We start from the raw sequence: 55,585 nt of genomic DNA, 5'->3' as shown, positions 1-55,585 counted from the left end.
ACATCCTCGATCGCGTCGATGATGCCCGGCACCTACCAGGCCGTCTACAACGCGTCCAAGTCGTTCGTGCAGTCGTTCGCCGAGGCGCTGCGCGCCGAACTGAAGGACTCCGGCGTCACGGTGACGTCGCTGATGCCCGGCCCCACCGACACGAACTTCTTCCACCGCGCGGAGATGGACGACACACGGGTCGGCGCGAGCGACAAGGACGACCCGGCGCAGGTCGCCGAGCAGGCGATCCGGGCGTTGCTGGACGGCAAGGAGAAGGTGCTGGCCGGCTCCCTGTCGACGCGCGCGCAGGCGGTCGCCAGCAAGGTGGCCCCGGACAAGGTCAAGGCCGAGATGCACCGCCGGATGGCCGAACCGGGCTCGGCCTGACGCCCCGCTACCCGCCCGTCGGCCGCGCCGGCCAGCGGTCACGCGCAGCCGCGGTGGTCCGATGTGGCCGGTGGGCGGGGCAACCGCGGCGGTGAAGGCCGGAAACGGTGGCCGGCGGGCCTTCTACGTGGTGCGCCGGGGGCACTACGGTTGCCCGGAGCGTCGACTCACCGGAGCCGAGGGAAACAGAGCGCGCGAGACAACTGGCCGGGAACTTCGGTCCGGCAGCGGGCACCGGTAACGGCATGTCCGCCTCGATAGTCGTCAACCATCTCACCGAGCTGGTCGTCCGCCCTGCACCGCTCGCGAACGGCCGGCGGTACCGGTGCGAGACCTGGCAGCTAGGACGACGTGGACATCACCGGGCTCGACATCGAGGGTCCGGACGGTCCCATCGACGGATTTCGCACCGCCCATAAAAGATCGACGTCGTCACGGGTCGCCCGGCCCGCGCACACCCCGATCGGATGCTGCTCGGCCGGTCCTTGGTCGAGGCGGTTACGGGCCGGGGAGACGCGCAGGTAGGCGACGCGTCCCCGGCTCTGTCCGGATCCCGGCGCGACGTCGGCGCCCTTGTTGCGCAGCCGGCAGATCTCGGCCACCTGGTCGGTGAACAGCCGCAGGGCGGTCGGTGTCTCTGGGCGGCGCGGGCGGGGGATCAGGTCGCGGACCGAGCGGGACGGCAGGCGGATCGGCTCGGCGTCCGGCATCACCCGGACGTGGCCGGAACGCACCTCGATCAGCTGCCCGGGTCCGTCACTGCCGAGCACCGGCACACCGGCGCGGCCGAGCCGGGACAGGGCCGGCCCGCCCGGCTGACCGTGCAGGACCAGATCGAGGTACGGGCTGACGACGTCGGTGAACCGGCCGGCGTCGGTGATCGCGCCGTCGCCTTCGGGCCGATGGTGCATCACGCCGATGCGGAGCCAGTCCCGGCGGGCCGGGGTGCTGAGTTCCTCGGCGAACCAGTCGATCTGGGCGTCGCCGAGACTGCCGTCCTGCTCGCCGGGCAGGTGGGTGATCGCCATCGTGGTGTTGAACCCGGCTACCACCAGGCGCTGGTTCGGGTGTTCGGTGAGGGCCCACGGCTGGTCCTTGGCCAGCTCGGTTCCGTGGAATCGGCGCAGCATGACGTTGGAGAACGGCTGCCATTTCTCCCAGAAGGGCGGTACCGGCCGGGTGTCGTTGGCAACGCACTGGCGGACGTAGGCGTCGCACATCCCCCGGTTGACGTCCCGGCTGCCCGGCACGAGAACGATCTGCTGGTTCTCGATGTCGAGAGTGTCGCGCAACGCCGTCAGGAACTGGTGGGCGCTCACGTATTCGGCGGACGTCCCCCGCTCAGCGGTATTTCCGGTGATCATTACGAGATCGGGTACGGTCATCCGTCCGGTTGATTCCAGATCTTTCAGAAGATCGGCGACGAGCTCCCGGGGCGCACGCGTTCCCACAGCGGGCGACCGTGTCAGGGACAGGAGGTCCCGGCAGTGCAGGATCACGATCGGCGATGAGGCGTAAACCGGCGTTCTCCCCACTTGCGGGAGCCCTCTGGCACAGGCTCGACGGCTCTGGAGCGGTCTCGGACCACTATGCGAGTCATCCAGCTGGACGGCAACCGCACGTAGACTCCGTTGCACGAGGCCACTGAGGACGTCGAGGACATTCCGGTTCCGGCCAGGATCCTGGCGGGCTGGACGAACTGACGATTCGGGCGGTCGTCGTTCGTCATCGGGGTGGAAGTTCCCGAGACGAGGAGATCAACGATGCGGTACGCGCTACTCATGCACCACCACGAACCGGCCGAGGGTGAGCTGAGCGCCGAGGCCCAGCGGGCGTTCGACGTCTACGCCAAGGCACTGCAACAGGCCGGGGTGCTGCTGGCCGCGGAGGTGCTCCAGCCGATGGACGCGTCGACCACGGTCACCAACCGGGACGGGGCCGTACAGGTCCAGGACGGCCCGTTCGCCGCGACGAAAGAGGCACTGGCCGGCGTCTTCCTGATCGACGTCCCGGATCTGGACGCGGCGATCGGCTGGGCCGGCAAGTGCCCCGGCGCCCAGTGGGGCACGATGGAGATCCGCCCGGTGGCCACGTCGTTCGTCGACGGCGGATGGACACGCTGACCAGCAACAGCAGCAGCGCGCGGGCGGCGGAACTCGCCGCCCGCGACAGCTACGGCCGGCTGCTGGCGCTGCTGTCGGCGGCGTCGCACGACGTCACGGCGGCCGAGGACGCGCTTGGCGACGCGTTCGAGCAGGCGGTACGGACCTGGCCCGTCCAGGGCGTTCCGGCCACCCCGGACGCGTGGCTGCTGACCGTGGCGCGGAACCGGCTGCGGGACCGCTGGCGGGCCGCCGAGTACCGCCGGACCCTGGCACTTGACCCGGAGCGGGACGCGCCGATCCATCTCGACGACGTGGACGTCGACGCGATCCCCGACCGACGGCTGGAGTTGATGCTGGTGTGCGCCCATCCGGCGATCGACCGGGCCATGCACACCCCGCTGATGCTGAACACCGTTCTCGGCTTCACCGCCGAGCAGATCGGACGGGCCTTCTCGGTTCCGGCCGCGACGATGGCGACCCGGCTCGTACGGGTGAAGAAGCGCATCCGGACCACCGGGATCCCGTTCCGGCTCCCTGACCGTGATGACCTGCCACCTCGCATGGCAGCCGTGCTGGAGGCGGTCTACGGCGCCTATGTCATCGACCGTACCGAGACCGGACCGGAGGCTCTGCATCTGGCCGAGGTGCTTGCCGCGCTGGTGCCGGACGATCCGGAGGCCCGCGGTCTGGCGGCCCTGGTGCAGCTGTCCGCCGCCCGGGCGGTGGCGCGCACCGGCCCGGATGGACGGTTCGTGCCACTGGCCGACCAGGACCCGGCACGCTGGGACCGGCGGTTGATCGGCCGCGCCCACGAGCACCTGCGGGCGGCGCACACGCACGGCCGGCTGGGCCGGTTCCAGGTGGAGGCGGCCATCCAGGCGCTGCACTGCACGGGGTCACCGGAGGTGCGTACCCTCCTGGATCTGCACCGGATCCTGCAGGACCTGGCGCCGTCGCTGGGTGGTGGGGTGGCACTCGCGGCGGTGACTGCCGAGGCCGAAGGCCCGGCGTCCGGGCTCGCCCGGCTGGACGCGCTGATGTCGGAGGCCGGCGAGGCGGCGTCGCGTTTCCAGCCGGCCCGGGCGACGCGCGCGCACCTGCTGGCGAGCCTGGGCCGTCATGACGAGGCGGTCGCGGAGTACGAGCAAGCGATCGCCCTGACGGCTGATTCCGCCGAGCGGGCCCACCTGCGGAATCTTCGGGCCGTGGAAGGATCGCGGCATGCTGCGAGGAATCAGCAAGGTTCGTATCGGGGTCCGTGACCAGCAGCGGGCCAGGACGTTCTGGGTCGCGACGATGGGCTGCGAGGTCGTCCAGGACCAGACCTACGGCGACGAGCGATGGCTGGAGGTCCGGCTGCCGGACGGCGTGGTGCTCATCCTGGAACGGGCCGGCCGGCCCGATGACGGGGCCGCGCCGGGGCAGCCGAACACGCCCGTCTTCCTGGCCTGCGACGACGTCGACGCCACCTGGCGTGAGCTGGCGGACCGCGGGGTGAGGTTCCCGCAGGAGCCGGTCGACATGCCGTTCGGCCGGTGGGCACTGTTGGAGGACACCGAAGGCAACCGGTTTCCCCTGCTCGCGGCTCAGGTGCCGTAGTCGGCCGACGGAACCGGCGTCCCTCGGGAGTTGACGCCGCTCCATAGTTTATCGATAATCGATATATTGATAAACGATAAGGAGTGCGTGATGAACCTGATCCGAACGCTGCGCCGGCCCGACTGGATCGACGAGTTGCACGGAGTCCTGCTGCTCGGCACCGTGCTGACCGGCGCCGGCGGTATCGCCGCCGTCGTCGCCACCCTGGCCGGCCAGCCCATCCAGGTCGAGGTCGCGACCGGGACCGCGCTCCGCCCCGACGCCCTCACCGGCGCCCCGCCCGGAGTCGTCCTCGGCGACTCCCTCCTCCTGGACGTCACCGACCCGACCGCCGCACAGCTGGGCTGGGCACTGCTCGCCGCACTGCCCCGGTTCGTGCTGGTCACCGTCACGCTGGCGCTGCTCTGGCGGGCGATCGGCCGGGCCCGCCGCACTGATCCGTTCCGGTCGGGCCTGGCCGGGAGTCTCCGCTCGCTCGGCATCCTGCTGATCGGCGGCGGCGTGCTCGCCTGGCTGACCGAAGTGGTCGCCCGGTTCGGGCTGAGCAGCACGGTCGACGTCGGTGGCACCTACACGACGGTTGACCTCACCGTGCCCGCGGTGTGGCTGTTCTTCGGCATCACACTGCTCGCGGTCGGCGAGATCGTGCGCCGCGGCCAGGAGATGCGCGCGGACCTCGACGGGGTGGTGTGATGCCGCCGGAGGAGGCACACCGCGTCCAGGTGCACATCGAGAAGCTGCTCGCCGAGCGCGGGATGACACTCACCGAGCTGTCCGCCCGGGTCGGGATCACCCTGGCGAACCTGTCCAACCTCAAGAACGGGCACGCCAGGGCCATTCGGTTCAGTACGCTCACCGCGCTCTGCGACGCGCTGCGCTGCCAGCCCGGCGACCTCTTCACCGTCGAGCCCGGGTCATGACGGGCCGACCTCGGCAGCTCACGACGGGGCGTCCACATCGTTGCTGCCGCACCGGCCCGGCACTACGGCGGCGGCAACCTTGACACCAGGGCGCGCCGCAGACGCGGGGTCGGCGGTGCGGCACCCGGCCGCTAAGACGGTTCGGTATCGCCGGGAAGGGTGCGCGTGAGCATGTGCGCTCGACGCATTCGCCCGTCCCGGGTGAACTGCCCGAAGAAGTAGACCTCGATGGCGAAGGTTCTCCGGCGGTCCTCGACATGCAGGGTGTACCGCGCGGCGATCCGGTCGTCGTCGGCCACCGCTTCGTGCACCTCCATGCGGCTCCGGGGTTGCCGCTTGCGCAACGGACGGCTGTGCGCGATCAGTTGTTCCCGGTTCATCCGCTGCCCGTCGGCGACCTGGACGATGTCCGGCGTGTGGTACCGGTCAACGACCGAGCCGATGCGCGGCGCAGCAGGGCGTCCATCATCGATGCGGCTGTCGACCTGTTGAGCACGGATCCGGAGTGCCGCATCGAGTCCATTGCCGCCGCCGCAGGTGTGACCAGGCAGACCGTGTACGCCCACTTCTCATCGCGCGAGCAGCTGCTGGCTGCCGTCCTGCAGCGGGTCACCGAAAACGCCGTTGCGGCACTGGATGCCATCGATCTTGAAACCGGATCAGCGACGGACGCTCTGCTTCGCCTGCTGGACGTGAGTGCCCGCAACCCGGCAAGACACCGTCCGCTCTTCCGGATGCTCGGTGACCTGCCGGCGCCACCGGATGGCGACCGTCGAAGCCACGCTCCCGTCACCGGGCGACTCGAGCGGTTGATCGTACGTGGTCAGCGAGCCGGTGAATTCGACAGCCGGCTTTCGGCGTACTGGCTCGCCACCGCCGTCGTCCAGCTGGGGCACGCCGCGGGTGATGAGGTCGACGCCGGCCGCATGGGACGCGAGGAGGCGGTGCTGGCGTTGCGGGTCACTGTGCTCCGGCTGCTGGTCGAGCCCGTTGCTCAGGCCGCGTGGTAGAACAACCGCCCCAGCCCGACGGTGAAGATGGTGATGCCGTACAGCGCGTGCTCGAACGACACCACCAGCAGTGATCCGGACCGCTGACAGCGACGGGCGAAGATCCACCCGCCGCCGACGGTCAGCACCACCGCGAGGACGTTGCCGAAGATCAGATGCGCGAAGCCGAATGCGACCGCGCTCGCGGCGACCGTGCCGGCGCCGAACACGGTCGCGTAGCGGTGCATCAGAAAAGCGCGGAACAGCAACTCCTGCGGGTACACCGAGAGCAGCGGGTAGAGAACCACGAGCAGCACCCACAGCAACGGCTCCCGGCGCGGCAGATCGAACAGGTGCGCCCTGTCGAAGATGGCGACGCCGGCGGCGGCGAGCAGCGAGAAGACCGCCCAGCCGGTGAGGATCCCCGGCAGGGCGGACCGCAGACCGGCGAGCCTGTACAGGGAACGGTTGTCGAAGGACGGCGACCGGATCAGGTACGCCGCGGCCAGCCCGGCCGCCACCACGAGCACCGGAATCGGCCCGCCCGGCACGTCCGCCAGCATGACCAGGCCGGTCAGCCCGTAGAAGAGGAGCAGGTGCTCGGCGAGCAATCGGGTGGTCATCACCGCGAACCGTAGCCACTGCCGGCGACGGCCCGGGAAACGCCCGGATGAACATCCGCTCCCCTACGGGGCCTCGGGTTGTTCTCGATCCGGGCGCTCCCCGGCTTCCGCGGCCAGGCCGGCGTTGAACGAGGCGTTGCTGCTCCCGTGTGACGGGGTGGTCGCTGTCGGCGCGGCGTCCACCGGGCTGTCCCCGGTCTCGGGCGCGCCGGTGATGTGCTGGTCGGTGCTGCTGCCCGCGTCGTCCCGCTTCTCGCTCACGGTGATCTCCCCTCGCTGTGGCCGTCGGCACGGGTGATACCCGCTGAGCGGACGGCGAAGCTCACGTCTTCGGCGTGCCGCGGCGGCACGGCGTCCGGCGCCGCTTCAGCGGGCGGCGGTCCGGCGGGCCGCGATCCGCTCCTGCAGGAGCTGGACCAGGTGGACCCCGGAGACCCCGGCCAGGTCGTCGGCCTGGGTCCGGCAGGAGAAGCCGTCGGCCAGCAGGATGTCGCCCTCCTCCGCCTGCGACAGGGCGGGCAGCAGCTGCTGTTCGGCGACCTGTACGGACACCTCGTAGTGGCCGCGTTCGACGCCGAAGTTGCCGGCCAGGCCGCAGCAGCCGCCGAGCCGCTTGACGGTCGCACCGGCCTTCTTCAGGAGCTTGGCGTCCGCGTCCCAGCCCATCACGGCGTGGTGGTGGCAGTGCGGTTGCGCGATCACCCGGACGCCCTCGAGGGAGGGCGGGGTGTAGCCGGGGGTGGCGGCGAGCAGCTCGGCCACCGTCACCGTCGCCTCGGCGACCGCCCTGGCCGCCTCGTTGTCGACGAGTTCGACGGCGTCCTGGCGCAGCACACCGGTGCACGACGGCTCCAGGCCGACGATCGGGATCCCCTGCTTCGCGGCCTCGTGGAGTTCGGCGACGGTGCCGCCGAGGATGCGCCGGGCCGCGTCGAGCTGGCCGGTGGAGATCCAGGTCAGACCGCAGCAGGCCTTGCGGCTGGCGATCCGCGGGGCGTAACCGGCGTCGACCAGCACGTCCACGGCGGCCCGGGCGATCTCCGGGGAGAAGTGGTCGGTGAAGCTGTCCACGAACAGGACGACCGGCTTGCCGGTCTCCACCGGCCGGAACGACGACCGGAACGTCTTCGGGGCGAACGCCGGGATGTTGCGGCGCTTGTCGACCCCGGCGATCCAGAGCGCGATGCCCTTGATCCCGGGCAGGCTGGTGGCCAGGTTGGCCAGCGCCGGCATCTTCGAGGCGAGCCGAGACCAGCGCGGCAGCCAGCCCAGCGAGTAATGCGACCGCGGCCGCAGCCGGCCCTTGTAGGCCTGGTGCGTGACCTCGGCCTTGTAGGCGGCCATGTCGATCCCGGTCGGGCAGTCCGAGGCACAACCCTTGCAGGACAGGCAAAGATCAAGCGCATCGTGTACGGCCGGCGAGCGCCAATCAGGTGCCAGGTCGCCGTCGAGCATCTCCTGCAGCACCCGGGCCCGCCCCCGGGTGGAGTCCTTCTCGTTCTTGGTGGCCAGGAAGGACGGGCACATCACCCCGCCGAGGACCCGCGTGTCGACGCGGCACTTGCCGACCCCGGTGCACCGGTGCACGGCCTGGTTGAAGTCGCCGCCGTCGTGGTGGTAGGCGAGCGCCAGCGGAACCGTGACCGGGCGGGCCTGCGAGACACGGATGTTGGCGTCGACCGGATCAGGGTCGACGAGGTTGCCCGGGTTCAGCAGGTTCCGTGGGTCGAAGACGCCCTTGATCTGCCGGAACAGGCCGATCGCCTCGGGCGAGTACATCCGGGTGAGCAGCTCGGAGCGGGCCCGGCCGTCGCCGTGCTCGCCGGAGAGCGATCCGCCGTAGCTGACGACCAGGTCGGCGGCGTCCTCGAGGAACGCCCGGAACAGTTTCGGGCCGTCCGGCTTGTCGAGCGGGAAGTCGAGTCGCACGTGGACGCAGCCGTCGCCGAGGTGGCCGTACGGCATGACGGAGAGCCCGTGCCGGACGGTCAGGGCGTCGAAGTCACGCAGGTAGGCGCCGATCCGCGCGGGCGGGACGGCGGCGTCCTCCCAGCCCGCGTGGGCGGGCAGGCCGCTGGGGGCGCGTCCGGCCAGTCCGGCGCCGTCCTCCCGGATCTTCCACAGTGGGGCGGCCTCGGCGGTGTCCTCGACGATCCGGTGGTCGACGGCCTCGGCGGCGTCGACGAGCTTGGCGACCCGCTCGCGGACCTCATCGAGGTCGTCGCCGGCGATCTCGACCATCAGCCAGGCGGTGCCACCGGGCAGCGGGGGCACCGCGCCGGGGCCACGGCGGGAACGGACGACGTCGCAGATGCGGTGGTCCAGGCCCTCACAGGCGGTCGGCGTGAACTCCAGGATCTTGGGGATGACGTCGCCGGCGGTGCCGAAGTCGGGGTAGCCGAGCACGATCAGCGTCCGGTGGACCGGGTCGGCGACCAGGCGTACCGTCGCCTCGGTGATGACCGCGAGGGTGCCCTCGCTGCCGACCATGAACTCGGTGAGGTTGAATCCGTTCTCCGGGAGCAGGTGCTCGACGGCGTAGCCGGAGACCTGGCGGCCGAAGGTGGCGAACTCGGTCCGGCCGATCGCCAGGTTCGCGCCGATGAGCTCGCGCAGCCGGTCGACGACCTTCGACCCGGCGAGTTCCTCCCCGTCGATCGTGTACGCCTTCAGTCCGGCCGTGTTGTCGGAGGTGCGGCCGTACCCCAGGGTGCGTGAGCCGCAGGAGTTGTTGCCGATCATGCCGCCGATCGTGCAGCGGGTGTGGGTGGACGGGTCCGGCCCGAACCGCAGGCCGCGCGGCTTGGCGGCGGCCTGGAGCACCGCCTGGACCGTGCCGGCCTGCACGCGGGCGGTCCGCGACGCGGCGTCGACCTCGAGAACCTTGTTCATGTGCCGGCTGAAGTCGAGGACGATGCCCGGCCCGATCGCGTTGCCGGCCACCGAGGTACCGGCGCCGCGAGCGGTGATCGGCACCCCCGTGTCGCGGCTGACCGCCAGGGTCGCCAGCACGTCGTCGTCGTGCCGCGGGCGGACGATCAGCTGCGGCACGATCCGGTAGAGGGAGGCATCACTCGCGTACGCCGACCGGTGCGCCGCATCGGTGAGGACGTCGGTGACGCCCGCCCGGAGCAGACGGGCGGCGAGGTCGTTTGTCACGCGGGTCTCCAAGGCTGTCGTCGTGCTGGTCCGCCTTGGGCAGCGTGCAGCGGTGAACCTGCTTTGCGGACGTCGCCGCCATGTTAGTCGCCGCAGGTCGACGCATCGCGCGGCGCCGGTCGCGCTGTGAGATCGGCAATCGGCCGAGCGCCTGTTGGCAAAGCGACAAAGGGGCGATAACCTCCGTGCTCGTACACACAAATGAATTCACATTCGAAGCGCCGCTAGGAGACGCGAGTGGGCCGGACGGAGCCTGGATCCGAGGAGGGTCAGCGTCCCGCGGGGCTGAGAATCGGCGGCTACGTGAACCGTGCGAAGCACCGGGCACCCGAGCAGGGCGAGCCGGGTCCCGGCACACCCCTGCCGAACATCGCGGACTACTGGCCGGATGCACCGCACCGGCTGCGTGCCCAGTGGGAACAGTTCCTCCCGGCGCCGGCCTCGGTGCCGACACTCGACCTCGACAGCGACCGGCCCGCGGCCCCGGACCGCAGGCTGCCCATCGTGCTGACCGGTGTGCTGGCCCTGTCCGTGGTGGCCGGCGCGGTACTGCTGGCCCGGCCGCTCGCCGACTCCGAGATCCGCCGGCAGCAGCAGGCGGCGACGCCGGAGACGTCGGTGATTCCGGTCGAACCGCAGCTCGCGGCCGCCCCGCTGCCGCCTCCGCTGCTGCTCTCCCCCACTCCGCCGCCGTCGGCCACCAGACCGGTGGTCAGGTCGGCGCGGCTGGAGTTCGTCACCGGAGTCTCCGAGCTGGCCGTGCGCACCGCCGACCTCGGTGATCAGCCTTTCGCGCTCACGTCCCCGGACGGATCGGCCGTGCAGTCGGCCACCACGTTCACCGGTGGCGTGCTGCGCATCGAGATCCTTTCCGGGGCGCCGTCCGTGGAGGTGCGGCTGAACGAGGACATCGTCTGGCACCTGCGGCTGACCGCCGGGGTGCGGACGGTCCGGTTCGACACCACCTCGGGCACCGTGAGCGGCGTCGATCTGGACGGCGGTGCGGAGACGATCGACCTGTTCCTCGGCGACCTGTCCGGGGTGGTGCCGATCCGGATGGCCGGCGGCACGAGCAACTGGCGCATCCGGACGGGGGAACGCGTCCCGGCGCGCGTCACCGTGGGTGACGGCGCCGGGAACGTGGTCGTCTACGGCGACGAACGCGGCGGAGCCGCACCCGGCACCGTCATCGAGTCGGGCGATCTGGGCAGCGGTCCCGGCCTGCGGGTCGACGCCGTGGCAGGGGTGGGATCCCTGGTGATCGCCTCGGACGCCGGTGGACGGGACGGCCGCGACCGGGGACGCCGCTGATACTCAGCCCGGCTCGCCGGACGGGTCCGTCTGTTCCCGCTGGACCGCCTCGGCGATCCGCTTGATCCGCTGCAGCCGGGCGTCCCACACCGCACCGACCGACGACAGCTGTGCCACGGCGCGGGCCAGCTGGGCGTCGTCGACCCGGTACCGCTTCTCCCGGCCGGCCGGGGTGGCGCGCACGAGACCGGCCCGTTCCAGGACGATCAGGTGCTTGGCCACACCCTGCCGGGTGACCGGGAGATGCCGGCAGAGCGTGGTGGCGGTACCGCCACCGTCGGCCAGCAGCAGGTCGAGCATGCGGCGCCGGGTAGGGTCACCGATCGCCGACCAGAGGTCGTCGTCGACCGTCATGACGCGATGCTCCCTCCCGCCGGCGTCACGACCCGGCTTTCACTTCCGGCCGCAGCGTGGACGCGTACGACTCCAGGCGCGGCAGGAAGAAGTCCCACCCCGTGACGTGCTCGTTGTAGCACTGCTCCATCACGGCGGCGCTCCAGCCCCGCTCCCGGAAACCCGACTCGGTCATCCGCAGCAGCGTGCCGGCGCCCTGCGGGGCGAGGTCGAAGGTGACCAGCAGCGAGTTGTCCTCCGCCGCCGGCTCCGCGGCCGGGTACGTCCAGCGGTACGAGAACGACCGCGGCGGCCGCACGTCGACGATGGTGAGCTGCTCGGTGACGCCGCCGTGCGCGCAGTCACCGAAGACGATCCGGCCGGTCGCCCCGGGAACCACGTCGTACTCCGCGTCGTCGGGCCACCACCTCTTCACGTGGGCGGGGTCGCTGACCACGTCGAACACGAGCTCCGGAGCCGCGTCGATGAAGATCTCGCGCTCGATGCTTCCGTACTCCATCTCATCCTCCTGCAACCTTTGGTTGCACATGACTCTAGGCCGCCCCGGAGACATGTGCAACCAGAAGTTGCGCCTTGCCTCACCCGCCGGTGAGCTCGACGTCCGGCCGGCCGGGCAGCGACAGCACGCCGGTCACCCCGGCCGGCAGGACGGTGTCGACGATCAGCTCGCCGTCCTCGATCCGCCAGGACACCTCGATCCGGCCGTGCCGGGTGTCCAGACCGGCCCGGCTCCAGGTCAGCCCGCCGCCCGGGCGCGGCGCGATCAGCACCCGGGAGTAACCGGGTTCCAGCGGGGCGATACCGCCGATCACCCGGTGCATCCAGTCGGCGACCGCACCCAGCGCGTAGTGGTTGAAGCTGGTCATCTCCCCCGGATGGACCGAGCCGTCCGGCAGCATCGAGTCCCACCGCTCCCAGATCGTGGTGGCGCCCATCGTGACCGGGTACAGCCAGGACGGGCAGCTCCGCTGCAGGAGCAGGCGGTAGGCAACGTCGAGGTGCCCGGTCCGGGTCAGGGCATCGAGGATGTACGGGGTACCGGCGAACCCGGTCGAGATCCGGTACCCGCTGTCGGCCACCAGCTCCGCCAGCCGCCGCCCGGCCGCCGCCTCGTCGTCGACCAGCCCGAACACCAGCGCCAGCGTGTACACCGTGGTGCAGTCCGACACGATCGTGCCGTCGGCCGACACGTACTCCGCGTTGAACGCCGCCCGGATCCGTGCGGCCAGGTCACGGAACCCGGCCGCGTCGGCGTCCCGGCCGAGCAGTGCCGCGGTCTCGGCCGTGATGGTCGCCGACCGGTAACAGGCCGCGGTCGCCACCACGCCCGGATCGGCCTTCGCCTTGGCCGGGTTGTCCGGCGGCGCGTCCGGGTCGAGCCAGTCGCCGAACTGGAACGACGTGTCCCACACCCCGGACGGGGACAGCAGCGTCTCCACCCGGCGCACGTGCGCGGTCATCGAGTCGTACTGACTCTCCAGGATCGCCCGGTCGCCGTAGGCCCGCCACAGCGTCCACGGCACCCAGACGGCGGCGTCCGACCAGAACGCGGTGCTGTCCGGCGCGGGGAACTCCGGCACGTCGGGCAGATACTTCAGCACGTCCGGGACGACGAACGGGACCCGGCCGCCGGCGGCGCGCTGCTCGGCGGCCAGATCGGCGAGCCAGTCGGCGAGGAACGGGCCGGTGTCGAACAGGTAGGCGGCCGACGGGGCGAAGACCGCGATGTCGCCGGTCCAGCCGAGCCGCTCGTTGCGCTGCGGGCAGTCGGTCGGCAGGTCCAGGAAGTTGCCCTTGGTGCTCCACACGACGTTGCGGTGCAGCTGGTTGAGCAGGTCGTCGGAGCACTCGAACGTCCCGGTGCGGCGCAGGTCCGAATGCACCACCACGGCCTCGATCCGTTCCACGTCCTCGAACGGCAGGCCGGTGACCTCGGCATACCGGAATCCGTGGAACGTCATGGCCGGTTCGAAGAGGTCCTCGCCGCCGCTGAGGATGAACCGGTCGGTGGCCTGCGCGTCGCGCAACGGCCGCACGCCCAGCTCGCCGTGCTCGAGGACCTCGGCGTGCCGGATCCGGATCTCGGCGCCCGCCGGCCCGATCGCGGAGAAGCGGAGCCAGCCGACCAGATTCTGCCCGAAGTCCACAAGCGTCCGCCCTTCCGGCGACCGCCACACCCGCACCGGCGCGAGGACCTCCTGCCTGGTCACCGGAGGTCCGATGTACGGGGTGAGCACGCCGGCGTCGAAGTCGAGCGCCCGCACCGGCAGGAACCACTCGGGTTCCGCGCCGTGCACGTACCACTTGGCTGACCGCCGGCGGGCGTCGACGGTCTGCCCGTCGTACAGGTCGTCGGCGAGGACGTCGCTGCCACCGGCCGTCCACGTCTCGTCGGTGACGACCGTCTGCCGGTGCCCGTCCGCGAAGGTGATCACCAGGTCCGCGATGACGCCGAGCCGGTCGCCGTAGAAGGCCCGCCCGCCCATGAAGCCGAGCCGCCCCCGGTGCCAGCCGTTGCCGACCAGCACGGTGAGCACGTTGCGCCCGGCGAGCAACGCCGTGACGTCGTGGGTCAGGTACCGCAGCCGGTGCTCGTAGGAGCTCCAGCCGGGACTGAGCACGTCGTCGCCGACCGGCCGCCCGTTGATCCGGGCCTCGTGCACCCCGAGGCTGCTGATCGTCAGCGTCGCCCCGGAGACCGGACCGTGCCCGGTGTCGAGCGTGATCTCGGTACGGAACAGCGGCGCGCTGCCGAGCTCGCTCGCGGGAGTGATCATCCGACCTTGCACAGCACTCACCCTTTCACCGAGCCGGCGATCATTCCGGACACGATCTGACGCTGGAAGATCATGAACATGATCAGCGGCGGGACCGTGACCAGCAGAATGTCCATGAACAGCAGGTTGTAGGAGTTGGTGTACTGGCCCTGGAAGTTGAAGAGGGTCAGCTGCACGGTGGCGTTCTCGTCGCCGGGCAGGAAGTACAGCGGGCTGGTGAAGTCGTTCCAGATGAACACCGTCTGCACCACCACGACGGTCACGACGATCGGCCGCAGCAGCGGGAACACGACACGGAAGAACAGGCTCAGCGGCCCGGCACCGTCGATGGTGGCGGCCTCGTCCATCTCCTTCGGGATACCGGCGATGAACGCCTGGAAGAGCAGGACACAGAAGGCCATGGCGTACGCGATCTCGACCAGGATCAGTCCGGGCATGGTCTTGAACAGGCCGATCTTCTGCAGCACCCAGATGGTCGGGACGACGGCCGGCGGCAGCACCAGACCGGACAGGATGATCAGGTTCGCGGCCCGGGTCAGCCGGCTCCTGCGCCGCTGCAGGACGAACGCGGCCATCGCGGCCAGGATCACGACCACCGACACGCTGGCCACGGTGAGGATCGTGCTGTTGATGAACGCGACGATGAGCAGGTAGTCGCGGGCCTCGATCACCGCCTGGAGGTTCTCCACGAAGGCCCACCGGTCCGGCCAGGAGAAGTCCAGCAGGGCCGACTCCTGCTGCGTCTTGCTCGCGGTGAGCAGGATGAACGCGAACGGGACCAGGAAGACCACACCGAACAGGACGATCGCCAGGCCGCTGAGCGGATAGCTGGGGCGGGTCCGGGTGCTCACGACTCGTCCTTCCGGTTGAAGAACCAGAAAAGGGGCAGCGCGATCAGGATGACCAGCAGGAACAGCACGACGTTCCCGGCCGTGGAGAGCCCGTAGAAGCCGGCCTGGTACTGCTTGTAGACGACCGACGCCATGACGTCGGAGGTGAAACCCGGCCCGCCCTTGGTCATCGCCCAGATCAGGTCGAACTTGCGCAGCCCGCCGATCAGCGACAGCAGGATCACCGACACGGTCGCCGGCTTGGCCAGCGGCAGCGTGATGTTGCGGAAGCGGTGCCAGGCCCCGGCCCCGTCCACCTTCGCGGCCTCGAAGTACTCGCCGGGGATCGACAGGATGCCGGCCATGTAGATGACGGTGGCCAGGCCGATGCCCTGCCAGACGTCGACGAACGCGACCGACAGCAGCGCCCAGTCCGGGTCCACGAGCCAGGCCGGGCCGGTGACGCCGGCCAGCTCCAAGGTCTGGTTGATGACGCCCCGGGTGGGGTGCATCAGGACCTGGAAGGTGAGTCCGACCCCGATCGTGCTGACCAGCACCGGGAAGAACGCGACCGACCGCATGAAACCGCGGCCCAGGATCGGCCCGGTCAGCAGCACGGCCAGGGCCATCCCGAGGACCACCTTGAGCCCCGAGGTCGTCACGGCGTAGACGAGCGTGTGCCACAGCCCGGACGACAGGGCCGGTTCCCGGAAGAACTGCACGTAGTTGTCGAGGCCGATGAACTCCTGGTCGAACAACGTCCAGCGGGTGAGGCTGAACCAGAACGCCATCACCGACGGCACCAGGAAGAAGATCGTGAAGATCAGGCCACCCGGCACCACGAACCAGTACGGGTAGGGACTCTTTCGGCGGGCGGGCTCCGGGACCGTGGTCGCCGGAGCCCCTGCCACCGTCGCGGTGACGACTCCCATCACCAGCCCTGGAGTCCGAGCTGCTGTGCCTGCTTCTTGACGTCCTCGTCGTAGAGCTTCGCGCCGTCCGCGGCCGGCCGGATGCCCGACCCGACCTCGACGGTGATCTGCTCCAGGGCCGGGCCCTTGATCGGTGAGAGGAACTCCAGCGCGGGGCTGGCGGTGCCTGCTTCGACGTACACGCTCAGGTCCTTGACCGAGGTGGCGACGTCGTCCGGCAGCTTGCAGGTCTTCACCGCGAACGGGCCGCCCAGTGAGGTGGCGCTCGCCTGCGCGGCGCAGCCGTCCGGAGACGCCAGGAAGGCCTGGAACTTCTTGGCCGCCGTCAGCTTGTCGCCCCCGGTGCTCTTCGGGATGTAGATGCCGGACGGCTCCCACAGGGTGACGCCGTTCTTGCTCGCGTCGGTGCCGGGCAGCGCGAAGAAGCCGACGTCGTCGGTCTTGCCGGGCGCCGCCCCTTCGATGGCGGTGACCGCGAAGGTGATCATCGGGTAGTGCGCGGCCGTGCCGCCGGCGACCGCGGCCAGGCCCTCGTTGTACTTTGCCGAGGCGTAGTCGTCGTTCCAGTAGCCGGCCCGCTTGAGTTCCTCGAGGTGCTGGAAGCCCGCCAGTGCGGCCGGTGTGGTGGCGTATTTCGCCTGGTTGTTCGTGTACTTGCCGGCGAAGCCGGGGTCAGCGGCGGCGACGTTGTGGAAGTCGGCGAGCACCAGGATCTGCGAGGTCCAGGTGTCGCTGTAGGTCTGCGCCACCGGAGCCGTACCGGCGGCCTTGATCTTGGCGTTGTTGGCCATGAAGTCGGCCCAGGTCTTGGGGACCTGCAGGCCGAGCTTGGCGTAGAGCGGCTTGTTGTAGAGGATGCCGCCGCCCGAGATGGTCTGCCACGGCGATCCGTAGACCTCGGAGCCGCCGGAGACGACCGTCTTGAACGTCGGGTCCAGGTCGCCGACCCAGGGCTCCCCGGTGATCGGTGTGAGGTTGGTCTGCGGAGCGATGGCCTGCAGCAGTGAACCGGAGTTGTACTCGAAGACGTCGGCCATGTCGCCGGTGGAGAGCCGGGTCTTGACGAGGTTGTCGCCCTCGCTGCCCTGCGGCCGGGTGTCCAGCTTGACGTCGACGTCGCCGTTCTTCGCCTCGAAGGCGGCGATGACCGCCTCGGCGACCTTCACGTTGGCGGGGTCGTTGTTGGTCAGGAAGGTGATCTGGGTCTTGCCGTTCGCGTCATCACTCGACCCCAGGGAGCCCGCGCTGCAGGCCGACAACGAGAGCGCGCCGGCCAGCAGAACCGCACCGAGCCTCATATGAACCTCCGGTTTCCCGCATGTTTGTAGATCGGTCTCCAGACGTAACAGCCGTCACAGTAGAACGGTCTACGCCACGGGGCAAGACCAACCTCGAAACGTTTCAAGGACCGCGTTCTCCGACCCGTGGAGAACGGTCTACAGTGAGGCATATGTCGATCAGGAGGGGCCGCTCGGTCACCATCAGCGATGTCGCGGAGGCTGCGGGGGTGTCCCGCGCCGCGGTCTCGAAGGTGATCCGCAACGCCTACGGTGTCAGCCCCGGCATGCGCACTCGGGTGGAGACCGCCATCGAGCAGCTGGGATACCGGCCCAGCGTCGCCGCCCGGGCGCTGCGCGGCTCCAGTTACCGGCTCGGCCTGGAGGTTCCGCACGTCAACGCCCGGTTCATGACCCAGATCATGACAGGCGCCAAGAAGGCCGTCTCCGGAACGCCGTACCAGGTCATCCTGGCTCCCGCCGACGGCCCCGAGTACAGCACCCTCGAATCGCTCGCCGACGGGCTCGTCGACGGCATCATCGCGGTCTCCCCACTGGTCGCCCCGGCCTGGCTGGAGCAGCTCGCCGTCCGGATCCCGGTCGTCATGCTCGGCCGCCACGACACCCCCAGCGGGTACGACACGGTGATCGGCGACGACCACACCGGGGCCCGTGCGGTCATGCGTCACCTGTTCGACCTCGGCCACCGCCGGATCGCCCACCTGACCGAGCCCGAGCCGGTGACCGCACCCGGCACCGGCACCCCGCACGCCATCCGGCTCGAGGTCTACCGCACATGCATGGAAGAGGCCGGCCTCGGCGACCTCGTCCAGGTCGCCCGCCGCCACGACAACTCCGAGCCCGCCCGTCAGGCGGCGGCCGAACTCGTCGCCCGGCCCGACCCGCCGACCGCGATCTTCGCGGGACACGACGACATCGCCCTCGACGCCCTCGCCGCCGTCACTGCCGCCGGGATGCGCGGCCGGGTGGCCGTGACCGGGTACGACAACACCGACCTGGCCGAGCACCCGCTGATCGATCTCACGTCGGTCGACCAGCAGGGTGTCGAAATGGGCGCCCAGGCCGCCACCATGCTGCTGGAACGACTGCAGGGGCGCACCGAACCACGCCACTACACGGCCACCACGACCCTGCACGTCCGCGGCTCCAGCACCCGGCTCCCGAGCTGACATCGTCACCGGGCCGACATCAGGGCGGTAACCGGAGAGCGTGATCAGCTTGAGTAGACTCCCGGGGCGCGACGGCCCGAAGGGATGAAAACGAGATGAGCATGCCGCTGCGCCCGGGCGACCCGGCCACCCTCGGGCGGTACGAGCTGGTCGGACGGCTCGGTGAAGGCGGCATGGGCACGGTCTTCCTGGGCCGCGAACCCGGCGGCCGTCAGGTGGCCATCAAGATGGTCCGCCCCGAGTTCGCGCACGACGCCGAATTCCGTGGCCGCTTCCGCAGCGAGGTGAACCGGGCGAAACAGGTGCCGCCGTTCTCCACGGCCGAGGTGCTCGACGCGGACCCCGATCACGAGCCGCCCTACCTGGTCGTCGAGTACGTGGACGGCCCCAGCCTGGCCGCCGAGATCCGGGCCACCGGTCCGCTCACCGAGACCGCCGTGCACGGCGTGGCCGTCGGCATCGCCACCGCGCTGACCGCCATCCACGGTGCCGGTGTCATCCACCGCGACCTCAAGCCGGGCAACGTGCTGTTCGCCCGGGGCGGCATCAAGGTCATCGACTTCGGTATCGCCCGGGCGTTCGAGGCGACCAGCCAGCACACCCGCACCGACCAGCTGGTCGGCACGGTCGCGTACATGGCACCGGAACGCTTCGACCCGGCGGACGGGCGGCCGGTCACCGCGGCCGCCGACATCTTCGCCTGGGGTGCCGTCGTGGCGTTCGCCGCCACCGGCCGGACCCCGTTCGCCGCCGAGTCCGCCCCGGCCACCGCGATGCGCATCCTGACCCAGGAACCGGACCTGAACGGGGTTCCGTTCTCGCTGCGCGGCGCGGTCGAGCGAGCACTGGCCAAGGAGCCCGGCGATCGCCCCACCGCCCGTGAGCTGCTCGATCTGGTACTGGCCGGCGCCACACCACCGCTGCCGCCCGCCCTGGCCGGACCGACCGTGCCGACTCCGGCCCTGCCCGCACCAGCCCCGTCCGCATCCGCTCTCTCCGCGCCCGCCCCGTCGGCTCCGGCCCCGCCCGCACCCGAGCAGGTGCCGGACGACGCGCCCCTGGCCGCTGCCGCACCGGTCCGGCCCCGGCGGCGGACGCTCGCCGTGGTCGCCACCGCCGTCGCGGTGGTCCTGGCAGCGTCCGCCGGCGTCCTGATCCGCAACGACGTCTTCCAGACTCCGGCCGCGGCACCCCCGGCACCCGGCACCTCCCCGGACGTCCCTGCGTTGCCCGTCACCAGCTCCGGCGCGGCCCGGACGCCGTCGCCGGAGGAGCGCCTCAAGGCCATCCTGCTCGGCAAGAACCGGATGCTGATCCACGCGGCCGAGATCGACCGTGACCTCGCCTACGACAGGCACTTCACCGAGGTGGAGGCCGGGAACGGTACCGGGGCCAAGTCGGAGTTCGCCCTGATCCCGATGGGGGTGGACTTCCTCATCCGGGCCCTGTACGACCCGGACGGCGAAGAGGTCTGCCTGGGGGTGCGGCTCGACCCGGATGCGTTGGACACCCTGGTCGGCACCGAGTGCGCCGCCACCAAGGGCACACTGTTCGAGCTCATCCGCACCGACCTGCTCGACGACAAGAACCGGCCACGGTACTACCTCTACAACGACACCCACGGGTTCCTGCAGTGGGACGCGGACGGCGGCAGTGAGGGCACCGGCGCGTTCTACGTGCAGCAGGTGGGTGACGCTCAGCCGCTGACCACGTTCAGCTTCGTCGACCGCGGACCGGTGCCGTCGCCCTCCCCCAGCCGCTGACCCGTCCGCCGGCCGGGCGGCGGACCGCGACCCGCGTACCCAGCTGAAGGTCTTCGTTCTCGCCCGCGAGTGCACCGCCGACGGGACCTTACGAGCCGACGGGAACTCTCCGGCCGGACGTGTTTCTCGGGTCAGGCGTGGTGCACCGTGGTCAGCTCGGCCAGACCGGAGACCTCCAGCAGCGGGGCGAGCAGCGAGCCGGTACGCACCTCGATGTGATCGGCCTGGGCGAAGAGCGCCGCGAGACCCGCGCTGTCCAGGTACTGCACCGCCGTGAGGTCGATGACCACCGGCGAGCCGTCAGCGCCCGTGACCGCCTCGGTCAGCGCGTCGGCGAAGACGGTGGCGTTGCTCATGTCGATCTCGCCGGCGGCGGTGAGGACGACGGCACCGCCGGGACCGGTGCCCGTCGAGAGGGAGAGCTCGGTGGTCATCAGGTTAGCCTCGCCTGCATGTCGACGACGGTGCCGGTGGTTCCGGAAGTGACGGTGACAGTCTGCATGAAGGCGCGCATGAGCTTGATCCCCCGACCGCGGTACGGGCTGGCCTCCGGGTCCGGCATCTTCCACTGCCCGCTGTCGGAGACGGTCAGCCGCAGATCGCCGGCAGTGGCGGCGGCACGCAGCCGGATCCGTCCGCCGGGGTGCTCGCGATGGCCGTGCTCGATCGCGTTGGCACACGCCTCCCCCGCCGCCACCAGCACGTTCTGAACGACACCGGGTTCGATCCCGCACCGGTCGAGCCACCCCCGCAGCGCCGAGCGGACCGGGGCGAGCCGATGCGCCTCGGCGGGGAAGTCGAGCTCCAGCGGGCCGGGATGCCGGTAGAGCAGCAGTGCCACGTCGTCGTCGTAACCGCTCGCCGGGGCGAGCCGGCTCATGATCTCGGTGGCCAGATCCTCGACCGGGGTACCGAGGCCGTGCCGGACGGCGGTGCTGGCCGCGCCGATCCCGGCTGACAGCGGCTGCCGGCGCCGCTCCACCAGCCCGTCGGTGTAGAGCAGCAGCGTCGCCCGTGGCGGCACCGTGTACTCGGCGTCCGGCCGGTCGGCACCCGGACGCACCGCGACCGGCCGGGACCGGCCCTGATCGAGCAGATGTGTGCTGCCGTCCGGATGACCGACGATCGCCGGTGGATGCCCGGCGCTCGAGTAGGTGAGATGTCCGCTGGCCGGGTCCAGGATGCCGCAGAACACGGTGGCACAGCCGGCCCCCGGCAGCAGCGCGGCGAACCGGTCGAGCGCCATCAGCGTCCGGGACGGGCTGGAGTCCTGCAGCAGCAGCGCCCGGCAGGCGCTGCGCAGCTGACCCATCACGGTCGCCGCCCGCAGACCGTGCCCGACGCAGTCGCCGACCACGATGCCGATCCGGCCGTCGGCCAGCTCGATCGTGTCGTACCAGTCCCCGCCGACCTTCAGCGGCCGCGTCGCCGGCTCGTAACGGACCGCGAAACCGCTGGGCAGCAGGTCCGGTCCGAGGATGGCCCGCTGCAGGGCCAGCGCGGTCTCGCGCTGCTGGTCGATCCGGTCGATGCGGCGCAGGCCCTGGCCGAGGTGGCCGGCCAGCAGGGCCAGCAGCGTTTGGTCGGGGGCGGTGAACGGCCGCTGCGGGCTCGGTTCCACCCAGAGCGCCATGGTGCCGTGCGGATGATCCAGGACCATCCCGGTACCCGCCCGGGTCAGCGCCGGCCGGTCGCGCAGCGCGAGGATCGCGGCGCGGCGTTCCTCGGACAGGGCGTCCCAGGTCACGCCCGGGTCGGTGGCGGTCACCACCGGCTCGTCGCGATCGGCGAAGACGACCGCCAGCACATAGGAGGCCTGCCAGATCTCCCGGAGCTCGCGCAGCACCGCATCGAGTGCCTCACCGAGGCTCTCCGCCTCGGACAGGCGCATGCCGATCGCGGCCAGCGCGCTGTCGCGCTGGATCGCGTAGTGCTCGGCAGTGACGTCACGGAACGTGCCGACCACCACCCGCTTGCCGGTCTCCGGATCGTGAACCTGGTTGAACGAGGCCGCGGCCCACAGCCGGTGGCCGTCGCGGTGCACGACGGGAATGGTGTACGTGCCGTGCGGCTCGTCCAGCACCATCGTGAACGCGTGCGCCACCGCCCGGTACGCGTCGGGGTCGGTCTGCTCGTCCGGCCACCACGGATGCGTCGGCAGGTACGGGACACCCTCCGGGCCGTACCCGAGGATGTCGGTGAAAGCGCTGTTGATCTCGATGACCGCACCGTTCTCGTCGCAGACGAAGAACGCCTCCTGCAACGAGTCGATCAGCGCGGTGCGCCACCGCGCGTGATGGTTGCGGAGCCGGGCCAGCTCCACGTTGGCGCGCACCCGGGCCAGCAGCTCAGCCGCCGAGAACGGCTTGAACAGGTAGTCGTCGGCACCCGCCTCGAGGCCCTCGATCGACGCCTCCTGCCCGGCCCGCGCCGACAGCAGCAGCACCGGCGTGCCCGCCGTCCGCGGGTCGGCCCGCAGTGCCGCCACCAGCTGCAACCCGTCCAGACGCGGCATCATCACATCGCTGACGACCAGATCCGGAACCTCGGCACGCGCGCTGTCGAGCGCCGCCTGCCCGTCGACGACCGCCGTCACCCGGTGCCCGGCGGAACGCAGCAGCCGGGTCAGATAGTCACGCATGTCGGCGTTGTCGTCGGCGACCAGCACAGACGCGCCGTTGTCCGGGTCGGGGCCCGGCTCGGTAGCCGGCGCCGGCGCGTCCCCGGCGGGCAGCCAGCGCAGGGCCTCCTGCAGGAACGAATCGGCGTTCATCGGCCCGGCCCGGCTGTCGTCCGGAGACACCAGGGCGGACGCCGGGAGGTGCGCGTGCCCGAACGGGAGGCGGATGGTGAACGTCGTACCCCGGCCGACCGTGCTCTCCGCGGCGATCGTGCCGCCGTGCAGCCCGATCAGCTCCCGAACCAGGGCGAGCCCGATGCCGCTGCCCTCGTTGGACCGGGACCGGACGTTCTCGATCCGGTGGAACCGCTCGAACAGACGCGGCATCTCCGCCTCGGCCACGCCCGCCCCGGTGTCGGCGACGGTGACCACCGCCGTGGCGCCGTCGGCGCGTACCGCGACCCGCACACCACCGTCGAAGGTGAACTTGAGGGCGTTGCTGAGCAGGTTGAAGAGGATCTTCTCCCACATGCCCCGGTCCACGTACACCGGCTCGGGCAGCGGCGGGCAGTCCACCTCGAGACCGAGGCCGGCCCGCTCGATCGCGGACCGGAAGACACTGGCGAGCTCGGCGGTGGTGGCCGACAGGTCCACCGGCTCGAAACGGGCCTGCATCCGGCCCGCCTCGATGCGGGAGAAGTCCAGCAGCGTGTTGACCAGCTTGCCGAGCCGCAACCCGTTGCGGTGGATGACCTCCAGCTCCTCGGTCACCCGCTCCCCGGAGCCCGCGAGCTGTGTCCGGAGGTCGTCGACCGGACCCATGATCAAGGTCAGGGGGGTACGGAACTCGTGGCTGATGTTGGAGAAGAAGGCGGTCTTGGCGCGGTCCAGTTCGGCCAGTTCCTCGGCGCGGCGCTGCTGGGCCCGATAGCTGCGGGCACCGGCGATGCCGGCCGACAGGTGACCGGCGACCAGCTCGACGAAACCGCGGTAGCCGTCGTCGAACGGCCGATACCGGTTCAGGCCGGCGACCAGGAAGCCGTACGGCGAACCGCCCTGCCGCAGCAGCGGCACCACCAGCGCTCGTGCCGGCGGGTCCGGCCAGTCCCCGCCCGGCAGGCCGCCGGCCGGGTCGAGATCGACCAGGACCGGCTCCCCGTCGGCGACCCGTTCCGCGGGCCACATCGCGGGGTCGGTCGCCGGATGCCCGGCCTCGATCCCGGTCGACGCCGCGAGCCGGGCCGCACCGTCCTCGCCGAACAGGTATGTCAGCGTGAACGGCAGGTCGCGCTGGTTGCGGCCGAGCTGGTGGCTCACGAACTCGAGCATCTCCTCCTGGGTGCGGACCACGCTCGGATCCGAGCCGAGATCACGCAGCGTCGCCATCCGCCGTTCACCGACCACTCGATCGGTGTCCTCGCTGACGACGCAGAGCATGCCGACAAGGGCGCCGTCGTCGTCACGGAGCGGGCTGTAGGAGAACGTGTGATAGGACTCCTCCCGATACCCGGAGCGCTCCAGGAAGAGCAGCAGCGCCTCGTCCCAGGTCGCCTCGCCGGTGCGCAGCACGTTGTCGATGCGGGGACCGATGTCTCCCCAGATCTCGGCCCACACCTCGCTCGCCGGCCGGCCCAGCGCCCACGGGTATTTGCTGCCCAGCGTGTCGCGGCGGTAGGCGTCGTTGCAGAAGAAGGTCAGTTCCGGGCCCCACGCCATCCACATCGAGAAGCGGGAGGACAACAGGATGCTCACGGCGGTCCGCAGGCTCTGCGGCCAGTCGTCGGGCGCGCCGAGGGGACTCGCCTCCCAGTCGACCGCGGCGAGATCGGCGCCGACCTCGGGGTCGGCCGAGAAGGAGCTACCGTTCATCGCGTCCGCTTGTCCCCTTGCCACAGCTCGCCGAAACCATCACGACGTTAGCGGCTGGGTACGGTCACACGGCAGCCGGGTCGTTCAGCCGGGATTCAGTATCGGTGGGCGAGGATGGTCGGCATGCGTGTACTCGTCGTCGAGGACGAGAAACGGCTCGCCTGGTCGCTGCGGGTGGGCCTGGAGGCCGAGGGCTTCACCGTCGATGTCGCCTCGGACGGCGTCGACGGGTTGTGGCTGGCCAGGGAACACGATTACGACGTGATCGTGCTCGACCTGATGCTGCCGAAGCTCAACGGCTACCAGGTCTGCGCCACACTGCGCGCCGAGGAGAACTGGACACCGATCGTGATGCTGACCGCCAAGGACGGCGAGTGGGATCAGGTCGAAGGTCTGGACACCGGCGCCGACGACTACCTGACGAAACCGTTCTCCTATCCCGTGCTGGTGGCCCGGCTCCGTGCGGTGGCACGGCGCGGCGCGCGCGAGCGACCGGTCGAGCTGACCGCCGGAGACCTGCGGATCGATCCGGCCGCGCGGCGCGTCCGGCGCGGCGACACCCCGATCGAGCTGACCGCGCGCGAGTTCGCGCTGCTGGCGTTCCTGGCCCGCAACGCCGGTGACGTCATCTCCAAACAGCGGATCCTCGACGCCGTCTGGGACGCGGACTTCGACGGCGATCCGAACATCGTCGAGGTGTATGTGCGGCACCTGCGCAACAAGATCGACCGCCCGTTCGGCCGGGAGGCGATCCAGACCGTCCGCGGCGCCGGGTACCGGCTGGGTGGCGACGGTGGTTGAGCGCGCCTCGATCCGCCTGCGGACCACTGCCCTGGCCGTGCTGGTCATGGCGGTCACCCTGGCCGTGGCCGCGGTGACCCTGGTCCTGCTGACCCGTGCATCGATGAGCGGCGGGATCGAGGACATGGCCGAGGAACGGGCCACCACGCTGGCCGCACAGGTCGCCGCGTCCGGCCTGCCGGGGGCGACCTCCCCTCCCTCCTCCCCGCCCAACGCCGTCCCCTCCGCGACCGGGCCCTCCGCATTCGGTCCCTCCACCACCGGTCCATCCACCACCGGCCCATCCACCACCGGCCCATCTACCGCAGGCCCGACTGCCGTCGGACCTGCCGCTGCGGGTCCGTCCACCTCTGGCCCTGCCACCGCCGGCCCCGCCGCCCCCGGGCCTGCTGCCGCTGGCACCTCTGCCGCCGGGCCTTCCACTGCCTTCCCGGCCGCTTCGGGCATGTCGGGGCTTTCGTCGGCGGGCGATGACGACGACATGCGCTGGCGGATCCTGGACGCCGACGGCGCGGTCGTGCTGACGTCACCGTCCGACGATGACGACGACCGGTCGTCCGGCGAGGGCTCGCCGTCTCTCGAGGTGACCGAGGACTCCGGGGCGTACACCGTGGTGGTCGAGGCGTCGCTCGAGGAGGTCGACGACGCGACGAGGGCCCTGGTGACGCCCCTGTTCATCGGGGTGGCCGGTGTGCTGATCCTGGTCGGCGGAGTCATCTGGGTGGTGGTGACCGGTGCGCTGGCGCCGGTCGAGCGGATCCGCCGGGAGGTCGAGGAGATCACCGGCGAGCGGCTGGACCGGCGGGTGCCGATACCGGTGGCCCGCGACGAGATCCACCGGCTGGCGTCCACGATGAACCGGATGCTCGCGCGCCTGCAGGACTCCCGCGACCGGCAGCAGCGGTTCGTCGCCGACGCGTCGCACGAGCTGCGCTCCCCGCTGGCCGGCATCCGGCAGGCGGCCGAGGTGTCCCGGGCACATCCCGGCGCGTTGCCCGAGGGGGAGCTGGCTGAGGCCGTCCTGGAGGAGGCCGGGCGGATGGAACGCCTGGTCGAGCAGTTGCTGCTGCTCACCCGGACCGGTGGAGCCGGGGCCCGGCAACTACAGGATGTGGACGTCGACGACCTGGTGCTGGCCGAGGCGCGGCGGGTGCGGCGGGCCGGGCTGACGGTGGACGCGTCCGGCGTCGGGGCGGGCCGGGTCCGCGGGGACGCGACGGCGCTGGCCCAGGTGGTCCGCAACCTGGTCGACAACGCGGCCCGGCACGCCCGTGGCGCGGTGGCGGTCACGGTCGGTTCCACCGGCGACCGGGTGATGCTGGTGGTCGAGGACGACGGGGCCGGGATCCCGGAGAGCGAGCGGGAGCGGGTCTTCGAGCGGTTCGTGCGGCTGGACGAGGCACGAGACCGGGACGCCGGCGGGAGCGGCCTCGGCCTGGCGATCGTCAGGGAGATCGTGACCGCCCACGGCGGGTCGGTCAGCGTCTCCACGTCGTCGCTGGGTGGGGCACGTTTCGACGTACGGCTCCCGGCTTCCTGAAAAGGTCTTCAGCCGCGTTCAGGTGAGGTTCAGGGACCGGGGCGCAGGGTGTGGCCGTAACCGATCATCAGGAGAAAGGCACAGCTCATGAAGACCAGCAAACGAACCGTCATCGCGGGTGTGGCCGTCGTCGCCGCCCTGGGCGCCGGTGGCGCGGTGTGGGCCACCGCGGCGAACGCGGACGGGCCCGATGACGACCGTGTCCTGAGCGCCCAGGAGCGCTCGTCGGCCGAGTCGGCCGCTCTCGCCGCCGTGGCGGGCGGCACGATCCTCGACGTCGAGGCATCCGACGACAAGGGTGTCGCCTACGAGGCCGAGGTCCGTGACCCAGCCGGCCAGGAGTGGGACATCGACCTCGACAGCACCTTCAAGGTGCTGACCAAGTCCGCGGACACCGAGGCGGACAACGAGGCCGACGACGACACGGACGACAGCACCGAAGACGACGACTAATTGTTGTCGCGGGGGCTTTCCTAATTGGAAACGGGCGAGTAAAACAATCTTCACGGTTTCGGCACTAGCAGTGCTAATAGTTGCGCGCGTTCTCCTTCGCCGTGGCCGGACAGGGCGGCTCACGGCCGCGCCGCACGACGCCGGGAGATGCCGATGGCCCCACCTGCTCGCCCCCGTTCACGCCACTGGCAGTGGTTGCTGCTGATACCTACGGCAGCGCCACTGCTGACCCCGTTCGCCAACCGGATCGAACCCACCCTGCTGGGCGTGCCGTTCTTCTTCTGGTACCAGTTCGCCTGCGCTCTGCTCGCGACGGTCGTGATCACCGTGGTCTACCTGGCCACCCGGGGAGAACGGCCATGACCGACCGGGGAATCGAGGTCGGCGTCTTCCTGGCGCTGATGACGCTTGTCGTTCTCGTCGGGTTCGGCGCCGCCCGCTGGCGCAGGCCCGCCGACCCCTACGACATCGAGGAGTGGAGCGTCGGCGGGCGGGCGTTCGGCAACTGGACGATCTGGTTCCTGCTCGGTGGCAGCATGTACAGCGCGTACACGTTCATCGCCGTACCGGCGCTTACCTACGGCGTCGGCGCGATCGGCTGGTTCGCCGTGCCGTTCGCCATCGTCACCACCCCGCTGACCTTCTACTTCACGACCCGCGCCTGGTCGGTGGCGCGACGGCACGGGTTCCTCACCCACAGCGAGTTCGCCACCGCCCGGTTCGGCTCGCCCGGCCTCGGCGCTCTGGTCGCGATCACCGGCATCCTGGCCACCATCCCGTATGTCGCGGTGCAGCTCATCTCGCTGCAGGCGGTGCTCCGGACCATCGGGTTCGGCGGCGAGTGGCCGCTGCTGGCCGCGGTCACCCTGGTGTCGGTGTGCACCTTCCGCTCCGGGCTGCGCGCGCCGGCCCTTCTCTCCGTGGTCAAGGACGTGCTGCTCGGCTGGATGCTGCTCACCGCGGTGCTGATGGTCGCCATGTATGGCGGCTGGGGCAGCACCTTCCGGATCGCCGCCCACCGGTTCGCCACCAGCCCCAACCCGGCCGATGGACTGCTGCTGCCGGACACGGGCCACCTCGGGTTCCTCACCCTGGTCATCGGGTCGGCGCTGGCCATCTTCGCCTACCCGCACGCGCTTGTCGGCATGCTCGCGGCCAAGGACCGGGACACGGTCCGCCGCAACGCCGCGGCCCTGCCCGTCTACTGCATGGCGCTCGCGGTGATGGCCATGCTCGGCTTCTTCGCCCTGGCCCAAGGGGTGACCCCGGCCGACGGCGACCTCAACACCGTGGTGCCCCGGATGATCCACGAGTACTTCCCCGCCTGGTCGGCGGGGATCGCGTACGCCGCTCTGAGCATCGCCGCCCTGATCCCGGCCGCCGTCATGTCGATCGCCGCGGCCAACACCTTCACCCGCAGTCTTTACCGCACCTACCTGCGGCCCGGCGCGTCCCCGGCGGCCGAGGCCTGGACGAGCCGCTGGACGTCGCTGTTCGTCAAGTTCGGCGCGGCGGCCCTGATTCTCGCCGTCGACCCGGCGTTCTCCGTCGATCTGCAGCTCATCGGCGGCGTGCTGATCCTGCAGACCATCCCGGCTGTCTTCCTCGGTCTGCTCACCGGCTGGTTCCATCGTGCCGCTCTCACCGCGGGGCTGCTCAGCGGTTTGACCGTCGGCCTCGTCATGATGTGGGACATCCCGAAACTGGACGCGACCGGCCGGGTCGTGGCCGACCACTTCGGCGGGTCCAGCTGGCCGCTCGGCGACGGCCGCACCATCTACGTCGGTGTCGTCGCGCTCGCGGTGAACCTGCTGGTCACGGTGGCGCTCACACTGCTGCTGCGGGCCGTCGGGTCGGCCGGCGGCCGAGATCGGACCCGACCGGACGATTATCTCGCGGACGCGGGCGACCCCTACCTGAAACGGCTCGACGAACTCATCGACGGACTGCCCACCGCCGCCGAGCGCCGCGAGAGGGTCGGCTGAGGCGTGTGCGGTCCGCTCGGCCACGCTCGGCGAGCAGTGTTACGCGGCCCGCGAAAGTGTCGGTGGGTGCTGCTAGGTTCTCGGCACTGTTCGGCGAAGCGTCACTACGCGGCCAAGGGAGTCCCGTGGGCATTTACAAGAAGCTGAAGACCTTCGCGGGCCTGCCCGTCGTCGACGTCGAGACGAAGAAGAAAAAGCTCCCCGACGACCCGGCCGCGGTGGCCTGGGTGATCGACATGGAGGACTTCGAGGCCGACCCGGAGGAGCTCGAGGCCGCCTTCGAGAAGGTCCTGGAGCGCACCGGTCCGGCCGGCCCGGCCGCGCTGATCATCGGCGAGTGGGGCTCGGCCTACGAAACCCCGTTTCCGTACGATCTGCTGGTCCGCAACGCCGGCCGGCTGAGCGCGCTGCGGTCGCTGTTCGTCGGCGAGCTGACCGGCGAACAGTGCGAGATCTCCTGGATCCACCAGGACGACATCACGCCGGTGCTGGAGTCCTTCCCGGCTCTGGAGCGCCTGTGGGTGCGCGGCGCCGAGGGCCTCAGCCTGAAGCCGGTCCGCCACGAGAATCTGCGCGAGCTGGTGCTCCAGTCCGGTGGCTTGCCGGCCGAGGTGGTGCGGGCTGTCGGCGCGAGTGACCTCCCCAGCCTGACGCACCTGGAGCTCTGGCTCGGCGTCGACGAGTACGGCGGCGATGCCCGCGCCGACGATCTCGCCCCTGTCCTGGCCGGCCGCACCCTGCCCGCACTCACCTATCTGGGGCTGCGCAACGCCGAGATCGCCGATGAGCTGGCCTCGGCCGTGGCCGCCGCACCGATCGTCGCCCGGCTCACCGACCTCGATCTGTCGATGGGTGTGCTCGGCGACACCGGAGCCGAGACCTTGCTGGCCGGTCAGCCGCTCACCCACCTGCGGTCGCTGAAGCTCCGTCACCACTTCATGTCCGAGGAGATGGCGCAACGGCTTGTCGACGAGCTTCCCGGGGTGGAGGTCGACGTCTCCAAGCGCCAGGAGGAAGAGGAGTGGGGCCGCTACACGGCGGTGTCCGAGTAGTGCGTCTCGCCGTCGTCGGAAATCCGGAGAACCGCCGGGTCCGGCTCTTCACCGAGGCTGTGCGCCGGGCCGGTCTCGCCGAGCCGGAGATCCACCCGTGGCGTGACGTGCTCGTCTCGGGCCGTGTCCCGGGACCGGGCACCCACGTGCGCATGGACTCACCCGGGGAGAACGCCGAGGTCGACCGGCTGCTGCGCGAGCTCGGCAGCGGCCGGCCCACCACCGCCGCCGAACACGGGGAGATCACCGGGACGGCATCGGCGTTCACGGGGCTGCGGGAAGCGCTGCGGCGCGTCGAGGCCGGCGGTGGAGAGCTGCTCAGCCAGCCCGCCGACATCCTCACGATGACCGACAAGCCCCGCTGCCACGCGCTGCTCGCCGCGTCGGGCGTCCCGGTGCCGTCCGCGCTCCCGGCGGTGCACGACTACGACTCGCTGCGCGCCGCGATGTCCGGGGCAGGCTGGGGCCGGGTCTTCGTCAAACCGTCGCACGGCTCCTCGGCGTCCGGCGTGCTCGCCCTCACCGCGGCCGGAAACCGGATCACCGCGGTCACTTCGGTCGAGCTCAGCGGTGGCCGGCTCTTCAACAACCTGCGGGTCCGCCGCTACGACGACGAGTCCTCGGTCCGGGCGATCGTCGACCGGCTGGGCCCGGACGGGCTCCACGTCGAGCGATGGTTCCCGAAAGCGACCCTCGACGACCGGACGCTCGACCTGCGGGTCGTCGTCATCGCCGGATCGCCACGCCACGTGGTGGTCCGCACCAGCCGCTCGCCCATGACGAACCTTCACCTGGGCAACGCCCGCGGTGACGTGGCAGCCGTCCGGGCCGCCGCCGGTGAGCGCGCCTGGGCCGCGGCCATGCGGGCGTGTGCGCGGGCCGCCGCCTGTTTCCCACGGACCCTGCAGGTGGGCGTGGACCTGATGTTCCGCAACGGCTGGCGGGAGCACGCGGTGGCCGAGGTCAACGCCTTCGGCGATCTGCTGCCGCGCGTCCTGGTGGACGGTCTCGACACCTACGACGCGCAGGTCCGGGCCCTGACCGCGGGCTGGCCGGCCACCATCGCCTCTGCCGACGCTCGGGCCGGTGTGGTGTGCGCGAGCTGATCGGGAGTCATGACCTGCTGTTCGTCACGCTGGACACGCTGCGGTACGACGTGGCCGCCGGGTGTCTTCAGGCCGGGCGTACGCCGTACCTGTCCAAGGTCCTGCCCGGCGGCGTGTGGGAGCGGCGGCACACCCCGGCGAGTTTCACCTACGCCGCCCATCACGCGTTCTTCGCCGGGTTCCTGCCCACACCGGTGACGCCCGGCCCGCACGAGCGGATGTACGCGGCACGGTTCGGCGGGAGTGAGACGAGCGGCCCCGGGACGTACGTCTTCGACGCCCCGGATCTGCCCACCGCACTCGCGGCGGCCGGCTACCACACGGTCTGCCTGGGCGGTGTCGGCTTCTTCAATCCCGCCGCGCCGCTGGGCCGGGTGCTGCCGGGCCTGTTCGCCGAGTCGCACTGGGAGAAGGCGTTCGGTGTCACCGCCCCCGACTGTCTCGGTGCCCAGCTCGACCGCCTCGAGACGATCGTGCACGCCCTGCCACCGGCGAAACCGCTGTTCACGTTCGTCAACGTGGCGGCGCTGCACCAGCCGAACCGGCACTACGTCCCCGGCGCCGGCTCCGACGACCTGTCGACCCACGCGGCCGCACTTGAATATGTGGACAGCCGGATGGGCCGCCTGTTCGACCTGGTCACCGGCAGAGGGCGGCCCTGCCAGGTGATCATCTGCTCCGACCACGGCACCCTCTACGGCGAGGACGGCCACACCGGCCACCGCGTCGCCCACGAGGCCGTGTGGACAGTCCCGTACGCCGACTTCATCCTGGACGCCCGGTGAACCTCGACTCGCCCTATCAGGGTTACCTCTACGCCTACCCGCACAAGACCGCCTACCGGCGCCTCGAACCACGCCCGCTGTTGAGCGACGTCTGGGCGGGGCAGCGGCAGGATTCCCTCTTCGGGTACGTGCACCTGCCGTTCTGCGAGATGCGATGCGGCTTCTGCAACCTGTTCACCAGGGCGAACCCGCCCGCCGAACAGGTCACCGCCTATCTGGCCCAGTTGCGCCGGCAGGCCACCGCGGTCCGGGACAGCCTCGATGCGGCAGCGTCGTTCTCCCGCCTCGCGATCGGCGGTGGCACCCCCACCTATCTGACCGCCCCCGAACTCGAGTCGCTGTTCGCGATCCTGGGCGCGGCCTTCAACGCTCCCTCGGTGCCGTTGTCGGTGGAGACGTCACCGGCCACCGCCACGCCGGACCGGCTGGCGGTCCTCGCCGCGCACGGGACCACCCGGATCAGCATCGGCGTGCAGAGTTTCCTGGACACCGAGGCGCACGCGGCCGGGCGGCCACAGCGGCTCACCGAGGTCATGGGTGCGTTGCAGGCGATCCGGGACGCGCGGATCCCGGTGCTCAACATCGACCTGATCTACGGCATCGACGGGCAGACCCCCGGGACGTGGCAGCACTCCCTCGACGAGGCGTTGCGCTGGTCACCGGAGGAGCTGTACCTCTACCCGCTGTACGTGCGCCCGCTCACCGGGCTGGGCCGGCGCGCCCACGCCCGCGCCGACTGGGACCGGCAGCGGCTGGAGCTGTACCGGCAGGCCGTCGAGGTGCTCACCGCGGCCGGCTACGTCCGCCACTCGATGCGTCAGTTCCGCCGGGCCGACGCGCCGGTCCCGGACGGCCCGGACTACTGCTGTCAGGACGACGGCATGGTCGGTCTGGGGTGCGGCGCGCGGTCGTACACGACGGAGCTGCACTACTCGTTCGACTACGCGGTGGCCGTGCCCGAGGTTCGCGCCGTCATCACCGACTACCTCTCCCGGCCGGCCGGCGACTTCCGTTACGCCGAATTCGGTTTCCGTCTCGACGCGGTGGAACAGCGTCGCCGCTGGCTGCTCAAGTCGCTGCTGCGCGCCGAAGGCATCGACCCGGCCGCCTACACGGACCGTTTCGGCAGCCGGCACACCGACGACTTCCCACAGCTCGCCGACCTGGCCGACCGTGGTTGGCTGAACCGGTCCCACACCGTGCTCACCCCACTGGGACTGGATCACTCCGACGCCATCGGCCCGTGGCTGGTCTCCGGCGAGGTCCGTGCGGCGATGGGGAGCTACCTCCTGCGATGACCGATCTCTACGTGCTCTATCGCGGGCCGCTGGCCAGTTGCAACTACGACTGCCCGTACTGCCCGTTCGCCAAGCGGGTCGACCCGCCGGAACTGCTGCGGGCCGACCGCGCGGATCTGGAACGGTTCGCCGGCTGGGTGGAGGCGACCACCGACCGGCGGCTCTCGGTGCTGTTCACACCCTGGGGCGAAGGGCTGACCCGATCGTGGTACCGCGACACGATCGTCCGGCTTTCCCACCTGCCGCACGTGGCACGGGTCGCCATCCAGACCAACCTGGCCGCCCGGACCGGCTGGCTCGCCGAGGCGAACCCACGGGTGGCGGCGTTGTGGGCCACCTACCATCCGGGCCAGGTGACGCGGGCCCGGTTCCTGGCCCGCTGCCGGGAACTCCGGACGCTCGGTGTCCGCTTCTCGGTCGGCGTCGTCGGCCTGCCCGAGCACCACGACGAGGCCGTGGCGTTGCGGGCCGCGCTGCCATCGGACGTCTACCTGTGGATCAACGCCGCCGAGGGGCATCTCTACAGTGCCGACGAGGAGCGGCGCTGGACCGCCCTGGACCCGCGGTTCGGCGACAGCGTCCGGCCGCATGCCTCCCTCGGACAGCCGTGTCACGCGGGCGAGACGGCGATCTCGGTCCTTGGTGACGGCACGGTGCGCCGCTGTCACTTCATCAAGACCCCGATCGGCAATCTGTACGACGGGAGCTGGCGCACGGCGCTGCGGCCACGCCCGTGCACCAATTCCCTGTGCGACTGCCATATCGGGTACGTCCATCTCAAGCCGCTGGCACTACGCGACGTGTACGCCGACGGCCTGCTCGAGCGCATCCCCGTCGCCTGGCCGCTGCCCTGACGTTCCGGCGCGGTCGCCGGCCGGATGCGGCGCGGCGCCGCTGGGCGGGACCGGCTGCGCTGTGGTCAGGTCTGGACCAGGGGCTGATACTCGTCGGCGGTCAGGCCGAACGTCCAGGCGACACCCTCCCGGGCGGTGCGGGTGCGTGGTGGGACGCGCAGCCAGTAGACCCGGCTTGTCCCGTCCGGCTCCGGGGTGGAGTTGACGACCTCGACCATGACCAGGGGCTCGTCGCCGTCCAGGTCGACGCGCCACAGGATGCCGGTCTCGTCGGCGCCCATCTTGTGCGCACCGACCTCACGCATGTAGCGGTCGTAGCCGAAGTGCTCCAGCATGACCCGGCGGATCTCCGCGTTGTCCTCGCGGCGGATGCGGCCGGCCGTCAGGGTGGGCAGGTCGGCGGCCAGTGACTCGGGAATCGGCATACCGCGCCAGGCCCACAGGCCGTATCCGTCCGGGAACTCCAGGGCGGCACCCTCACCCCGATGCAGCCGGCCGACGTTGTCCCTGGTGAGGGTGACGGGACGTTCGGTCAGAACGGCGACGCGCTCGTTCGCCCACCACCAGCCGGCGTGCCGGGCCACCGCGGCGAGACCGGTCAGGCCCGTCATCAGGCCGGCCTCCGGGACGATCCGGTCGGCGGCCTCGAACGTGGACAGCCAGGTGCCGTCGTGCTGGCCGTAGATGGCGTCGAGCACCGGCATCCGCACCGCCCGGCCGTCGTCGCCGGGAAAGTCGCTGGTCAGGTCCTCCCCGAGTCGCAGGCGGAGCCGGCCGGCGATCAGATCCATCACGAGGGCCCACGACCGGCGGCCGGCCGCGGCACTGAGCTGCGCCCAGCCGTCGCTGCCGAGCGCCTCCACGGCGGCCTTGCGCGCTGCCGCCCACGGCTCGGTCCGCACGCGCCGCCGCAACGACGCACCGGCCGTCTCACCCGGCGTCCAGCCCTGGCGCAGCAATTCGGCACGCACCTCCGCGAACCAGCCCGGCACCGCACCCTCCACCTCGGGGCCGCCGGGCACCGCACCATCCAGCCCGCGCCCGCCGGGCAGGGCACCAGGCACCTCCGGGCCGCCGGGCGGTGCGCCCTCGGTCTCGGGGCTGCCGGGCCGCGCATCAATCGTTCCAGCTCTGCCGGGCCGCGCATCAATCGTCTCGGGGCTGCCGGGCCGCGCATCAATCGTCTCGGTGCTGCCGGGCCGCGCACCCTCGGCCTCGGGCGCGCCGATCGGCGCGCCCGACAGCAGCGCCACCGCAGCGGCTCCGGCGCGCGGGGAACCGAACCAGTGGATCCGTTCCGGGGCGGGGAGCCCGGCCAGCCGATACGCCTCCCGGACACCCTCCTCGGCGGCTGCCCGCTCCGCGTCGCCGGTCCGGACGGCGGCGGCCAGCCACTGGTCCTCGACGGCGGCGGCCATCGCCTCCTGTGCATGGCTCAGCTTCATCGCGCTCCTCCTCAGTCCGCGACCGGACGGAACGCGCCCGGGATGTATTCACGCTGGCGGACGACCCGGTAGTGCCCGGACGGCAGCGAGATCGGCCCGTGTTCCTCGTGGGTGACCCGCCCGTGCGCAGGCACGTCGATGAACATCTGTTCCGGATCGTCGAGGTCGGCGAGCAGCTGCAGACCGGGCCCGCCGACCACGTGCGCGTGCCCCGTCGCCTCACCACGGGCCAGCACCATCCGCCCGCGGCGATCCCGTGGGACCGGTGCACACGCGGGCACCTCCGTCGCCACGACGGGAATGATCAGCACGTCACCCTGCCGGTACATCCGGCCCTCCGATCGCCGTTCGACCCTGACGCGCGGCACGTTACCGCCGGCGTACGACATTTCCCGGCGGCAGCTGGTCGACCAGGAGAGAACGCACGCCGTGCCCCATCAGCACACCCGAAGTAGCCGCCCGACCCACACAGAAGCGACACCCGCCCGGCCGGATCGGCAAGCCGTAAGCAGCACCCGCCCGGCGGGATCAGCACGCCGCAAGCAGCACCCGCCCAGCCGAACCAGCACGCCGCAAGCAGCACCCGCCCGGCGGGATCAGCACGCCGTAAGCAACACACGCCCGGCCGGATCGGCACACGCGGAAGCAGCGAGGGAAGCAGTCCGCGTACATGGGCCAGGGGCTTTGCGGGACCCCGCCTCAGCGGCTGGCATCGGGTCGCGGCGACAGGGCTTCGGCAAGCTGCGCCTCGAGGGCCGGAACGGTGTTCGCTCCACTGGTGAACGGCGCGATCGCGGCCAGGGTCAGCCCGCGGACGGTTCCGCCGTCGTCGAAGCCGTGACCGCTGCAGGAGGCATATCGCACGGTGATCTCGGTCAGCCCGGCCGCGGATCTCACCCGCAGCACGATCGCCTCGTCACCCCACGCCACCTCGGGTGCGCAGTCCTGGGGCCGGTCGGGTCCGCCGCCGGCCGGCGCCCGCGTGATGCCCTGCAGCGCACGCCGGGCCGCGGGGCCGTCCAGCCGCAGGCTGGAGATGAGCGAGGCCGGCGAGCCGAGCCCGTAGCGGCAGGCCGAGAGGGAGGTGACGTCGTGCAGCGCGGCGATGTCCGGCCCGGCCGGTGGACGCCACGCCCGCGTCGAGCTGATCGGATGGGTGGCGGGGCAGCCGTACGCGTCGACGTCGACCCGGTGGACCGTGGCGGCGATGCGGTCGCGGATGTCGCGGGGCACCTGGACGATCACCTCGACACCGGCGGTACGGACTGTCGCCCGGTCACCGGAGTGCAGTACACCGTCCGGCTCGCCGGGCAGTGCCTGACCGAATCCGACCACCCAGCCGGTGTTCTTGATCAGATTCCCGCCGTCGGGGCAGCCGATCGCCGGCACCGGGGCGCCCGGACGGGCCACCACCGGCCGCCGTTCCGAGTCCTGCTCGATGCACCATGCGTCGAGGCGGAGAGCGCGGTCGTCCCAGCCCCACTCGCCCGGGACGCCGACCTGGACACCGCCGTAGGACTCCCACCGCCAGCCGGACGGCAGTTCGGGCGCGGCGCCCGGACGTGAGGGGGCCGGAATGGACGGGCCGGCCGCGTCCGGCGGTGCACACGCCGTGAGTATCAGCGCGGCCAGGGCGGCGGCCAGCGGTCGTAGCCTCATGACCGGTACGACGGCCCGTCGCCGCCGGGGGTTCCCGGGCGGCCGTAGCCTTCGGTCATGGAACTCAGGACGGCCGGGTGGACGGCCGGCGGCCGGCTGGTCACCGCAACGGCCGGCAGCGTGGTCGGCAACCGTTACCCCGAAAACTACGACGTGCTGCACCTCGACACGGTACGTCCGCTCGCGGTGGTAGCGGACGGAATGGGCGACGGTCCGGGGAGCACCGCCGCCGGGCGTACCGCGGTGGAGGTCTTCGTCCGTCAGACGGCAGCGGTGACCGGGCCGGCTGCCTTGCGTGCCGCGGTGGCCGCGGTGCAGAGAGCCGTCCGGGAGGCGGGACGCGGCATCGACGGGCTGACCGGCTGCACCCTGACCGCCTTCATCTCCGGCGGGGAGGCCGTCTCCGGCAGGGAGAGCGACTCCGGCAGAGGGAGCGACTCCGGCAGAGGGAGCGGCTCCGGCGGGGAGAGCGATCACGCGGGCGGCGCGTGGATCGTGCAGCTCGGCGACTCGCGGGCCTACCGGCTGCGCGACGGCGTTCTGGAGCTGCTCACCACCGATCACACGGCGGCCTGGCTGGGTGTCCTCAACGGGTGGTACGCGCCGGACTCCCGGGAGGCGTGGATCGGCCGGCACCGCCTGACCCGCTACGCGGGCCATCCCGGCATGCCGGAACCCGATCTGCTCAACGTCAGCCTGCGTCCGGGTGACCGATTCCTACTGTGTACGGACGGAGTCTCCGACCAGCTCGACGATCGTGTCCTGGCCGGCGCGCTGACCGGGCGGGCCGCCGTCCCGGAACTGCTGGAGGCGACCCTGACGGCCGGCGGCGCCGACAACGCGACCGCCGTGCTGATCGACGTCAGCTGAGCCGGCGCAGCACGAGGAGCCCGCCGGCGCCGGGGATCAGCCCGAGCATCCGCGTCCCGGTGGACAGTCCCGGGTGACGCAGGGTGAGGATCACGACGATCAGGTACGCGCATCCGTGCACCGGCCCGCCCAGCGACGTGACGGCGTCGAGGTGCACGATGGCGAGGTTCAGCAGCAGCACGGCGAGGGAGACGAACTCGGCCCACGAGGCGGTACGCACGGTCACGCCCCGGTCGTCGAGCCGGGCCGGACGATCATCAGCACGGTCACGGTGGCCCAGAGCAGGTTGAAGATCCCGGTGACCATGCCGAGCCGGGTCACCGGCTGCCCCGCCAGCGCCTTCTCCTGACCGGGAAGGATCACGAGCGCAAGGATCAGGGCGGCGGCCACGGTGAGCACGATCGACGTGATCAGCCAGGTATCGCCGAGGACGCCGAGACTGCTCGCGGTGGCCAGTCCGAAGACCGGCACGGCCACGCCGACGAGGCTGTAGACGCGGCAGATCCGGTGCAGCAGGGTCAGCCAGGACCGGTCGGAACGCCGTGCCACGGCGGGGAACATGCTGGCCGCCACGGTGACCGGGCCGATCGCGACGATGGCGGCGAGTACGTGCAGGGAGAGAAGCAGCTTCGTCACGCGGGGAACGCTAGGCACCGGGCGGGCCGGCCGGAACTGGCAGGATTGCCCACCTGCAACGGATTCCGGCCAGCGTGCTCGTAGGGTGGACGGCATGCGCACGGTTGCCGTCCTCGCCCTGGACCGGGTCATCCCGTTCGACCTGTCGACGCCGATCGAGGTGTTCAGCCGGGTCCGGCTCGCCGACGGCGGCACGCCGTACGAGGTGCGGATCTGCGCGGCCACACCGGCCGTGGACGCCGGCGCGTTCCGCCTGCTGGCGCCGTGGGGACTGGACGCGCTCCTCGACGCGGACACGATCATCCTGCCGGGGTGTGCGGATCCCGGCGTGCCCGTACCGCCGGAGGTTCTTGATCAGCTGCGGAAAGCGGCCGCGGGCGGCGCCCGGATCGCCTCCATCTGCTCCGGGGCCTTCATCCTGGCCGCCACCGGCCTGCTCGACGGGCTGCGTGCCACCACGCACTGGCTGGCCGCCGCCGCGCTCGCGGCCCGCCACCCGGAGATCAACGTCGACCCGGACGTCCTCTACGTCGACAACGGCCAGTTCCTCACCTCGGCCGGAGCAGCCGCCGGCCTCGACCTGTGTCTGCATCTGATCAGGAAGGACCACGGTTCCGCGGTCGCCGCCGACGCCGCCCGGCTGTCCGTCATGCCGCTGGAGCGGGAAGGCGGCCAGGCCCAGTTCATCATCCCGGAACAGCCGCCGGTCCCCCGCGGCGAAGGTCTCGAACCGTTGCTGCGCTGGATGCAGGAGAACACCGACATCGACCTGACCCTGAGCGATCTGGCGGCCCGCTCCGGCATGAGCATCCGCACCCTGAACCGCCGCTTCCGGGAACAGACCGGTACGACCCCGCTGCAGTGGCTGCTGCGGGCCCGTATCCGACAGGCACAGCACCTGCTCGAAACCACCGGCCAGCCCGTCGAGACGATCGCCGGTCAGGTCGGCTTCGGCTCGCCCACCGCGTTCCGCGACCGCTTCAAACGGGTCGTCGGCACCAGCCCGCACGCCTACCGGACGGCCTTCCGAAGCTCGAGCGCGGCCGGTACGCCCTCCGCACGGCCGTAGGTGCCGACCGGCGTCCGGTCAGGGCCGGGGCGCGGTACGGGTCCACGAGCGTTCGCCGCGGCGGCCGCCGGTCGCGGCCGTACAGCGGGGGCAGATGTGACGCACCTCGTCCTCGGCGGTGATCACGTCGGTGGCCCGGAAGTCGAACGGCACGTGCGGGAACCGCCGCAGCCGCGTGCGGCTCAGCGCGAGCCCGCACAGTGTCTGGTTCATGCCCGGTGTCCAGGCATGAACCTCCCCGCCCGGCTGACGGATGCCGTCGCCGCCGATGAACTCGCTGGATGCCGCCACTCTGGCGGTGCGTGGTCTCGCCATACGGACCGGGTTCCCACAAACGTCCGATCCACTCCACGCCGGTGGACGCATAGACGGTCGTAGCGCGGGTAAGCGGCGGGACCACCCGATCGAGGAGACACCGATGACTGCGACCGCACCGACCACCCGCCGTGGGATCACCCTCCCGGGCATCGTCCTGGGAATCGGCATGGGCGGCTTCGTCGACGGCATCGCGCTGCACCAGCTGCTGCAGTGGCATCACCTGCTGACCAGCCGATATCCCGAGAACACCGTCGACGGGTTACGGATGAACACGCTCGCCGACGGCCTGTTCCACACCGTCACCTGGCTGGCCGTGCTGATCGGGCTGGGCATGCTCTACTCGCGGATCACCGCCGACCGCTCGACGGTGTGGCGGTCGCGGGAGCTCTGGGGCTCGATGCTGATCGGCTGGGGCCTGTTCAACCTGGTGGAAGGCGTCGTCGACCATCACCTGCTGGGCATCCACCACGTGCACGGCGGGCCCCACCAGCTGTGGTGGGACCTGGGTTTCCTCGCTTTCGGCGCGGTCCTGGTGGCGGCCGGATGGCTGCTGCGGCGCGGCTCCGGGGATCGCCGGTGACACATGCGCACCACCCGGGCGGTGTCCTGCTGCCGCTGCTCGTGGTCGTCGCCGCGGCCGGTTACGCGATCCTGACCGCGATCACCCCCGGATGGCCCGGCCGCCGGATCCTGTCGTTCCTCACCGGCGCGGTGCTGCTCGTAGCCGGTCTGATGCCGGGGATGTCGCCCTGGCCGGCCGGTGACTTCCGTACCCACATGCTCCAGCACCTGCTGATCGGCATGCTGGCCCCGCTCGCACTGGTGCTCGGTGCCCCCATGACGCTGCTGCTGCGGGCGATCCCCCGCCGGGCCGGCCGGGTCGTGGGCCGCCTGCTGCGCAGCCGGGCGGTGCACGCCGTCGCGAACCCGGTCGTCGCGCTGACACTGAACCTCGGCGGGATCGCCGTGCTCTATCTGACCCCGCTGTACGCGGCTACCGTCCGGGATCCGGCGCTGCACCTGCTGGTTCACGTGCATTTCCTGCTGGCCGGTTACCTGTTCGCGTGGGTGGTGGCCGGGCCCGACCCGGCGCCGCGGCGGCCGGCGGTGCCCGTACGGCTGGTAATCCTGGGGGTGGCCATCGCCTTTCACGCGATCTTCTCGCAGCTCATGTTCGCCGGCCTGTTCGTCGACCTGCCGGTGCCTCGGGCCGAGCGCGAGGGCGGCGCCGAGCTGATGTACTACGGCGGAGACATCGCCGAGTTGCTCCTCGCCGCCGCCCTCGTGACCCGATGGCGTCCGCGTCGTCAGGGCACGAACACCGCCCGTACGCAGTCGTCCTTCTTGTCCTTGAAGATGCGGTAGCCCTCCGGCGCCTCGTCGAGCGGCATCACGTGCGTCGCCAGATGCTCCGTGACCAGCTCACCCTTCGCCATCCGGTCGAGCAGCATCGGGATGTAACGCTGCCCGTGCATCTGCGCGCCGCGGACCGTGAGGCCCTTGTTCATCAGCGCGCCGAGCGGGAACTTGTCGACGAACCCGGCGTAGACGCCGAGCACGAAGACCGAGCCGCCCTTACGGCAGGCATGGATCGCGTCGCGGACCGCCACCGGACGGTCGGTCTGCAGCCGCAGCTGCAGTTTGAGCTGGTCGTAGGCGAACTGCGGACCCGGCGAGTGGGCCTCCATGCCGACCGCCTCGATGCACACGTCCGGCCCCCGGCCGCCGCTGCGGTCGCGCAGCTCACCGGCGATGTCGTCGCTCTCGTAGTTGAGCGTCTCCGCGCCGACGTGCTGCCGCACCTGGTCGAGGCGGTTCTCCAGGCGGTCGATGACGATGACCCGGTCCGCGCCGAGCAGCACGGCGGCGCGGGCCGCCATCTGCCCGACCGCTCCGGCGCCCCAGACCGCGACGACGTCGCCCGGCTTGACGCCACCGAGATCGGCGCCCATCCAGCCGGTCGAGGCGGAGTCGGAGGCGAACAGGGCCCGCTCGTCACTGACGGTGTCCGGTACGGTGAACGCGCCGACGTCAGCGAACGGGACCCGGATGTACTCCGCGTGGCTGCCGGCGTTGCCACCCATGGCGTGCGAGTAGCCGAAGCAGCCGCTCGGGGCATGGCCCCACAACGTCTCGGTGATCGCCGGGTTGGTGTTGCCGTTGTCGCACAGCGAGAACAGCTTCTGGTCGCAGTACCAGCAGTTGCCGCACGAGATGAACGACGACACCACGACCCGGTCACCGACCCGGTGGTTGCGCACGTCCGGGCCCACCTCGACGACCTCGCCGAGGAACTCGTGCCCGAGCACGTCGCCCTTCTCCATGAACGGGATGTAGCCACCGAGCAGGTGCAGGTCGGAACCGCACGTCACGGTCCGGGTCACCTTGACGATGATGTCGCCGGGGTTGCGCAGTTCCGGGTCGGGAACGGTTCCGACGGCCAGCTTGTTGACACCCTGCCATTGCAGCGCCTTCATAGCAGGCCTCCTTCCCGGCCGTGGGCAGTCGCGGTCTGCAGCGGCCGGTTCAGCGGTGTGGAGACCGTCGTCGGCGGGCCGGACGGCAACAGCACGTCACCGGCCTCCAGCAGGGATCGGGTCTCCCGCAGCGCCCGGCGGACCTCACCGTCGGTGATCGGCGAGCCGTCCAGGATCCGGACCGCGATCTCGGTGCCCCGTCCGCCCGGCGCGGCGGCGAGACGGATCTCCACGTGGTCGGCGATCTCGCTCAGCGAGCCGGGCAACTGTGTCACCTCCAGCTCCGCCAGCGGCCGGTACACCGTCAGCACATGGCGGTGCCGGGGCGGTGTCCTCCGTTTCGCGCGGCGTCCGGCGGCGACGGCTGCGGCGCCCGCCGCGATCGGTCCAGCGATCAACAACACCTTCGCGGTGCGAGTCATACCTGCTCCTTTCGCTCGACGAAGGCATACCACCCAGGGGCACACCTAAACGGCGCCGAGCGTGCCGCAGTGAGACAGCGATGCGCGACAGCCGGAGTTCCACGGCTGGACGGCACCGCTGTCTCAAGGGCGGTGAGACGACGGTGGTGCACCGCAGGTGCGGAACGGCGCGCGGGCGGTGGGGGACGGTGGCGGCCACCGTCACGCGGGTGACGGTGGCCGCGGGCAGGGGCCGGGTTCAGTTGAAGACGGACGTGGCCCACTCGGGGTGGTCGATGAAGGGGTTGCGGTTGCGCTGGTAGCTGGCGAAGATCCGCTGATTGCGAGCCTTCTCGGCGGCGTCCGGCGGGTCGGCGTTGTGCCAGGCGATCAGGGTGGACAGCTTGCCGTGGTACGGCACGCCACTGTTGCCGGTCGCGTTGTTGATCTCGAGGTTGGCGAACGCGTCGTCGCCCTCGTAGCGGATCGCCATGTAGAACAGCATCCGGGCGACGTCGCCCTTGACCGCGGCGCGCGGTTCCCACGAGTCGGCGTCGGCGTAGTTGCCGGAGGCACCGGAGACCGCACTGCCGCCGTTGTCGAAGTCGAGGTTGCCGCGCCGCGCGTTGACGGTGACGTCCTCGGGCCGCAGGTGGTGCAGGTCGGTGCCGGGTCCGGCGACGGTGCCGAAATCACCGTGCGACTGGGCCCACACGTGTTCCCGGTTCCAGTTGCCGGTGGCTCCGCCGTTGAGCGTCTTGGGCCGGCTGACCCCGGAGTAGAACAGCCGTACGTTCGACGGGTTGGCCGGGTCCTGGTCGGTGACCTTGAGGGCCTCCCAGACGCCGTCGTAGGACAGCTTGGTCACGCCGGTCGAGACGATGGTGTGCAGCGCCGATCGCAGGCTGGGGCCGGACTTGCCGACCGCCGCCGCGTAGTAGGTGCCGGTGCCGCTGGACACCGTCGGGGAGGCGGTGGCTGTCGGGCCCGTGGTGGCGCCGGTGCCGAGCGTCATGGCGGTCGGAGACCTGAGACCCGCGTGTGAGAAGTACGCCGTGAGCGTCCCGGTGACGGTCAGCCTCCGGCCGATCAGCGAGGGGTTGCTGAGCAGCCCGAACGACGAGCGGTAGGAGCTGGTGACCTGGACGTACAACATGTTGCCGGTGCTGGTCGTGGCCGCGCTGTCGGCGATGGCCAGCGCGGTGTCGCCGGTGAAGCCGCTGAACCGGACGGTGCTGCCGGTGGGTTCGCCGACGACGTATCCGGCGACGGTGGCGCTCGCGCCGGTCTGGCCGCTGATTGCCTGGGCGACGGTCAGCGTTGCGGCGGCTGCGGGCTGGGGGAACCCGAACACGGTGAGGGTGGCGGTGAGCACGCCGACGAGGGCGGGTACGAGCAGCGCGACGATGCGCCGATGGCGTGTGGGACCGGGCATGGAGGGCTCCGTTCGCCAGGCTGTATAGACAGCCTTCAGTTTGGTCGACCGCGACACCGACCGGCTCATACCACTTCGGTCATACGCGGCTCCCCGCGGCTCCGCGGACGCCGGCCCGGCCGGGACCAGAAAGACCAATATGCTCGCAGATTCCACAATAGTGACCGCCGTCACTTCATGTTGCAGGGTGCGTAACACGTTCGTCTTCCCCCTGTGACAGGAGCACGATCCTGATGTTCAGAAGAACTCTCGTGGTCGCACTGCCGGCCGCGATGTTGCTTGCCGGTGGTTGCGCCGACCAGAACGTCGGCGGCACGCCGGACGCGGCGGGCTCCGCGCCGGCGGACTATCCGAGCAAGACCCTGCAGATCATGGCGCCCGCCGGTGCCGGTGGCGGCTGGGACACCACGGCCCGTTCGATGCAGAAGGTGATGCAGGACGCCGGCCTGCTGAAGAACCAGAGCGCCGAGGTCCGCAACGTCACCGGCGCGGCCGGCACGATCGGCCTGGCCGAGCTCGTCACCAGCCACCAGAAGGATCCGCACCAGCTCATGGTGACCGGATTGGTGATGGTCGGTGGCGTGGTCACCAACAAATCGCCGATCGACCTGAGCAAGACCACGCCGATCGCCACGCTCACCGCCGAGTCCGAGGTCGTGGTGGTGCGCAAGGACTCCAAGTACACGACGCTCAAGCAGCTCGCCGACGACATCAAGGCCAACCCGGCGAGCGTCAAGTGGGGCGGCGGCTCGGCCGGCGGCACCGACCAGATCCTGGTGGGCCTGTTCGCCAAGGCGGCCGGTGCGGACGCCAAGGCGGTCGCCAAGCAGTACGTCGCCTACTCGGGCGGCGGCGAGACCAAGGCGGCCCTGCTGTCCGGGGACGTCAGCGTGGCGGTCTCCGGCACCAGCGAGTTCGCCGACCTGGTCAAGTCCGGTGACGTCCGGGCCCTGGCGGTCTCCTCGGCGACCGGTCAGGACACCGGCGCCGGCACTCCGGCGCAGAGCATCAAGGAGCAGGGGTACGACCTGGAGCTGCTGAACTGGCGCGGCGTGGTGGCCCCGCCCGGGATCAGCGCCGGCGAGCGGGCCGCGGTCCTCAAGCTCGTCGACGACCTGCACCAGTCGGAGCAGTGGAAGGCCGAGCTGACCGCCAAGAACTGGCAGGACTTCTACAAGTCCGGCGACGAGGCAGTGGCCTTCTACGCGGCGGAGAGCACCCGCATCAAGACGGTCCTGACCGAGATCGGTCTGGGCTGAGCGACATGGATCCGGCACTCCCCCCAGGTGCCCCGGCCCGGCCTGCGGCGGAACCGTCCGCCTCCGGCCCGGTGGCCGTCGGTGCCGTCCTGCTGCTCGCCGGCTTCACCCTGCTGTGGCAGGCCGTCAGCACCGCGGCCGGCAACGGTGTCACACTCGGCGGCCCGACGCTGGCACCGCTCGTGGTGACGGGCCTGTGGGTCGTCGTCGCCGCGTGGTACCTGCTCGACGCCGTACGCAAACGGGTCGCCGCCCCGGAACACCTCGGGCGGGCCGCCTGGCGGACGCCGGCGCTGCTGCTCGTCGCGTTGATCGTCTACTCCGTGGTGCTGAAGTACACGGTGCTCGGGTACGTGCTGGCCACCGCCGCGTTCGTGCTCGTCTCGGCCCGGCTGCTGAGCACCCGCCCATGGCGTGAGGTGATCGTCCGGGACCTGGCCACCGCGGCCGGACTGTCGCTCGGCATCTATCTGATCTTCACCCGGTTGCTCGGGATCGTCCTGCCCGCGGGAGTGCTGCCGCTGTGAGCTCGTTCATGGACCTCCTGGCCGGCTTCGGCACGGTCCTCACCCCGGAGAATCTGCTGTACGCGGCGATCGGTGTCACCATCGGCACGCTCGTCGGCGTGCTGCCGGGCATCGGGCCGGCGCTGACCATCGCCCTGCTGCTGCCGGTGGCGTTGCAGCTCGACGACCCGACCGGCACGCTGATCATGTTCGCCGGTATCTACGCGGGCGCCATGTACGGCGGCTCCACCACCTCGATCCTGCTGAACACCCCGGGCGAGTCGGCGTCGGTGGCGACCTCCATCGAGGGCTATCAGATGGCCCGTAACGGGCGGGCCCGCAGTGCTCTGGCGACCGCGGCGATCGGCTCCTTCGTGGCCGGCACGATCTCGACGATCCGCCGCGGCCGGTGCCCCGGTCAGCCGGGTCACCGCCTCGGTGTAGCGCTCGAGCCGTTCCCGCAGCGTGTCGAAGGTGAACGGCTTGATGATGTAGTGCATGACGCCACCGCGCAGCGCGGCCCGTACGGTCTCGGCGTCCTGGGCCGCGGTGATCGCGATGACGTCGACGGTGCTTGATTCCTGCCGGAGCCGGCGCAGGATCTCCAGACCGGAGATGTCCGGCAGATAGATGTCGAGCAGCACCAGATCGGGCCGCAGCTGTTCCACCGCCGCCAGGGCCGCCGCGCCGGTGTGCGCGGTACCGGCCACCGTGAAGCCGGGCACCTTCTGCACGAACCCCTGATGGATCCGGGCCACCATGAAGTCGTCGTCGACCACGAGCACCCGCGTCATCGGTCCTCCGCTTTCACCGGGAGCCGGGCGGTGAACGCCGACCCGCTGACGGTGATGCCGCCGCCGCGGGCCGTGCACACCCGGCTGATCAGCGCCAGGCCCAGACCGCCGTGCCCGTCACCCGACTTCGTGGTGAACCCGCTGCTGAACACCTTCTCGGCATGCTCCTGCGCCACCCCGGCACCGGAGTCGGTCACGCGCACCTCGATCTCGTCGCCCAGGTCCCGGACCGCCACACTGACCCAGCCGTCCGGGCCGACCGCGTCGAGGGCGTTGTCGATCAGGTTGCCGACGACCGTGACCAGATCGGCGGCCAGACGGTCGGCCATCGGGGCGGGCATGCTGGTCTCCTCGGCGATCCGCAGCTCGACGTGCTGCTCGGAGGCGACACTGGCCTTCGCGATGATCAGGGCGGCCAGCGCCGGGTCGGCGATCCTCGACTGCACCTCGTGGTTGAGCGCGTTGTGCAGCTCACCGGCCGTGATGATGAAGTTGACCGCCTCGTCGTACTGCCCGAGCTGCACCAGACCGGAGATGGTGTGCAGCCGGTTGGTGAACTCGTGTGCCTGCGCCCGCAGCGTGTCGGTGGTGTGGCGGCTCAGGTCCAGCTCACGTTCGAGCGAGGTCAGCTCGGTGCGGTCACGGAGGGTGGTGACCGAGCCGGCCGCGCGCCCGCGGACCACCACCGGCATCCGGTTGAGGACCAGCACCCGGGAATCGTGCACCACCACCCGGTCGGGTTCGCCGGACCCACCGGTCAACAGCTCCTCCGGTACGCCGAGCGACCGCAACGTCCGCCCGTCGACCTCACCGGACAGGCCGAGCAGCCGGCGCGCCTCGTCGTTGGCGAGCGTCACGTGACCGGCCGGGTCCACGCCGATCAGCCCCTCCTTGATGCCGTGCAGCATCGCCTCCCGGTGCTCGACCAGCCCGGCGATCTCGACCGGCTCCAGTCCGAGGGTCTGCCGTTTGATCCGGCGGGACAGCAGGATCGACCCGGCCCCGCCCAGCACCGAGCCGAGCAGCAGGTACGTCAGCAGGTCGGCGGCGGCGCTGGCCAGCGACTCGGGCAGCGTCGGATAGGTCTTGCCGACCATCACCAGCCCGAGGACCCGGCCGTCGTCCGGGTCGAGCACCGGGGCGTGCGCCACCAGCGCCCGGCCGTTGTGCTCCACCACGCCGAGCCAGGCCCGGCCGGCCAGCCCGCCGCTGTCCGCGAGTTCCGCCGGGCGGCCACGTTCCGGGCCGGTCAGCAGGACCCCGTCCGCATCGGTGAGCTCGACGAACGACGCCCCGGAGACGCTGCGGGCGGTCTCGGCCCGCGCGGCGAGCGCGTCGAACCAGGGGACGCCGCTCATCCCGGCCCGGATCACATCGGTGGCGGCCAGGTTCTCCGCGCTGGACCGCAGCTTGGCGCCCTGGTCACGGCGGAAGGCGGCGTCGGCCTCGGCCAGCGACACCGCGGCGACCGCTCCGACCACCAGCAGCACGATGCCGAACTGGAGCACGAGGAACTGTCCGGCGAGCGAGAACTTCCAGCGCACCTGTCTCCTCCCCCGGTCGGTCAGCCGTCTCCCGACGCTATCTTGAGCGGGTGCGCCGTCGTACGCTGCTCGCCGCCCCGCTGACCGTCCTGGCCGGCGGCTGCGCCCCGCGGGCGGATCCGGCGCTGCGGCTCATGGTGCCGAATGCGCCGGGCAGCGGCTACGACATCACGGCCCGGACCGTCGCCACCGCCCTGGACGTCGACCACGTGCGTTCCGGGGTGGAGGTGTTCAACCTGGCCGGCGGCGGCGGCACGGTCGGGCTGCGCCGGCTGGTCTACGAACGCGGCAACGGCGACCTGATGATGCTGATGGGTCTCGGCCTGGTCGGGGCGCAGCACACCTCGCCGGTCCCGGTGACGCTCGACGCGGTCACCCCGGTCGCCCGCCTCATCGAGGAACCGGAGGTACTTGTCGTCACCGGCGACTCGCCGCTGCGGGATCTCGACGGCCTGGTCCGGTCCTGGCGCGCCGACCCCGGAGGACTCATCGTCGGCGGCGGTTCCGCGCCCGGCGGCCCCGACCATCTGGCCGCCATGCTCATCGCGAAGGCGGCCGGCGTGACACCCCGGTCGGCCCGGTACGCCGAGTTCGACGGCGGCGGCGTGCTGCTGGCCGCGGTGCTGTCGAAACGGGTCGCGGCCGCGGTGTCCAGTCTCGGCGAGTTCGCCGGCCAGATCGACTCCGGCCAGCTGCGCGTGCTTGCCACGACCGGGAGTGCCCGCAGCCGCGGCGTCGACGCACCCACCCTGCGCGAGGCCGGGCTCGACGTGGTCTTCACCAACTGGCGCGGCCTGGTCGCTCCGCCCGGACTCGACGGCACCCGGTCCCGGGCCCTCGCCGACACCGTCACCGGGCTGCGCGGGTCCGCGACGTGGCAGCAGGCGATGGAGGGTTTCCGCTGGTCCGACGCCTACCTGCCGGGGCCGGACTTCGGCGATTTCCTCCGCCACCAGGACGGCCGGGTCACCCAGATCCTCGCCGAGCTGGGCCTCGGCACCTGACCCGGTCAGGGCCGGACGAGCGCCGTCAGCGCGTCGGCGGTGAACGCCGCACCCTGGTCGGTCATGTGCACCAGATCCTCGCAGTACAGGCCGAGCCGGTTGTCCGACGACGGCGACAACTGCCGGGCCGCCAGATCGAACCAGGCCACGCCGCTGCCGCCGCCCGGCCCTCCGGTGTCCTCGGCCGCGACCTCCCGCCAGGCCTCGGTGAAGTGCGCGAAATCCTGCACCCGGTGGTCGGCGCCGACCCGCGGCGGCCCGTACACGACGAACGACGGCTCGGTGGTCGTGTTCGCCCGTACCACCGCGATGATCTTCTGAAGGTTCTGTCTCATCACCGCGGCCGGCACACCGCTCCGCCAGTCGTTGACGCCCAGCTGCAGGATCACCAGGTGCGGCTGCATCGACCGCAGACGCGGCGCCCAGGCCGCCGCCCCCTCGGCGAAGTCACCGCTGGTCCGGCCGCCGTGCCCACCGTTGTAGACCTGGACCCCGCGATCCTCGTCGGCGTCGAACGTCGCGAACCCGTGCACCCGCACCGGCCCGCCACCCGCGGCGGTGACGACGATCGTGTGGCGGCCGGGCGCCAGCGGGCCGGACCGCCACGACGCGGCGTCACCGGTACCCGCCGTGCTGATCGCCGCCACCACGGCACCGTCGACGGAGACCGAGAACGCGCCACCGGCCGGGACGGCCGAGTACCAGACGTGCACGCTGGTGCCGGTGAACGTGAGCGTGAGACTCTGTCCCGCGGCGACCAGGTCGACGGCCTTGAGCCCCCAGCCGGCCGTCTTCGACCGGACCGCGCCGCCGCTCATCGTCACCGGCCACCACCGGGGTGTGCCCCACGCCGCGACATAGTTGTCCCCGCCGGCGACCCCCGCGACGGGGAACGCCGCACGCAGGGTCTCGGCCAGCACCGGGACATAGCCCCGGCCCGGCCCGGTGGCGCCGACGCCCTCGCTGCTCGACGAGCCGAGCACGGCCACCACGGCCGGTGCGTAGCGGCGGTTCGCCAGGGCCGCATGCCAGCTGAGCAGCGGCAGAGCGGCGGTCGGCGAGGCGGCCCGCGCCGGCCCCGAGGTGGCCGTCGCCACGGCCATGCCGGTGGCCAGCAGCCCACCGGCTCGTATCAATGTACGACGATCCGTCACGTTTCCCCCGGTACGGTGACAGCTATCCCCCAGGTTCGCCACCCGCCCCATCGGAGCAGACCGGCGCAAGGTCCGCTCGGCTTCGCCACCACCAGGTGACGAGTACGCCCAGCACGGCACCGGCGGTGGCCAGCGCCATGTCCTTGTGCGCATCCCACATGTCGCCCTGCTGGCCGTTGTAGGCCTCAGCGTCCGCGGGCGCGAGCGTCAGGGCAATCCCCCACTCGAACAGTTCGTAGAGCGCACTGCTCGACAGCACCACCTCGACCGCGATCAGCGGCGCCCACCGGCCGCGCAGGGTTCCCAGGATCACCGGCCCGAAGCACAGCCCGTACGCCAGGTGGACCAGCCGGTCGAAGTGGTTGCGCTCCCACCCGGCCACCTCCGACAGCGACACCCCGGTCAGCGCCCGCGTCCACTCGTCGTAGGGCACGAACGAGTACATCCATCGGGCCGCCACCGAATGCAACCCCAGAAAGATCAGGATCAGCGCGTACGACGAGAACGGCAACCGCCACCGCCGGTGCACCACGACCAGGGCCACCAGGCCGGCCACCGTGAGCGAGTGGTGCATGGCCTGCTCCGCCGGGAACGGCGGACGCCACCAGGTCACGGCCAGCAGGCAGGCGAACGCGATCAGCACCCATCGAAACCGGCGATCATCCACGCCCGGCGATCCTAGGCAACCGGCGCCCGCCGTCTCAGGTACGGCTCGCGGACGGGGGTTAGGGTTCGGGCTCCGGGCGTACGGAGGAAAGGTCCTGATCTTGGCCCTGAAGCGGTTCCTGGTGTTGCAGGACTACGGGATGGGCGGCCTGTGGTGGTGGATCCACGCCCGGTCCGAGCGGGAGATCATGGAAACGTTCGCCGGGGTCGAGGTGGTCGGCGATCCCGAGGACGTGGCGCGTTTCGCCGACGGGAGCCTGGACGAGGTCGACATCGACGATCCGGTCATGCCGGCCGGGCTCAAGGAGGCCCGGAAGAACCGTGACGCTCAGCGTGACCGGCCGGGATTCGGGGCGCTCGCCGGGCGGGAACGGGTCTGGATCCGGGATCCCTACGAGGACGAGGTCTATCTGGAGGAACTCGGGCCGGACGGCCGGCGGTTGCGGCAGGTGACGATCGAGGCGGACGGGACCATGGTTCGCACCGGGCCGGAGGACTGGCCGTTCAATCCCCCCAGAGATCTCTACGACCCGGAACTTCTGAGGTACGAGATCAGCGCGGACGAATTCGAACGGGCCTGGAACGCGGCCTGAGTTTTTGTCGGAGGTGGCCGCTACGGTGTCCGCCATGGTGAGCTTCCCGCAGCTGGAATCGTGGATTCGCGCCGGTGATGTCGACAGTGTCGTCACCGGCCTGCTGAGTCTCGGCGAGCCGGCCCGGCGTGCCCTGGCCACGCAGGTCAAGGGCATCGTCCTGCGCTGGTCCGACCCCGGGATCGGCACCGATCCGATGGCGCCCGGCGCGGTGGCCGGTCTCGACCCGATGGAGTTCTTCGCCAGGCAGGCCGACGCTCACCATCGGCGGCTCACTCACCTGCAGAGGCGGGAGGCGGCCCTGCGGGTCGCCGGTGCCGCGTGCCTGCCCCGCGCGGCGGACGTCGTCTCCTGGCTGCGGTCGGACCGGTTCTGGCAGCCACCGGCGCCGGCGTCCGTCGACGGTGTCGTCCGGGTGCTGCGCGCGGCCGGCCGGCCGTCGATTCCCGCGATCGCCCGTTCACTTGCCGAGAAGATGCGGCCGAACCAGGTCGACAACCAGTGGCCACTGGTCGTCCGCCTGCTCGGCGAGGCGGAGCTGCCCCCACCGATCACCGAGTCCACGGTGCGCGGCTGGATGCGCCAGGTCGGCGCGGACAGATATCGCAAGGATCTTGCTGACCTGCTGCGCGCCGACCCGCTCATGGAGTTGATGCTGCCGCACGTGTTCACCGTCCCGCTGCTCGGCCAGGAGCTCGACGAGGAGTGGACGAAAGCGCTCACCAGGCTGGCCGCCGACGGGGTGCTCGACCGGTCGGCGCTGCTCGACGGCTGTGTGCTTCGCCTGCACGCCGGTGACCGCACCGCCGCGCTGCGCCGGATGGTGGTGCTGCACCGGCTCCTGGACCCGACGGCGGAGGAGGCCGCGGCCCGCCGCGGCGAGTATTGCGGCATGCTGTCCGGCCCCGATCCGACGGTGGCCGAGGTGGCGCAGCGGGCCCTGCGTCTCGCCGACGACGCCGGGCTGCTGGACGCCGACACGGTGGCCGACGCGGCCTGGGCGGTGCTGCTCCGCAAGGAGAAGAAGCTGGTCCGGGCCCAGCTCGACTGGCTCGGTGCCGCCCTGGCCCGCGAGCCCGGCCGGCTGCTGTTCGAGGCGCTGCTGAGCGGCCTGGCCAACCCGGCCGCCGATCTGGCCGAGCGGGCCCTCAAACTGGCCGCCCGGCATCTGCCGGCGTTCGGTGCGACCGGGCACGAGATGCTGGCCGCCGCGGCCGCCGAGCTGCAGGGCGACCTGCGCCGCCAGGCCACCGGACTGCTCGGCGGGGCCGGTCCCGGTGCCACCCCGCAACCGGCCGGGATCGTCAGGTTGCCGCCGGTCGTGCCGGCCGCGCCGATGCCACCGCCGATCGCCTCGATCCCGGAGCTGGTCGCCGAGGCCAAACATCTGCTGTACGACGCGGAGGACCAGGTCCGGGTCGAGCTGATCCTGGACGCCCTGGTCAAGTTCACGGCCACCGACCGGCCCGCTCTGGCGCGGGCGTTGAAGCCGATCGTGCCGCACTGGCGCAACGCGTTCGCCAACCTGCTGCATGCCGTCGTCACCGGGGAGTTCGTCGCCTGGAGCCCGTCGTCGTGGGAGCGGACCGCCGCCCCGCCGTTCTGGATGCCGGTCAAGCGGATGACCGAGCTGACGCGGCAGATGTGCCAGACCCCGCCGCCGGCCCTGCTCGCCACCCCGGCCACGGTCGACGGTCACGTCGATCCGGCCCGGGTGCTGCGGCTTCTCGGCGAGGACTGGGAACCCGAGCCGTTCGACCTGTCACAGGCCCTGCTGCGCCTGCCTCGTGCGGTCAGCCCGGACATCCGGGCGGCCGCGGCCCGGCTCGAGTCGCCGGCCGGTAAGGCATTCGCCGAGTTCCTGGAAAGCGGCGGGCTCCCCGATCCGGTCGTCGAGGGGGTGACGCCCGTCCGGCCGTGCCCCCATGCCGCCGGGACCAGGTGCGACTGCCGGACCCGCGCCCGCCGGCGCACCGTGGCGTTCGGCCCGATCGAGCACAACCTGACCGTCCAGCCCTATCTGCTGCACCAGCCGGCCGAGTCCGCCCGGGACCGCGTCGACGGCTACCGCTGGGGTCCCTCGCTCGCCGGGTGGCCGATGGTTCTGCCCAGCCACCGGGAGATCGCGGCGGCCCACATCCAGCCGCGGCTCATCGAGGCGACCGAGGGCAAGGGCGCGGCCGGTGAGATCGGCGTACTCCCGGCCCTGGCCGCCTGCGACGGGCCGTTCGGCACGGCGATGGCGCTGTGCCTGGCCTACGGTGCGAGTGCGACCCGGCCGGACGGCCGGGTCGCGGCCAGTGACGCGTTCGTCGACCTGGCTGCCCGCGGCGTTCTCGACGGTTCACTTGTCGGCCGTGAGCTGGCTGCCCTGTCCGAGGCCAACGGTGTGGTCCTGAAGCGCGTCGCCGACACGCTGAGTCAGGCGTTGCAGGCCGGGGCAGCCGCCGAGGTGTGGGCCACGGTCCGCGAGTTCCTGCCGACGATCTTGACCGCAGCGAAACCGGCCGCCGGCCTGCCCGATCTGCTGCTGGTCGCCGAGGCGGCTGCTGCGGCCTCGGGCGCGTCCGAGGACATCCCCGAGGTGGCCGAGGTCGCATCCCGGGCCGGCCGGAGCCGCCTGGTCACCGAGGCGGCCCGCCTGTCCCGCACGCTGGCCGGAAACCGGGACCGCGCGGCGTAGGCCCGCCGTCCGCCTCTGCTGTCCGTCCACCGGCCGGTGCACGGACAGCAAGGCGAAGGGCACTACCCGATCGGGCGGGGATGCGAGGCAAAGGGCACTACCCCACCGGGCGCGGATCGCGAGGCGAGGGGCACTACCCCACCAGGCGCGGATCGCGAGGCGAGGGGCACTCCCTACCGGGCGCGGACCACGGGCGAGGGGCACGCACCGGCTGCGGCGTGGATCGCTGGTGGTATGAACCGGCCGCGGCGCGGGCCACGGGCCAGTGGCATGAACCGGCCGTGGCGCCGCGCCACGGGCCAGTGGCACGAACCGGCCGCAGCGCGGGCCACGCCGGCGAGGGACCGCGGCTTCCCGGCCCTGGCGCGAGGGCCCCTGTTGCGGAAAAGGCGGTGGGGGGGGCGGGGGGGCGGCCCCCCCCCCCCCGGGCGGCCCCCGGGGGCCCCCCGCCGCCCTGCCCGCTCTGCTGACGGCCGTCCTGCTCGGTGGCTGCACTGCTGCA

At 71.3% G+C, this 55,585-nt stretch carries 55 protein-coding genes and 1 pseudogene (1 of these 56 cut by a window edge); 30 read left to right on the top strand and 26 right to left on the bottom strand.

Annotation, left to right across the window (positions count from 1 at the left end; genetic code table 11):
* Nucleotides 1–378, top strand: the 3' portion of a protein-coding gene (locus tag AB0G04_RS41790) for an SDR family NAD(P)-dependent oxidoreductase (RefSeq protein WP_360995517.1). The gene continues 423 nt to the left of window position 1, outside the view; 378 of the gene's 801 nt are visible here — the last part of the coding sequence; its start codon lies off the left edge, out of view; the stop codon is at nt 376–378.
* 341 nt (nt 379–719) lie between these two features.
* Here the strand turns inward: AB0G04_RS41790 and AB0G04_RS41785 are convergent, their stop codons facing one another.
* The gene (locus AB0G04_RS41785) at nt 720–1,742 is read right to left on the bottom strand and encodes a metallophosphoesterase (protein ID WP_360995514.1); all 1,023 of its coding nucleotides are present in this window, start codon (nt 1,740–1,742) and stop codon (nt 720–722) included.
* A 399-nt stretch (nt 1,743–2,141) separates the two neighbouring features.
* Here AB0G04_RS41785 and AB0G04_RS41780 point away from each other — a divergent pair, with 399 nt between their 5' ends.
* The 5 genes from AB0G04_RS41780 to AB0G04_RS41760 all read left to right on the top strand — a co-directional run bounded on the left by AB0G04_RS41780 (nt 2,142) and on the right by AB0G04_RS41760 (nt 5,002).
* Nucleotides 2,142–2,501, top strand: coding sequence for a YciI family protein (locus AB0G04_RS41780; protein WP_360995511.1), 360 nt, complete (start codon nt 2,142–2,144; stop codon nt 2,499–2,501).
* Nucleotides 2,489–3,745, top strand: a complete 1,257-nt coding sequence (locus AB0G04_RS41775) for a DUF6596 domain-containing protein (protein ID WP_360995509.1) — start codon at nt 2,489–2,491, stop codon at nt 3,743–3,745. Before AB0G04_RS41780 ends, AB0G04_RS41775 begins: the two co-directional genes overlap by 13 nt.
* Entirely contained in the window at nt 3,705–4,082 is a 378-nt protein-coding gene (locus AB0G04_RS41770) for a VOC family protein (RefSeq protein WP_360995506.1), read from the top strand. Before AB0G04_RS41775 ends, AB0G04_RS41770 begins: the two co-directional genes overlap by 41 nt.
* Before the next feature lie 90 nt (nt 4,083–4,172).
* A complete protein-coding gene (locus tag AB0G04_RS41765; RefSeq protein WP_360995504.1) occupies nt 4,173–4,775 on the top strand; it encodes a hypothetical protein in 603 nt (200 codons plus the stop codon).
* A complete protein-coding gene (locus AB0G04_RS41760) occupies nt 4,775–5,002 on the top strand; it encodes a helix-turn-helix transcriptional regulator (RefSeq protein ID WP_360995501.1) in 228 nt (75 codons plus the stop codon). Before AB0G04_RS41765 ends, AB0G04_RS41760 begins: the two co-directional genes overlap by 1 nt.
* 131 nt (nt 5,003–5,133) lie before the next feature.
* Here the strand turns inward: AB0G04_RS41760 and AB0G04_RS41755 are convergent, their stop codons facing one another.
* Nucleotides 5,134–5,382, bottom strand: a complete 249-nt coding sequence (locus AB0G04_RS41755; protein ID WP_360995498.1) for a nuclear transport factor 2 family protein — start codon at nt 5,380–5,382, stop codon at nt 5,134–5,136.
* On the opposite strand from AB0G04_RS41755, the gene AB0G04_RS41750 reads away from it, so the two are divergent.
* On the top strand, nt 5,308–6,012 hold the full coding sequence (locus tag AB0G04_RS41750; RefSeq protein ID WP_360995495.1) for a TetR/AcrR family transcriptional regulator: 705 nt from the start codon (nt 5,308–5,310) through the stop codon (nt 6,010–6,012). The two genes, AB0G04_RS41755 and AB0G04_RS41750, sit on opposite strands and share 75 nt — an antisense overlap.
* Here AB0G04_RS41750 and AB0G04_RS41745 read toward each other — a convergent pair.
* The 3 genes from AB0G04_RS41745 to AB0G04_RS41735 all read right to left on the bottom strand — a co-directional run bounded on the left by AB0G04_RS41745 (nt 5,997) and on the right by AB0G04_RS41735 (nt 9,773).
* Nucleotides 5,997–6,614, bottom strand: a complete 618-nt coding sequence (locus AB0G04_RS41745; RefSeq protein WP_360995492.1) for a CPBP family intramembrane glutamic endopeptidase — start codon at nt 6,612–6,614, stop codon at nt 5,997–5,999. The genes AB0G04_RS41750 and AB0G04_RS41745 overlap by 16 nt on opposite strands.
* 63 nt (nt 6,615–6,677) lie before the next feature.
* Entirely contained in the window at nt 6,678–6,875 is a 198-nt protein-coding gene (locus tag AB0G04_RS41740; RefSeq protein ID WP_360995489.1) for a hypothetical protein, read from the bottom strand.
* A 105-nt stretch (nt 6,876–6,980) separates the two neighbouring features.
* Nucleotides 6,981–9,773: an FAD-linked oxidase C-terminal domain-containing protein gene (locus AB0G04_RS41735; protein WP_360995487.1), complete on the bottom strand. Its 2,793-nt coding sequence runs from the start codon at nt 9,771–9,773 to the stop codon at nt 6,981–6,983.
* A 303-nt stretch (nt 9,774–10,076) separates the two neighbouring features.
* Between AB0G04_RS41735 and AB0G04_RS41730 the strand changes: the two genes are divergently transcribed.
* Nucleotides 10,077–11,084 carry a hypothetical protein gene (locus tag AB0G04_RS41730; RefSeq protein ID WP_360995484.1) on the top strand — a complete coding sequence of 336 codons (1,008 nt, stop codon included), beginning with the start codon at nt 10,077–10,079 and terminating at the stop codon, nt 11,082–11,084.
* Between the two features lie 3 nt (nt 11,085–11,087).
* On the opposite strand, the gene AB0G04_RS41725 is transcribed toward AB0G04_RS41730, so the two are convergent.
* The 6 genes from AB0G04_RS41725 to AB0G04_RS41700 form a co-directional block, all read right to left on the bottom strand.
* Nucleotides 11,088–11,438 carry a metalloregulator ArsR/SmtB family transcription factor gene (locus tag AB0G04_RS41725; protein WP_360995482.1) on the bottom strand — a complete coding sequence of 117 codons (351 nt, stop codon included), beginning with the start codon at nt 11,436–11,438 and terminating at the stop codon, nt 11,088–11,090.
* A gap of 25 nt (nt 11,439–11,463) precedes the next feature.
* Nucleotides 11,464–11,937, bottom strand: a complete 474-nt coding sequence (locus AB0G04_RS41720) for an SRPBCC family protein (RefSeq protein WP_360995479.1) — start codon at nt 11,935–11,937, stop codon at nt 11,464–11,466.
* A gap of 79 nt (nt 11,938–12,016) precedes the next feature.
* Nucleotides 12,017–14,227 (bottom strand): family 78 glycoside hydrolase catalytic domain, encoded by a 2,211-nt coding sequence (locus AB0G04_RS41715; protein WP_360995476.1) that lies wholly within the window; start codon nt 14,225–14,227, stop codon nt 12,017–12,019.
* Nucleotides 14,228–14,232: 5 nt separating this feature from the next.
* Nucleotides 14,233–15,066, bottom strand: a complete 834-nt coding sequence (locus AB0G04_RS41710; RefSeq protein ID WP_360995474.1) for a carbohydrate ABC transporter permease — start codon at nt 15,064–15,066, stop codon at nt 14,233–14,235.
* The gene (locus tag AB0G04_RS41705; RefSeq protein ID WP_360995471.1) at nt 15,063–15,977 is read right to left on the bottom strand and encodes a sugar ABC transporter permease; all 915 of its coding nucleotides are present in this window, start codon (nt 15,975–15,977) and stop codon (nt 15,063–15,065) included. Before AB0G04_RS41705 ends, AB0G04_RS41710 begins: the two co-directional genes overlap by 4 nt.
* Nucleotides 15,977–17,275, bottom strand: coding sequence for an extracellular solute-binding protein (locus tag AB0G04_RS41700; RefSeq protein WP_360995468.1), 1,299 nt, complete (start codon nt 17,273–17,275; stop codon nt 15,977–15,979). The genes AB0G04_RS41705 and AB0G04_RS41700 overlap by 1 nt, the downstream gene beginning before the upstream one ends.
* A gap of 152 nt (nt 17,276–17,427) precedes the next feature.
* Between AB0G04_RS41700 and AB0G04_RS41695 the strand changes: the two genes are divergently transcribed.
* On the top strand, nt 17,428–18,444 hold the full coding sequence (locus AB0G04_RS41695; protein WP_360995464.1) for a LacI family DNA-binding transcriptional regulator: 1,017 nt from the start codon (nt 17,428–17,430) through the stop codon (nt 18,442–18,444).
* A 101-nt stretch (nt 18,445–18,545) separates the two neighbouring features.
* Nucleotides 18,546–20,207: a serine/threonine-protein kinase gene (locus tag AB0G04_RS41690; RefSeq protein WP_360995462.1), complete on the top strand. Its 1,662-nt coding sequence runs from the start codon at nt 18,546–18,548 to the stop codon at nt 20,205–20,207.
* Between the two features lie 131 nt (nt 20,208–20,338).
* Here AB0G04_RS41690 and AB0G04_RS41685 read toward each other — a convergent pair whose 3' ends face one another.
* Together AB0G04_RS41685 and AB0G04_RS41680 are read right to left on the bottom strand one after the other, a co-directional pair.
* Nucleotides 20,339–20,641 (bottom strand): STAS domain-containing protein, encoded by a 303-nt coding sequence (locus AB0G04_RS41685; protein WP_360995460.1) that lies wholly within the window; start codon nt 20,639–20,641, stop codon nt 20,339–20,341.
* Nucleotides 20,641–24,696, bottom strand: a complete 4,056-nt coding sequence (locus AB0G04_RS41680) for a SpoIIE family protein phosphatase (protein WP_360995457.1) — start codon at nt 24,694–24,696, stop codon at nt 20,641–20,643. Before AB0G04_RS41680 ends, AB0G04_RS41685 begins: the two co-directional genes overlap by 1 nt.
* 123 nt (nt 24,697–24,819) lie before the next feature.
* Here AB0G04_RS41680 and AB0G04_RS41675 point away from each other — a divergent pair, with 123 nt between their 5' ends.
* From AB0G04_RS41675 to AB0G04_RS41630, 10 genes are all read left to right on the top strand, one after another.
* Nucleotides 24,820–25,497 (top strand): response regulator transcription factor, encoded by a 678-nt coding sequence (locus AB0G04_RS41675; RefSeq protein ID WP_360995454.1) that lies wholly within the window; start codon nt 24,820–24,822, stop codon nt 25,495–25,497.
* Entirely contained in the window at nt 25,490–27,037 is a 1,548-nt protein-coding gene (locus AB0G04_RS41670; RefSeq protein WP_360995451.1) for an ATP-binding protein, read from the top strand. The genes AB0G04_RS41675 and AB0G04_RS41670 overlap by 8 nt, the downstream gene beginning before the upstream one ends.
* Before the next feature lie 87 nt (nt 27,038–27,124).
* Nucleotides 27,125–27,490, top strand: coding sequence for a hypothetical protein (locus AB0G04_RS41665; protein ID WP_360995448.1), 366 nt, complete (start codon nt 27,125–27,127; stop codon nt 27,488–27,490).
* Between the two features lie 153 nt (nt 27,491–27,643).
* Nucleotides 27,644–27,853, top strand: a complete 210-nt coding sequence (locus AB0G04_RS41660; protein WP_360995445.1) for a DUF3311 domain-containing protein — start codon at nt 27,644–27,646, stop codon at nt 27,851–27,853.
* Nucleotides 27,850–29,475 carry a sodium:solute symporter gene (locus tag AB0G04_RS41655; RefSeq protein ID WP_360995442.1) on the top strand — a complete coding sequence of 542 codons (1,626 nt, stop codon included), beginning with the start codon at nt 27,850–27,852 and terminating at the stop codon, nt 29,473–29,475. Before AB0G04_RS41660 ends, AB0G04_RS41655 begins: the two co-directional genes overlap by 4 nt.
* Before the next feature lie 125 nt (nt 29,476–29,600).
* Nucleotides 29,601–30,527 carry an STM4015 family protein gene (locus AB0G04_RS41650; protein WP_360995440.1) on the top strand — a complete coding sequence of 309 codons (927 nt, stop codon included), beginning with the start codon at nt 29,601–29,603 and terminating at the stop codon, nt 30,525–30,527.
* A complete protein-coding gene (locus tag AB0G04_RS41645) occupies nt 30,527–31,633 on the top strand; it encodes an STM4014 family protein (protein WP_360995437.1) in 1,107 nt (368 codons plus the stop codon). Before AB0G04_RS41650 ends, AB0G04_RS41645 begins: the two co-directional genes overlap by 1 nt.
* Nucleotides 31,621–32,418 (top strand): STM4013/SEN3800 family hydrolase, encoded by a 798-nt coding sequence (locus tag AB0G04_RS41640; RefSeq protein ID WP_360995435.1) that lies wholly within the window; start codon nt 31,621–31,623, stop codon nt 32,416–32,418. The genes AB0G04_RS41645 and AB0G04_RS41640 overlap by 13 nt, the downstream gene beginning before the upstream one ends.
* Nucleotides 32,415–33,716 carry an STM4012 family radical SAM protein gene (locus AB0G04_RS41635; protein ID WP_360995432.1) on the top strand — a complete coding sequence of 434 codons (1,302 nt, stop codon included), beginning with the start codon at nt 32,415–32,417 and terminating at the stop codon, nt 33,714–33,716. Before AB0G04_RS41640 ends, AB0G04_RS41635 begins: the two co-directional genes overlap by 4 nt.
* A complete protein-coding gene (locus AB0G04_RS41630; protein ID WP_360995429.1) occupies nt 33,713–34,570 on the top strand; it encodes an STM4011 family radical SAM protein in 858 nt (285 codons plus the stop codon). The genes AB0G04_RS41635 and AB0G04_RS41630 overlap by 4 nt, the downstream gene beginning before the upstream one ends.
* A 65-nt stretch (nt 34,571–34,635) precedes the next feature.
* Here AB0G04_RS41630 and AB0G04_RS41625 read toward each other — a convergent pair whose 3' ends face one another.
* From AB0G04_RS41625 to AB0G04_RS41615, 3 genes are all read right to left on the bottom strand, one after another.
* A complete protein-coding gene (locus AB0G04_RS41625) occupies nt 34,636–36,015 on the bottom strand; it encodes a DUF6745 domain-containing protein (protein ID WP_360995426.1) in 1,380 nt (459 codons plus the stop codon).
* 11 nt (nt 36,016–36,026) lie between these two features.
* Complete coding sequence (locus AB0G04_RS41620; RefSeq protein WP_360995424.1) at nt 36,027–36,344, bottom strand: hypothetical protein; 318 nt, start codon at nt 36,342–36,344, stop codon at nt 36,027–36,029.
* A 370-nt stretch (nt 36,345–36,714) separates the two neighbouring features.
* Entirely contained in the window at nt 36,715–37,674 is a 960-nt protein-coding gene (locus tag AB0G04_RS41615) for a hypothetical protein (protein ID WP_360995421.1), read from the bottom strand.
* A gap of 57 nt (nt 37,675–37,731) precedes the next feature.
* On the opposite strand from AB0G04_RS41615, the gene AB0G04_RS41610 reads away from it, so the two are divergent.
* Nucleotides 37,732–38,544: a protein phosphatase 2C domain-containing protein gene (locus AB0G04_RS41610; RefSeq protein ID WP_360995419.1), complete on the top strand. Its 813-nt coding sequence runs from the start codon at nt 37,732–37,734 to the stop codon at nt 38,542–38,544.
* Here the strand turns inward: AB0G04_RS41610 and AB0G04_RS41605 are convergent.
* Nucleotides 38,537–38,770: a DUF3817 domain-containing protein gene (locus AB0G04_RS41605; RefSeq protein WP_360995416.1), complete on the bottom strand. Its 234-nt coding sequence runs from the start codon at nt 38,768–38,770 to the stop codon at nt 38,537–38,539. The two genes, AB0G04_RS41610 and AB0G04_RS41605, sit on opposite strands and share 8 nt — an antisense overlap.
* Nucleotides 38,767–39,180, bottom strand: coding sequence for a hypothetical protein (locus AB0G04_RS41600; RefSeq protein ID WP_360995413.1), 414 nt, complete (start codon nt 39,178–39,180; stop codon nt 38,767–38,769). Before AB0G04_RS41600 ends, AB0G04_RS41605 begins: the two co-directional genes overlap by 4 nt.
* Nucleotides 39,181–39,274: 94 nt before the next feature.
* Here AB0G04_RS41600 and AB0G04_RS41595 point away from each other — a divergent pair, with 94 nt between their 5' ends.
* A complete protein-coding gene (locus AB0G04_RS41595; protein WP_360995410.1) occupies nt 39,275–40,249 on the top strand; it encodes a helix-turn-helix domain-containing protein in 975 nt (324 codons plus the stop codon).
* Between the two features lie 18 nt (nt 40,250–40,267).
* On the opposite strand, the gene AB0G04_RS41590 is transcribed toward AB0G04_RS41595, so the two are convergent.
* Entirely contained in the window at nt 40,268–40,540 is a 273-nt protein-coding gene (locus AB0G04_RS41590; RefSeq protein WP_360995408.1) for a hypothetical protein, read from the bottom strand.
* A 127-nt stretch (nt 40,541–40,667) separates the two neighbouring features.
* Here AB0G04_RS41590 and AB0G04_RS41585 point away from each other — a divergent pair, with 127 nt between their 5' ends.
* Together AB0G04_RS41585 and AB0G04_RS41580 are read left to right on the top strand one after the other, a co-directional pair.
* A complete protein-coding gene (locus tag AB0G04_RS41585; RefSeq protein WP_360995405.1) occupies nt 40,668–41,147 on the top strand; it encodes a DUF2243 domain-containing protein in 480 nt (159 codons plus the stop codon).
* On the top strand, nt 41,144–41,932 hold the full coding sequence (locus tag AB0G04_RS41580) for a cytochrome c oxidase assembly protein (protein WP_360995402.1): 789 nt from the start codon (nt 41,144–41,146) through the stop codon (nt 41,930–41,932). The genes AB0G04_RS41585 and AB0G04_RS41580 overlap by 4 nt, the downstream gene beginning before the upstream one ends.
* Here the strand turns inward: AB0G04_RS41580 and AB0G04_RS41575 are convergent.
* The 3 genes from AB0G04_RS41575 to AB0G04_RS41565 form a co-directional block, all read right to left on the bottom strand.
* Nucleotides 41,875–43,044, bottom strand: a complete 1,170-nt coding sequence (locus AB0G04_RS41575) for a zinc-dependent alcohol dehydrogenase (RefSeq protein WP_360995399.1) — start codon at nt 43,042–43,044, stop codon at nt 41,875–41,877. The two genes, AB0G04_RS41580 and AB0G04_RS41575, sit on opposite strands and share 58 nt — an antisense overlap.
* Nucleotides 43,041–43,466, bottom strand: a complete 426-nt coding sequence (locus tag AB0G04_RS41570; protein ID WP_360995397.1) for a hypothetical protein — start codon at nt 43,464–43,466, stop codon at nt 43,041–43,043. Before AB0G04_RS41570 ends, AB0G04_RS41575 begins: the two co-directional genes overlap by 4 nt.
* Nucleotides 43,467–43,704: 238 nt before the next feature.
* On the bottom strand, nt 43,705–44,880 hold the full coding sequence (locus AB0G04_RS41565) for an endonuclease (RefSeq protein ID WP_360995395.1): 1,176 nt from the start codon (nt 44,878–44,880) through the stop codon (nt 43,705–43,707).
* 233 nt (nt 44,881–45,113) lie between these two features.
* Between AB0G04_RS41565 and AB0G04_RS41560 the strand changes: the two genes are divergently transcribed.
* The 3 genes from AB0G04_RS41560 to AB0G04_RS41550 are packed head-to-tail and all read left to right on the top strand — an operon-like array spanning nt 45,114 to nt 47,223.
* Nucleotides 45,114–46,139, top strand: coding sequence for a tripartite tricarboxylate transporter substrate-binding protein (locus AB0G04_RS41560; RefSeq protein WP_360995392.1), 1,026 nt, complete (start codon nt 45,114–45,116; stop codon nt 46,137–46,139).
* Between the two features lie 5 nt (nt 46,140–46,144).
* A complete protein-coding gene (locus tag AB0G04_RS41555) occupies nt 46,145–46,666 on the top strand; it encodes a tripartite tricarboxylate transporter TctB family protein (protein WP_360995389.1) in 522 nt (173 codons plus the stop codon).
* Nucleotides 46,667–46,674: 8 nt separating this feature from the next.
* Nucleotides 46,675–47,223, top strand: coding sequence for a tripartite tricarboxylate transporter permease (locus tag AB0G04_RS41550; protein WP_360995533.1), 549 nt, complete (start codon nt 46,675–46,677; stop codon nt 47,221–47,223).
* On the opposite strand, the pseudogene AB0G04_RS41545 reads toward AB0G04_RS41550, so the two are convergent.
* Together AB0G04_RS41545 and AB0G04_RS41540 are read right to left on the bottom strand one after the other, a co-directional pair.
* Nucleotides 47,155–47,406, bottom strand: a pseudogene (locus tag AB0G04_RS41545) (response regulator); the annotation flags it as partial. The gene AB0G04_RS41550 and the pseudogene AB0G04_RS41545 overlap by 69 nt on opposite strands.
* 29 nt (nt 47,407–47,435) lie before the next feature.
* Nucleotides 47,436–48,983: a sensor histidine kinase gene (locus AB0G04_RS41540; RefSeq protein WP_360995386.1), complete on the bottom strand. Its 1,548-nt coding sequence runs from the start codon at nt 48,981–48,983 to the stop codon at nt 47,436–47,438.
* A gap of 50 nt (nt 48,984–49,033) precedes the next feature.
* On the opposite strand from AB0G04_RS41540, the gene AB0G04_RS41535 reads away from it, so the two are divergent.
* Nucleotides 49,034–49,987 (top strand): tripartite tricarboxylate transporter substrate-binding protein, encoded by a 954-nt coding sequence (locus AB0G04_RS41535; RefSeq protein WP_360995383.1) that lies wholly within the window; start codon nt 49,034–49,036, stop codon nt 49,985–49,987.
* 5 nt (nt 49,988–49,992) lie between these two features.
* Here AB0G04_RS41535 and AB0G04_RS41530 read toward each other — a convergent pair whose 3' ends face one another.
* A complete protein-coding gene (locus AB0G04_RS41530) occupies nt 49,993–51,141 on the bottom strand; it encodes a GDSL-type esterase/lipase family protein (protein WP_360995380.1) in 1,149 nt (382 codons plus the stop codon).
* Between the two features lie 22 nt (nt 51,142–51,163).
* Nucleotides 51,164–51,808, bottom strand: coding sequence for a DUF2238 domain-containing protein (locus tag AB0G04_RS41525; protein ID WP_360995377.1), 645 nt, complete (start codon nt 51,806–51,808; stop codon nt 51,164–51,166).
* A 100-nt stretch (nt 51,809–51,908) separates the two neighbouring features.
* Between AB0G04_RS41525 and AB0G04_RS41520 the strand changes: the two genes are divergently transcribed.
* On the top strand, nt 51,909–52,400 hold the full coding sequence (locus AB0G04_RS41520) for a hypothetical protein (RefSeq protein ID WP_360995375.1): 492 nt from the start codon (nt 51,909–51,911) through the stop codon (nt 52,398–52,400).
* A 34-nt stretch (nt 52,401–52,434) separates the two neighbouring features.
* Nucleotides 52,435–55,083, top strand: coding sequence for a hypothetical protein (locus tag AB0G04_RS41515; RefSeq protein WP_360995372.1), 2,649 nt, complete (start codon nt 52,435–52,437; stop codon nt 55,081–55,083).
* Nucleotides 55,084–55,585 lie beyond the last annotated feature (502 nt).

The organism is Actinoplanes sp. NPDC023801 (assembly GCF_040639655.1).
Taxonomy (GTDB): Bacteria; Actinomycetota; Actinomycetes; order Mycobacteriales; family Micromonosporaceae; genus Actinoplanes.
Note: the sequence above shows the minus strand (reverse complement) of the source record. Positions and strands in the feature narration are given on the sequence as shown.

Excerpts from the sequence above, each read along its gene's own strand:
- AB0G04_RS41770 (WP_360995506.1), top strand. The coding sequence starts at position 3,705 with ATGCTGCGAGGAATCAGCAAGGTTCGTATCGGGGTCCGTGACCAGCAG.
- AB0G04_RS41550 (WP_360995533.1), top strand. The coding sequence starts at position 46,675 with ATGGACCTCCTGGCCGGCTTCGGCACGGTCCTCACCCCGGAGAATCTG.
- AB0G04_RS41515 (WP_360995372.1), top strand. The coding sequence starts at position 52,435 with ATGGTGAGCTTCCCGCAGCTGGAATCGTGGATTCGCGCCGGTGATGTC.
- AB0G04_RS41685 (WP_360995460.1), bottom strand. The coding sequence starts at position 20,641 with ATGACCACCGAGCTCTCCCTCTCGACGGGCACCGGTCCCGGCGGTGCC.
- AB0G04_RS41555 (WP_360995389.1), top strand. The coding sequence starts at position 46,145 with ATGGATCCGGCACTCCCCCCAGGTGCCCCGGCCCGGCCTGCGGCGGAA.
- AB0G04_RS41595 (WP_360995410.1), top strand. The coding sequence starts at position 39,275 with ATGCGCACGGTTGCCGTCCTCGCCCTGGACCGGGTCATCCCGTTCGAC.
- AB0G04_RS41695 (WP_360995464.1), top strand. The coding sequence starts at position 17,428 with ATGTCGATCAGGAGGGGCCGCTCGGTCACCATCAGCGATGTCGCGGAG.
- AB0G04_RS41660 (WP_360995445.1), top strand. The coding sequence starts at position 27,644 with ATGGCCCCACCTGCTCGCCCCCGTTCACGCCACTGGCAGTGGTTGCTG.
- AB0G04_RS41570 (WP_360995397.1), bottom strand. The coding sequence starts at position 43,466 with ATGACTCGCACCGCGAAGGTGTTGTTGATCGCTGGACCGATCGCGGCG.
- AB0G04_RS41610 (WP_360995419.1), top strand. The coding sequence starts at position 37,732 with ATGGAACTCAGGACGGCCGGGTGGACGGCCGGCGGCCGGCTGGTCACC.
- AB0G04_RS41725 (WP_360995482.1), bottom strand. The coding sequence starts at position 11,438 with ATGACGGTCGACGACGACCTCTGGTCGGCGATCGGTGACCCTACCCGG.
- AB0G04_RS41780 (WP_360995511.1), top strand. The coding sequence starts at position 2,142 with ATGCGGTACGCGCTACTCATGCACCACCACGAACCGGCCGAGGGTGAG.
- AB0G04_RS41760 (WP_360995501.1), top strand. The coding sequence starts at position 4,775 with ATGCCGCCGGAGGAGGCACACCGCGTCCAGGTGCACATCGAGAAGCTG.
- AB0G04_RS41575 (WP_360995399.1), bottom strand. The coding sequence starts at position 43,044 with ATGAAGGCGCTGCAATGGCAGGGTGTCAACAAGCTGGCCGTCGGAACC.
- AB0G04_RS41785 (WP_360995514.1), bottom strand. The coding sequence starts at position 1,742 with ATGATCACCGGAAATACCGCTGAGCGGGGGACGTCCGCCGAATACGTG.
- AB0G04_RS41625 (WP_360995426.1), bottom strand. The coding sequence starts at position 36,015 with ATGAAGCTGAGCCATGCACAGGAGGCGATGGCCGCCGCCGTCGAGGAC.
- AB0G04_RS41560 (WP_360995392.1), top strand. The coding sequence starts at position 45,114 with ATGTTCAGAAGAACTCTCGTGGTCGCACTGCCGGCCGCGATGTTGCTT.
- AB0G04_RS41630 (WP_360995429.1), top strand. The coding sequence starts at position 33,713 with ATGACCGATCTCTACGTGCTCTATCGCGGGCCGCTGGCCAGTTGCAAC.
- AB0G04_RS41775 (WP_360995509.1), top strand. The coding sequence starts at position 2,489 with ATGGACACGCTGACCAGCAACAGCAGCAGCGCGCGGGCGGCGGAACTC.
- AB0G04_RS41655 (WP_360995442.1), top strand. The coding sequence starts at position 27,850 with ATGACCGACCGGGGAATCGAGGTCGGCGTCTTCCTGGCGCTGATGACG.
- AB0G04_RS41755 (WP_360995498.1), bottom strand. The coding sequence starts at position 5,382 with ATGAACCGGGAACAACTGATCGCGCACAGCCGTCCGTTGCGCAAGCGG.
- AB0G04_RS41565 (WP_360995395.1), bottom strand. The coding sequence starts at position 44,880 with ATGCCCGGTCCCACACGCCATCGGCGCATCGTCGCGCTGCTCGTACCC.
- AB0G04_RS41720 (WP_360995479.1), bottom strand. The coding sequence starts at position 11,937 with ATGGAGTACGGAAGCATCGAGCGCGAGATCTTCATCGACGCGGCTCCG.
- AB0G04_RS41615 (WP_360995421.1), bottom strand. The coding sequence starts at position 37,674 with ATGAGGCTACGACCGCTGGCCGCCGCCCTGGCCGCGCTGATACTCACG.
- AB0G04_RS41700 (WP_360995468.1), bottom strand. The coding sequence starts at position 17,275 with ATGAGGCTCGGTGCGGTTCTGCTGGCCGGCGCGCTCTCGTTGTCGGCC.
- AB0G04_RS41675 (WP_360995454.1), top strand. The coding sequence starts at position 24,820 with ATGCGTGTACTCGTCGTCGAGGACGAGAAACGGCTCGCCTGGTCGCTG.
- AB0G04_RS41585 (WP_360995405.1), top strand. The coding sequence starts at position 40,668 with ATGACTGCGACCGCACCGACCACCCGCCGTGGGATCACCCTCCCGGGC.
- AB0G04_RS41705 (WP_360995471.1), bottom strand. The coding sequence starts at position 15,977 with ATGGGAGTCGTCACCGCGACGGTGGCAGGGGCTCCGGCGACCACGGTC.
- AB0G04_RS41620 (WP_360995424.1), bottom strand. The coding sequence starts at position 36,344 with ATGTACCGGCAGGGTGACGTGCTGATCATTCCCGTCGTGGCGACGGAG.
- AB0G04_RS41745 (WP_360995492.1), bottom strand. The coding sequence starts at position 6,614 with ATGACCACCCGATTGCTCGCCGAGCACCTGCTCCTCTTCTACGGGCTG.
- AB0G04_RS41665 (WP_360995448.1), top strand. The coding sequence starts at position 27,125 with ATGAAGACCAGCAAACGAACCGTCATCGCGGGTGTGGCCGTCGTCGCC.
- AB0G04_RS41765 (WP_360995504.1), top strand. The coding sequence starts at position 4,173 with ATGAACCTGATCCGAACGCTGCGCCGGCCCGACTGGATCGACGAGTTG.
- AB0G04_RS41680 (WP_360995457.1), bottom strand. The coding sequence starts at position 24,696 with ATGAACGGTAGCTCCTTCTCGGCCGACCCCGAGGTCGGCGCCGATCTC.
- AB0G04_RS41690 (WP_360995462.1), top strand. The coding sequence starts at position 18,546 with ATGCCGCTGCGCCCGGGCGACCCGGCCACCCTCGGGCGGTACGAGCTG.